We start from the raw sequence: 54,196 nt of genomic DNA on the forward strand, positions 1-54,196 counted from the left end.
ACTTGATCATTGTTTCGTTCCGCCGCTTCGATTGCCGGGTTTTGCCTTGGTGGTTCCTCGCAGGTCCCGCTTATCTGCGTGATATTGCTCGTATTTTCAATCCGTCAGTCGTCATTTTTCAGGTTGCCAGACCGACAGCAGACCGTCAAGGAAGATGCGGTCCGTGCCCAGCGCGCGCATCAGGCCGCCTTGCGGGTCGAACCCCAGCGCGCCGGCCAGCCAGCGCGCCGCCATGCCCGGCAGCAGAAGCGAGGTGCGGCTGTCTTGCGCCTTCCATTCGACCACTTCGAGGTCGGCGTCGACACCCTTTTCCGCCAGCCACTGCCTGGCTTCGCGCTCGCCGCCCAATGCATCCACCAGCTTGCGCTCGGCAGCCTGCCGGCCGGTGAAAATGGAGCCGTCGGCCAGTCTCAGCGCCTCCTCGCGCGATAGCGGGCGGCGCTCGGCGACGAGATCCACGAACCAGTCGTAGCTGTCGAGGATCATGGCGCGGATCATCGCCCGCTCTTCTTCGGTCGTAGGCGTGAAGGGGTTGGGCTCGGCCTTGAGCCGGCTGGACTTGATCGCCACCAGCTTCACGCCCACCTTGTCCATGAGCTCGGTCACGTCGGGATATTGCATGAGCACGCCGATGGAGCCGACGATCGAGGATTGGCGCGCGACGATGTGATCTGCCGCGCTCGCCACCATATAGCCGGCCGAGGCGGCCAGGGTGCCGACCTGGGCCACCACCGGCTTTTCCTGCGCGAGCAGGCGGATCTCGTCAAAGATGGCTTCGCCGCCGGCGGTGGTTCCGCCCGGCGAATCGACCGTGATGATCACGCCCTTCGCCGCGTTGCTTTCGCGGATGCGCTTGATCCGGTCGAGCAGCTCGTCGTCTTCCAGGATGGTGCCTTCGATGCGCACCTGCGCAATGTGATTGCCGGCGGCGCCGAACTGATCGGCGAAAATCCAGCGCGCGGTGGAAAATAGCGCAACCGCTATCACCGCGAATGCCACCACCCGCCAAAAGGTCAGCTTGCGCCTGAGGCGGCGGCGGTCGATTAGGTCGTCGGCTCGGAGGGACATTGAGGCCTCGCTCGTTCGTGCTTCCTGCGTCAAGCGGCTTTGTAGCCTAAGGAGATGCTCCGGGCCACCGGGTTCCGCCGGTAAAAACCTTCCGTGGAGATCAATTTTTTCCAGCTAACCCCCTGACATTAACCCAAAAATAGCCATATTGCGATGTAACCGGATGAAACGGGCAAGCAGTCGGGGCGGGATGCCTTTAGGTGCCGCCTCTCTGCGGGAGCAACTGTATGAACGGCTCGAACATGTCGGCCCGGAAATCCAATGCGGTTTTCGGGCGATCCAATGCCTAGCGCAAGCCAGAACCAGCAAGCGGTGGAGGCCGACGGCGAACGGCGTGCCCGGGCGTTTCGGTCGTCCGAGCGTGGGGAGGAGGCTTTTGCTAAGGCTGAGCGCCACTCGCGCACCGTTCGCATGCTGAAGTTCGTGCTGCCGACATCCGCCGTCGTCGTGGCCGTGGCGTTCTTCGGCTATTCCATGCTTTCGTCCGGCGGAATGGCTTCCGTGGATCTGGGCTCGGCCTCCATCGAGGACGGCAAGCTGGTCATGTCCAATCCCTCGCTCGACGGCTTCACCGACGAGAACCTTCCCTACCATATGACCGCGACGCGCGCCCGCCAGCCGATCGGCAGCGAAACCGCTGCCATAGAGCTGGAGGGCATCGAGGCGACGGTGCCGATCGACAGCGGCAACAGCGCCAGCATCAGCGCCGAGGCCGGTACCTTCGACCGCCATGGCAACATGCTCCGTCTGGACACCGCCATCACCCTGGAAACCACGTCCGGCATCCGTGCCCGCCTGTCGTCGGCCGACATCGACATTGCCGCCGGCACGCTTTCCACAGGCGATCCTGTTGCGATAGAACTCAAGGGCATGAGCATAGAGGCCGACGCCTTCAGCGCGTCCGAGGGCGGAAAAAAGCTGGTCTTCGACCGCCGGGTACGTGTAACGCTGGACCCGGAAAGTATCAGGCGGGCGCAAGAGGAACCGCAGCGATGATGAACTCATTTCGGCTTTACGGGGCGGCCGTCGCAATTGCCCTGGTGAGCGGGTTCGCCGCTCATGCGCAGGGTTCGGGCGACCGCATGACCGGCCTTAAGCTCTCGGGCGACGAGCCGATCCAGATCGAAAGCGCACGCCTCGACGTCGACGAGAACGAGAGCGTCGGCGTCTTCTCCGGCAACGTCACCGTCGTTCAGGGCGACACCACCATGAAGTCCGGCCGCATGAGGGTCTACTATGCCGGCGACGCGGGTTCGGCCACCACCGGCAGCGCCAATATCGACCGTATCGAGGTCGATGGCGGCGTCTATGTGAAGTCGCAGTCCCAGGTCGCCACCGGCGACCGCGCCACATTCGACATGCAGACGCAGGTTCTCGTCATGTCGGGCGATGAGGTCGTGCTGTCGGAAGGCGAGAACGTCATCGTCGGCTGCAGGCTCACCGTGCAGATGAATTCGGGCCAGGCAAAGCTCGAGAGCTGCAAGGACGGCAAGTCGGCCGGCCGCGTAAAGATGCTGCTCACCCCCGGTTCGCAGGACAGGTGAGCGGCGGCCCGGTGACCTTTCTTTCCCGACTGAAAGCCTCCGGCCGCAAGGCCCCCGCCCAGCGCGCGCCGACGGCCGAGGAACTGGCGCGCTACAAGGGCACCCTGATCGCGCGCGGCCTCACCAAATCCTATAAGAGCCGGCAGGTCGTCTCCGGCGTGTCGCTCGGCGTGCGCGCCGGCGAGGCGGTCGGTCTTCTGGGCCCCAACGGCGCCGGCAAGACGACCTGCTTCTACATGGTCACCGGCCTCGTGCCCGTGGATCGCGGCACGATACAGATCGACGGCCACGACGTCACCTCCATGCCCATGTACCGCCGCGCCCGCCTCGGCATCGGCTATCTGCCGCAGGAAGCCTCGATCTTTCGCGGGCTGACCGTGGAAAGCAATATCCGCGCGATCCTCGAAGTGGTCGAGAAGAGCCGCAAGGAACGGGAAAAGACCCTCGACGCGCTGCTTGAGGAGTTCCACATCTCCCATTTGCGCAAGTCGCCCTCGGTCGCCCTGTCGGGCGGCGAGCGCCGCCGGCTGGAGATCGCCCGCGCGCTGGCCTCCAAGCCCAATTTCATGCTCCTCGACGAGCCCTTCGCCGGCATCGACCCGATCGCCGTCACCGATATCCAGCAGCTCGTGCGGCACCTCACCAGCCGCGGCATCGGCGTCCTGATCACCGATCACAATGTGCGCGAGACGCTGGGGCTGATCGACCGCGCCTACATCATCCATGCCGGCCAGGTGCTGACCCATGGCCGCCCGGAGGATATCGTCGGCAATGCCGATGTGCGCCGCCTGTATCTGGGCGAAGCCTTCACTATGTAGCCGTTGCGCGCGATATTAATCAAAATTGCGCTTTTACCGCCCGGAAGCGGCGCATTTCCTTGACAAGCAAATGTCAGGCCAGTTCATATTCACGCCTGCGCTGAAGGAATGCCGCCAAGGCATGCCTGCGCATGACCTGCAGTGAAGACGGAACATGGCGCTCACACCCAGGCTAAATCTGCGTCAGGCGCAATCGCTGGTCATGACGCCCCAATTGCTGCAGTCGATCCGGCTGCTTCAGCTCACCAGTGTCGAACTGGAGCGTTTCCTTGAGGAGGAGATCGAGCGCAATCCCCTTCTGGAGCGCGATGAGCGCGGCGCCGCCGATGGCGAAACCCTGCCAGAAGGGCTCCAGGACCTGGCCGCCCGCGACTGGGAGGAGGCCGCCCGCCCTTCTTCCGAAACCATCTCCGACCGCCTCGACAGTTCCCTCGAAAACCTGTTCCCGGACGATCCGGGCACGCACGAATCCATCGGACCGGACCTTTCCGCGCAATGGCGCTCGGCCGGCGGCAACGGGCTCGCCGTCTCCAGCGGCGAGGAATGGAGCCTGGAAAACGTCGCCGCCGCCCCGCTCACCCTGCGCGATCACGTGCGCGAGCAGATCGGCCTCGCTTTCGACGAGCCCTTCGAACGGCTGCTTGCCGCCGAACTATCCGAAGGTCTTGACGATGCCGGCTATTTTCAAGGCGATGCGGCCGAGATCGCCGAGCGTTTCGGCGTGGAGGAGGCGGCCGTCGCGCATGTGCTCGGCATCTGTCAGGGTTTTGAGCCGGCGGGCATCTTCGCCCGCGGCCTCGCCGAATGCCTGGCCCTCCAGCTCCGCGTCCGCGACCGGCTTGATCCGGCCATGCGGGCGCTGCTCGATCACCTGGAACTGCTGGCCCGCCGCGATTTCCAGGCGCTGAAGCGCATCTGCGGCGTCGATGAGGAAGACCTGGTCGACATGCTCGCCGAGATCCGGGCCCTCGATCCCAAGCCCGGCGCCGCGTTCACCAGCGGCGGCGCCGATGCGGTCGTGCCCGACGTCATCGTCCGCCCGGCGCCGGACGGCACCTGGGCGGTCGAACTCAACACCGATGCGCTGCCGCGCGTACTGGTCAACGAAACCTATTTCGCCACCGTCTCGGCCAATGCCAGCAAGCAGGAAAAGACGTTCCTGAGCGAGTGTTTCCAGAGCGCCAACTGGATCGCCCGCAGCCTGGACCAGCGCGCCCGCACCATCCTCAAGGTGGCTTCGGAGATCGTGCGCCAGCAGGATGCGTTCCTGGTCCACGGCGTGCGTCATTTGCGCCCGCTGAAGCTGCGCACCGTCGCCGAAGCCATTGGCATGCACGAATCGACCATCAGCCGCGTCGCCGCCAACAAATACATGATGACCCCGCGCGGCCTCTTCGAACTGCGCTATTTCTTCACCGCCGCCATCCAGTCGGCCGACGGCGGCGACGCCCATTCTTCCGAGGCCGTGCGGGACCGCATCCGCGGACTGGTCGACGCGGAGACCGCGGCAAAAGTTCTCTCGGACGATGCGATCGTGGATATCCTGCACGGGGAGGGCGTCGACATCGCCCGCCGCACGGTCGCCAAGTACAGGGAAGCCATGAACATTCCTTCCTCCGTGCAGCGCCGGCGCGAGAAAAGGGCGCTTGCCGGTGCCGTCTCATGAGGGCTCGCGCCGGCCGGGCTCGCCCCGTGAGATTCATTGACAAGCCGGTGGGAAGCCACTAGAAGCCCGCCCGCATGAGATAGCGGTTTCGGGCGGTGGCTTCGCGCTCTGCTCTCATGGTGCGGAAATCGGCAGGCCGGCTGGAATTACCGTTGCGAAACCTTGTTTGCGCAGGCCACAGGTATAAACTCTCAGACCCGAACATCCACTTGAGGGAAGGTCCTTTCTCACATGAGCCTCCGCATTTCTGGCAAGAACATGGACATCGGCGATGCGTTCCGCACCCGCATCGAAGGCAGGATAGGCGAGGCCGTCGACAAATATTTCGATGGCGGATTTGCCGGCCGCGTCACCGTTGAAAAGTCAGGATCCGGCTTCGCCGCCGACTGCTCTATTCACCTCGACACCGGCATGAGCCTGCAGGGTTCCGGCAAGGCCATGGAACCGCAGCTCGCCTTCGACGCCGCCGCCGAGCGTGTGGAAAAGCGCCTGCGCCGCTACAAGCGCCGGCTCAAGTCCCATGCAACCGGTGACGGCCAGGACCTGTCGGACATCGCCTACCGCGTCATGGCGCCGGTCGCCGACGAGGATGACGAGGTGCCCGAGGACTACGCCCCCACCGTGGTGGCCGAATCACGGATGGCCTTGAAGTCCATGTCGGTCGCCTCGGCGGTGATCGAGCTGGATACCAAGGACAGTCCCGTTTTCGTGTTCCGCAATGCCGGCAGCAACGAAGTGAACATCGTCTACCGCCGCGCGGACGGCAATATCGGCTGGATCGACCCGTCGGCTGTCGCCAACGGATGATATCGGCCGGCGGCCTTGCAGCCAGCGCCGAAGCAGAGGATGCATGACATGGATTTGAGCGATCTGATCGAGGTCGAGGCCATAGTGCCCGCCTTGAAGGCCAATTCCAAGAAACAGGTTCTGCAACTCCTGTCGGAAAAGGCCGCCGCCGTAACCGGGCTGTCCGAGCGCGAAATCTTCGATACGATTCTCCAGCGCGAGCGGCTCGGCTCCACCGGGGTGGGCAATGGCATCGCCATCCCTCACGGCAAGCTGCCGGGCATCAAGGAGATAAAGGGCGTTTTCGCGCGCCTGGAACATCCGGTCGAGTTCGACGCGCTCGACGACCTGCCCGTGGATCTGGTCTTCCTGCTTCTGGCTCCCGAGGGGGCCGGTGCCGACCATTTGAAGGCCCTGTCCCGCATTGCCCGTGTCCTGCGCGACAGCGACACGACCGACAAGATCCGCGGCACCAAGGACGCAACCGCCATCCACACCTTTCTGTCCCAGGCCCCCGCCTCGAACGCCGCCTGAAATTACGATCTGGCAGGGCGCCTGCGAAGCATTCCCCTGATCTCGTTGCGGTCCACCGCCCCGGTCAGGACCGCCAGCGCCAGATAGGAAAGCGCCGCGAGCGCGACGATCAGAAGCACGGCCAGCCCGCGCAGCAACGTGCCGCCCTCGGCCAGCGTGCCGCCAAGCGCCGACATCAGCGCCCAGACCACGAGCGCCATGACGGCGCTCGACAGCACGATCATCGCGACCCGCCGCAGGGTGAGCGCCGAGGGGCGGAAATAGCTGCGCCGCCACAGCGTGCCGGCCAGCAGCGCCACGTTGACCCAGGCCGAGACCGACGTGCCGATGGCGATGGCGACATGGCCGAGATAAGGAAACAGCGCCAGACTGACGGCGATGTTCGTCACCACCGACGCCAGCGAATACCACATCGGCGTCTTCATATCCTCGCGCGCGAAGAAGCCCGGCTGGAACACCTTGGCCAGCACATAGGCGGGCAGGCCGCTGGCGAAGGCGGCCAGCGCCGACGCGGTCATGGCCGTGTCCAGCGCGGTGAACTCGCCCCGTTCGTAGAGCAGGGCGATGAGGGGCGCGGGCATGACCATCAGGCCGACAGCCGCCGGCACCGTCAGGCCGAGCGCGAATTCCAGCGAACGGTTCTGCAGATGCTGCGCCTCGGCAAGATCGCCGGCCTTGAGCGACCGGGAAAGCTCCGGCAGGAGCACGACCCCCACGGCGATGCCGATCACGCCGAGCGGCAGCTGGTTGATGCGGTCGGCGAAATTGAGCAGCGAGATCGCCTTGTCCTGCTGCGACGCAATGATCGTGCCGACCAGGAGATTGATCTGCATGATGCCGCCGGTCAGCAGCGCCGGCCCCATCAGCACCAGAAGCCGCCTGACAGCCGGCGTCATCCGCGGCGTCCGCAGCCGCATCGAGAATCCGTGCCGCCGCACGGCGACCACCAGGATGCCGAGCTGGGTGAAGCCCGAAACGAAGACCCCCCAGGCCAGCCAATGGCCGGTCGCGCGCGCGTCGAAGCCGCCCGCCAGGGCGGCGATGAGCACGGCGATGAGAATGACGTTGAGCAGCACGGGAACGAGCGCGGCCAGAAAGAACCGCCGCATCGAATTCATCACCCCCGACAGCATGGCGACCAGCGACATGCAGAAGAGATACGGAAACATGATCCGCGTCATCGCCACCGTGAGGTCGAACTTTTCGGGCGTGTCGGTAAAGCCGGGAGCGACGATGGTCGCGACCAGGAAAGGCATGGCGATCATCGCCAGCGCCGACAGCGCGACCAGCACCGTCACGAGCACCGCCAGCACGTCCTCGCCGAACTTGCGGGCCGCCTCCATCCCGCCGCCCTCCATCTCCTTGGCAAAGAGCGGGATGAACGCCGTGTTGAACGCGCCCTCGGCAAAGAGCCGCCGGAAGAGATTGGGAAAACGGAAGGCCGCGTAGAAGGCGTCGGTCACCGGCCCCGCGCCAAGCGCCGCCGCGATCAGCGCCTCGCGCGCGAAACCCAGCACCCGGCTCGCCATGGTCGCGCTGCCCACGCTGGCGAATTTCCCGATAAGGCTCATGAGAGGAAGAAGCCGGATTTGCGGCGGCGCCTCTGCACCACCCCCCTCTGCCCTGCCGGGCATCTCCCCTCAAGGGGGGAGATTGGACGGCCTCGAAGATTTTGCCAATCTTCAACGCTGCCGGGGATGCAAGTCGTTTGTGAAGGCCGATCTCCCCCCTTGAGGGGGAGATGCCCGGCAGGGCAGAGGGAGGTGTGCGGGAGCAAGCATGCGCGATGACCATCATTCCGCCATTGCCTTTGTCTTGCTCCTGGCCCCGTTGCCGGACGGACCCTTTTCCAGCGTCGCCAGCAGCTTGCGGCTGATCGCCTCCAGCCGGTCGGGATTGTCGATCTTCTGCCCCGTCAGGTCCGTCACGTAGAATGTGTCGATGACCTTCTCGCCGAAGGTCGTGATGTGGGCCGAGGCGATGTCGAGCGACAGGTTCGACAGCGTGCCGGTGATCTCCGACAGCAGGCCCGGCCGGTCCAGGCATTCGATCTCGATGACGGAGAAGCGGTTCGACAGCGTGTTGCGCACCTCCGCCCGCGGCTCCACGCTGAAGGCCTTCGCCGCCCGCCGGGACTTAGCCCTTTGTTCGATCACCTCGGGCAGATAGGTCCTGCCCGCCAAAACGTCCTCGATCAGCTTGCCCACTCGCTCGGCACGCCGGCGCTCGTCGGCATCGAAATCGAAGGCGCGGTTGATAAGGATCGTGTCGAGCGCCCGCCCGTCCGTCGTGGTGAAGATCTGCGCATCGACGATGTTGGCCTGCGCTGCCGAGCAGGCGCCGGCGATCACCGAGAGCAGGCGCGGATGATCGGGCGCCAGCACGGTGATCTCGGTCACCGCCTCGAACGTATGCGGCTTGACCATGGTCGCCAGCGCCTTGCCCTCGCGGTCGGCGGCGCGGATAAAGGCGGCATGGCGAAGCTGGTCCTTGTGGTCGACCGCCAAAAGGTAGTTTTCGTAGTGCAGCCTTACATAGCGCCGGGCCTCACTCTCCTCCCAGCCGGCATTGGCAAGGCCTTCGGCAAGCTCGGTGCGGGCGCGCTCGGCCCGGGTGGCGCGGGAAGCCTCGGAGAAGCCGCCGGTCAACAGCAGTTCCGTCTCGTAGTAGAGCGTGCGCAGGAGCTGGCCCTTCCAGCCGTTCCACACGCCCGGGCCGACGCCGCGAATGTCGCAGACGGTCAATACGAGAAGCAGCTTGAGCCGGTCGACGGACTGCACGATGTCGGCGAAATCCTGGATTGTCTTGCGGTCGTTGAGATCGCGGGTCTGGGCGGTCATCGACATCGTCAGATGCTGTTCGACCAGCCAGGCGATAAGCTCCGTCTCCGCCTTGTCGAACCCCATATGCGGGCACAGCCTGCGGGCGATCTTGGCGCCGGCGACCGAATGGTCCTCCGGCCTGCCCTTGGCGATGTCGTGGAAGAGGACGGCGGTGTAGAGGACCGGGCGGAACGCCTTGAGGCCCTTCATCAGCTCATGGGTGAGCGGATGCGCCTTGTCGCCTTCGCCGCGGTCGATCTCGGCCAAAACGCCGATGCAGCGGATCAGGTGCTCGTCCACCGTATAATGGTGGTACATGGAGAACTGCATCATCGCCACGATCTTGTTGAACTCGGGGATGAGCTTGCCCAGCACCCCCGCCTCGTTCATCCGGCGCATGTTGAGCTCCGGGTCGCGGCTCGAGGTCAGCAAATCCATGAAAAGCTGGTTGGCTTCCCTGTCGCGGCGCAGATTGCGGTCGATGAGCCTCAGGGAGCGGGTGAGCAGCTTGAGCGCTTCGGGATGGTATTCCAGACCATGCCGGTCGGCGAACCAGAACATCCGCAGCATGTTGACCGGATCCCGCTCGAACACGCCGGGATCGGCGATGTTGATGCGGTGATTGTCGATGATGAAGTCGCTGGTGCCGGCCAGCTTCCGCTTGCGCCGCGAGAAGGTCAGGAAGATGCGGTTGAAGCCGGGCACATGCTTGGCCTGCTCCTCCTCGAGGGCGGCGCAGAAGATGCGGGTGAGGTCGCCGACCGACTTTGCCGTCAGGAAGTAGTGCTTCATGAACCGCTCGACGTCCGACAGTCCCGGATGGCTGGTATAGCCGAGCCGCTCGGCAATATCGCGCTGGACGTCGAAATGCAGCCGTTCTTCCGGCTTGCCCGTCAGAAAATGCAGGTGGCAGCGCACCGCCCACAGGAAGTCCTCGGCCTTGCGGAACTGCAGATATTCGCGGCGGGTGAAGACGCCCTTCTCCACCAGTTCCTCGGCCTCGCGCACGCGGTAGTAATATTTGCCGATCCAGAACAGCGTGTGCAGGTCGCGCAGTCCCCCCTTGCCGTCCTTGATGTTGGGCTCCACGAGATAGCGGCTTTCGCCGGCCTTGGCGTGGCGCGTATCGCGCTCGGCAAGCTTGGCGTGGATGTAGTCGGCGCCTGTGTCTTTCACCACCTCCTCGTCGAAACGCGCGATGAGTTCGTCGTAGAGGGCGACTTCGCCGCAAATGAAGCGGGCTTCCAGCACGGCTGTGCTGATGGTGAAGTCGGTGCGCGCCAGTCGCACGCATTCGTCCAGGTTGCGGGTCGCATGGCCGACCTTCAATCCCATGTCCCAGAACATGTAGAGCATGTATTCGGCCACCTGCTCGCCCCAGGGCGTCTGCTTGTAGGGCAGCAGGAAAAGCAGGTCGATGTCCGAGCCCGGCGCGAGCGTCCCGCGCCCATAGCCGCCGACGGCGATCACCGCCATGCGCTCTGCGGTCGAGGGATTCTCGGACTTGTAGATATGGGTGCCCGCGAAGGCGTAGAGCGCCCGGACGATCTCGTCCATCAGATGGGAAAGGCGGATGGCGCAGGCCGTGCCGCCGCCGTCCTCCGAAAGCATGGCCTCGGCGGCCGCCCGCCCTTCGGCCAGCGTCGATTTCAGGAGCTTCATGACCTTGGTACGGGCGGCGGCGGAGGTGGCCTCGCCCTCATTGCCGATCGCCGCAAGCTTCTCGCGCAGCTTTGCGCCGTCGATGATCTGGTCGAGCTTAAGGGGAATTCTTGCCATAAACGCCTCTTGCCGGTGGCGCAGCGCGCCACGTTCCGGCGTCTATAGCGCTTTTGCGGCAGCGGTGAAATGGCGACGCGCGGCCACGCTTTCGATAAATTACCGGCCTCGTGCCTTCAGCTTCTCTGCCGTCCCGCTTCCTCCTTCAGCCGGTAAAGCGCCTCCAGCGCTTCGCGCGGCGTCATCTCGTCGGGGTTGAGGCCGGCCAGCGTTTGCGAAAGACGGTCCGGCTTTTTCGGCTTCTCCGGCTCCTGCCGCACGGCAGCCGTGAACAGCGGCAGGTCGTCGACAAGGCGCGCCGCCTTGCCCGTGGTTTCGCCTTCCTCCAATTCGTGCAGCACGGCGCGCGCGCGCTCGACGACCGCCGGCGGCAAGCCCGCCAGCCGCGCGACCTGGACGCCGTAGGAGCGGTCGGCCGCGCCCTTGCCGATCTCATGCAGGAAAATGACGTCGCCCTCGAATTCCTTCACCCGCATCGTCACATTGGCAAGCCGGCCGAGCTTTTCCGAAAGCGCCGTCATTTCGTGGAAATGGGTGGCAAAGAGCGCCCGGCAGCGATTGTGTTCATGCAGATATTCCACCGCCGCCCAGGCGATCGACAACCCGTCGAACGTGGCCGTGCCCCGGCCGATCTCGTCGAGGATCACCAGCGACCGCTCGCCCGCCTGGTTTAGGATGGCCGCCGTCTCCACCATCTCCACCATGAAGGTGGAACGGCCCCGCGCCAGATCGTCGGAGGCGCCGACGCGCGAGAACAGGCGGTCCACCACGCCGAGCCGGACCTGCCGCGCCGGGACGAAGGATCCCATCTGAGCCAGGACCGAAATCAGCGCATTCTGGCGCAAAAAGGTCGATTTTCCGCCCATATTGGGGCCGGTTAACAGCCAGATTGCCCCGAATTTTGCACTTTCAGCTGGTGAAAGATCGCAGTCATTGGCCACGAAGGGCTCGGCCAGCTGCTTGCGCAGCGCCTGCTCCACCACCGGATGCCGGCCGCCCTCGATGTGGAAATCCAGGCTGTCGTCGACCTGCGGACGGCAGTAATCCTCGGTCTCCGCCAGCACGGCCAGCGCCGCCGAAACGTCGAGCACGGCCAGCGCCGCGGCTCCCGCCCGCAAGGCGTCCGAAGCTGCCACCACTTCGGCCACCAGCCGTTCGAACACGCCAAGCTCGATGCCCAGCGCGCGGTCGGCGGCATTGGCGATCTTTGTCTCCAGCTCCGCCAGTTCCGTGGTGGTGAAACGCATCGCGCTGGCCATCGTCTGCCGGTGGATGAAGCGCGCCTTGGCCTCGTCGGAGCCGTTCAACGCCTGGGCGTTGTTGGCCGTGACCTCGATATAATAGCCCAGCACATTGTTGTGCCGGATCTTGAGCGAGCGGATGCCCGTCTCCTCGATCAGGTCGCTTTCCATACCCGCTATGATGCGGCGCGACTGGTCGCGCAGCGCCCGCATTTCGTCCAGCTCGCCGTCATAGCCGGCGCGCACGAAGCCGCCGTCGCGCTTGAGAAGGGGCAGCTCATCCGCCAGCGCGCGGTCGAGATGGGCGGCGAGCTCGCCAGGCAGCGCCTCGATCTTTTCGACGGCCGCCCGCAATTCCGCCGGCAGGTCCCTGGCACCAAGCAGCCCCGCCGCCTCCCGCGCCGCCGTCAGGCCCGCCGACAGCGCGCCCAGATCGCGCGGACCGCCGCGGTTGAGCGCGATGCGCGACAAGGCCCGGGCGAAATCGGGCACGCCCTTCAGGGTCTCCCGCAACTGATCGCGCAGGCTGGGCTCGGCCAGGAAGAAGGAGACCGAATCGAGCCGCTCGGCGATGACGGACGGGTCCGTCAGCGGCGCCGTCAGCCGCTCGGCCAGAAGCCGCCCGCCCGCTCCCGTCACCGTGCGGTCGATGGCCTTCAAAAGGCTGCCCTCGCGGTTTCCCGAAAGCGTGCGCGTCAGCTCCAGATTGGCGCGGGTGGCAGGATCGATGAACAGGCTGCGGCTCTCGTCGTCGCGCTCGGGCCGGCCGAGCGGCGGGCGCTCGGAAACCTGCGTCTTTTCCACATAGGCGACCGCCCCGGCGATGGCCGAAAGCTCGGCCCGCGAGAACTGCCCGAACCCGTCGAGCGTCGCCACGCCGTAAAAGCGCGTCAGCCGCATTTCCGCGCTGGCGCTGTCGAAGGTGCTGGTCGGCTGCGGCCCGGCGATGCGCCCGAGCGCGTCGAGAACCGGCCGCAGCGCGGGGTCGTGATAGACCGTTTCGGCCATCACCAATTCGCGCGGGTCGATGCGAAGAATGTCGGCCAGAAGCCGATCGGCGCTGGTGGCGGCGACGCGAAAGATGCCGGTCGAAATGTCGATCCAGGCGAGCGCCAGCGACGGTTCGTCTCCGCCCTTCACGCGGCCGAGCGCCATCAGATAGTTCGCCTGGGCGGGGTCGAGCAGCTTTTCTTCGGTGATGGTGCCGGGCGTCACCAGCCGCACGACATCGCGCCGCACCACCGATTTCGAGCCGCGCTTCTTCGCTTCCGCCGGATCCTCCATCTGCTCGCATACGGCGACCCGGTGCCCGAGCCCGATAAGCCTTTGCAGATAGTCGTCCGCCGCATGCACCGGCACGCCGCACATGGGTATGTCGTCGCCCTGGTGCTTGCCGCGCTTGGTCAGCGTGATGCCCAGCGCCCGGCTGGCAATCTCGGCGTCCTCGAAAAACAGCTCGTAGAAATCGCCCATGCGATAGAACAGCAGCGAATCGGCGTTGACCGCCTTTATCTCCAGATATTGCTGCATCATGGGCGTCGCGCCGGCATTGGCGGGCGGCGGTGCGGCCGGCTCGGCCGGGCGCGCGGCGATCAGCGTCTCGTCGTTCAAAACACGCCCCTTGCGGAATCTCCAACCATGTCCCTTCTTGGCCATTTACGGAGCCGGAGTGTAGCCTTATGCACTCGACTTCGGCAAAACTCCACAAGAAGGCGTTCCGGGAGGATCAGACGCACATGCCCGATAAGGAAAAAAACGAACGGCAAGGCCCCTCGGTCAGCCCGCAGGAAGCGCTCGATTTCCACTCCATGGGGCGGCCCGGAAAGCTGGAGATCACACCGACCAAGCCGATGGCCACGCAGCGCGACCTGTCGCTCGCCTATTCGCCCGGCGTCGCGGTGCCTGTCCAGGCCATCGCGGAAGACCCGAGCCGCGCCTTTGACTACACGACGCGCGGCAATCTCGTGGCGGTGATTTCCAACGGCACAGCGATTCTCGGCCTCGGCAATCTGGGAGCATTGGCCTCCAAGCCGGTGATGGAGGGCAAGGCGGTGCTGTTCAAGCGCTTCGCCGATGTCGATTCCATCGATCTGGAGGTCGACACGGAAGACGCCGACGCTTTCGTGAATTGCGTGAAGCTGCTCGGCCCGTCCTTCGGCGGCATCAATCTCGAAGACATCAAGGCACCCGAATGCTTCATCATCGAGCAGCAGCTTCGCGAGTTGATGGACATTCCCGTCTTTCATGACGACCAGCACGGCACGGCGATCATCGCCATCGCCGGCCTCATAAATGCGCTGCACCTGACCGGCCGCGACATGCAGTCGACCCGGCTCGTGTGCAACGGCGCGGGCGCCGCCGGCATCGCCTGCATCGAGCTCGTCAAGTCGCTGGGATTTAGGCCTGAGAACGTGATCCTTTGCGACACCAAGGGCGTCGTCCACAAGGGCCGGACCGAGGGCATGAACCAGTGGAAGTCGGCCCACGCCGTGGAGACGGACAGGCGCACGCTCGCTGATGCGCTGGACGGGGCCGACGTCTTCTTCGGCCTGTCGGCCAAGGGCGCGCTGACGCCTGCCATGGTCAAATCGATGGCCAAGAACCCCATCATCTTCGCCATGGCCAATCCCGACCCGGAAATCACGCCGGAGGAGGTGGCGGAAATCCGCACCGACGCCATCATGGCGACCGGCCGTTCGGACTATCCGAACCAGGTCAACAACGTGCTCGGCTTCCCCTATATCTTCCGGGGCGCGCTCGACGTGCGGGCTACCACCATCAATGACGCGATGAAGGTGGCCGCCGCCCAGGCCTTGGCCGATCTGGCGCGCCAGGACGTGCCGGACGACGTGGCCGCCGCCTATCAGGGCAACCGCCCGAAATACGGGCCGAACTACATTATCCCGGTCCCGTTCGACCCCCGGCTGATCTCGGCGATCCCGGTGGCCGTCGCGCAGGCGGCGATGGATTCGGGCGTGGCGCGCAAGCCGATCCTCGACCTCGACAAATACACCAACGAGCTTTCCGCCCGCCGCGATCCCATCGCCTCCACGCTGCAGCGCATCTACGATCGCGTGCGCCGCCAGCCCAAGCGCGTCGTCTTCGCCGAGGGCGAGGAGGAGCAGGTCATGCGCGCGGCCGTCTCCTACGCCAACCAGAAGCTGGGTACGGCAATCCTCCTCGGCCGGGAAGAACAGATCAAGGATACGGCCAGGAACGCCGGCGTCGACCTTTCAAAACCGGGCATCGAGATCATCAACGCCAGGCTCTCCCGCCGCAACGGGATCTATGCCGACTATCTCTACGAGCGCCTGCAGCGCAAGGGCTATCTCTTCCGCGACTGTCAGCGCCTGATCAACAACGACCGCAACCACTTCGCCGCCACCATGGTGGCGCTCGGCGATGCCGATGCGATGGTGACGGGCGTGACCCGCAACTACTCCACCGCGCTCGACGATGTGCGGCGCGTGATCGACGCAAGGCCTGGGCACCGGGTGATCGGCGCCTCCGTCGTGCTGGCGCGCGGACGCACCGTCATCGTCGCGGACACCGCCGTCCACGACATGCCCGACGCTCACCAGATCGCCGACATCGCCGAGGAGGCGGCCAACTTCGCCCGCCGCATGGGCTATGAGCCGCGCATCGCCATGCTCGCCTACTCCACTTTCGGGCACCCGCCCGGCGAGCGTTCCGAGCGCGTACAGGAGGCGGTGAAGATACTCGACAAGCGCCGCGTCGATTTCGAATATGATGGTGAGATGGCCGCCGACGTCGCGCTCAACCCGCGTCTGATGCAGCAATATCCCTTCTGCCGCCTGTCGGGACCGGCCAATGTGCTGGTCATGCCGGCCTTCCACTCAGCCTCGATCTCCACCAAGATGCTGCAGGAGCTCGGCGGCTCGACCGTCATCGGGCCGCTGCTCGTGGGTCTCAACAAACCGGTGCAGATCGTCTCCCTGAACGCCAAGGACTCCGACATCGTCAACATGGCCGCCATCGCCGCCTACAGCGCGGGAGCCTGATCGCCTGGAAGGCCGTGACATGATGGCGCCAGACCGAACCGAACCCGCCTGATCCCTCCAAAGCCAGCATTCCCACGGAGCTTTCCATGACCGATCTCGTGCTAGCCATTCTCCATCATCTCCTTGTCTTCACGCTCGCCGGCATTCTGGCCGGCGAGTTCGCGCTGATGCGCAAGGGGCTCGGCGGAAGGGAGCTCAAGACCCTCGCCCATATCGACCGCATGTATGGTGTGCTGGCGCTGGCCGTTATCGCCGTCGGGCTCGGCCGGGTGTTCTATGGGCTGAAGGGTTGGGAATATTACGCCGGCAACCATGCCTTCTGGGGTAAGATGCTGGCGTTCCTCATCGTCGCGCTGCTGTCGATCAGGCCGACCATACGCATCCTGGCATGGAGCCGCGCCGGCAAGGACGGCGCCTATGTCGTGCCCGACGCGGAGATCGGCGCCGCCCGCCGATTCCTCGTCTTTCAGATCGTCGCCTTTGCCTTCATCCTCATATTCGCGGCGATGATGGCCCGCTGGACCGGATAGGGAGCCTATCCTGCCAGTTCCACCAGCGGCGCTGGCACATCCGTCGTCTTTTCCGGCGCCTTGCATATGTCGGCAATGACGCAGGCCGGGCAGTCGGGCTTGCGGGCCTTGCAGACATAGCGGCCGTGCAGGATCAGCCAGTGATGGGCGTGGTGCAGATATTCCTCCGGGATAACCGAGACCAGCGCCTTCTCGACCTCCTCGGGCGTTTTCCCGGGCGCAAGGCTCAGCCGGTTGGCGATGCGGAAAATATGGGTGTCGACCGCCATGGTCGGCTGGCCGAAGGCCATGTTGAGGACGACATTCGCCGTCTTGCGGCCGACGCCCGGCAGCTTCACCAGCGCATTGCGGTCGCCCGGCACCTCGCCGTCATGCTCGTCGATCAGCGCCTGCGAGAGCGCGATGACATTCTTGGCCTTGTTGCGCCACAGCCCGATGGTGCGGATATGATCGCCCACCTTCTCCTCGCCCAGCGCGACCATCTTTTCCGGCGTATCGGCGATCTCGAAGAGGCCGCGCGTCGCCTTGTTCACGCCGACGTCGGTCGCCTGCGCGGAAAGCACGACGGCAACGAGCAGCGTGAAGGGGTTGACATGTTCGAGCTCGCCGCGCGGTTCCGGGCGCTGAATGCTGAACCGCCGGAAGATCTCCGAAATCTCGTCGCGACTATAGGCTGAAATGCGCCTGTGCGGACGGCGTGCGGCTTTTTGGGACTTGGGCTTTTCCATACGGCCTCTATAATTCCTTCCATGGATGACACAAGCCAGGCCGACCAGCCCATCTTCAAGGCGCTTCTCGTTCCCCACCGTTCGCTGGGCGGGAAAGGCTTTGCCATTCTCATGGGCGTGCTGCTGGTGCTGTGGCTTTCGGTGGCCGCATTTTTCTGGAGCCTTGGCGCCTGGCCCGTGGTCGGCTTCTTCGGCCTTGATCTTTTGGCTGTCTATATCGCCTTTCGCCTCAACTACCGCCAGGCACGCCAGCGCGAGGAGGTGTCGCTGTCGCGCACCAGCCTGCATATCCGCAAGGTTCCGCCGTCGGGCCCGGCGCAGGAATTCGACTTCAATCCGTTCTGGTCGCGGTTCAAGGTCGAACGTCACGCCGAGATCGGCGTCACCCGCATGACGGTCGAGGCCCGGCAGAAGCAGGTGGGGCTGGGCTCCTTCCTCAACCCGGACGATAGGGCAAGCTTCGCAGAGGCCTTCGGCGCGGCCCTGGCCACCGCCAAGGGGCGGTGAGCGCGCCCAGGGGCGCGGATGCGCCCGCCGGCGCTCGCGGAGCGGAAGAAGCGCAAGAATCGGGTGGAGAACCCATCTCGCGCCCGCCATATTGGCGTTCAAGGAGACAGAACCATGAACGCAGAACTCGCCATTCTTGAACGCGACATCACGCCCGAGGGCACCGACTACGAGATCGTGCGCCGGGTGGTGGAGAAGATCAGCCTCGACTACCGCGACCAGCCTTCGCTGGAGGAGCTCGCGGCGGATGTGGGCGAGACGCCGACAAGCCTGCAGAAGCTGTTTACGCGCTGGGCCGGGCTGTCGCCCAAAGCCTTCCTGCAGGCGGTGACGCTGGACCATGCCCGGCGCCTGCTCGACGAGGGAATGCCCCTGCTGGAGGCCTCGCTCGAGCTCGGCATGTCCGGGCCGGGACGCCTGCACGACCTTTTCGTCACCCATGAGGCCATTTCCCCCGGCGAATACAAGGCGCGGGGCGAGGGTCTCGTCATCCGCTACGGATACCACGTCTCGCCCTTCGGCATCGCCCTGGTGATGGTGACGGACCGCGGCCTGGCGGGGCTGGCATTTGCCGATGCGGGCGGCGAGAAGGCAGCTTTCGAGGATATGAGCCGGCGCTGGCCGGGCGCGACCTATGTGGAGGATCTGGCGGCCACCATGCCCTATGCCGGCCGGGTCTTCGAGCCGGCGCGCTGGCGCGCGGAAGAGCCGCTCCGCATCGTCCTCATCGGCACCGATTTCCAGGTTCGCGTGTGGGAGGCGCTCATGAAGATCCCCATGGGGCGTGCCCGCGCCTATTCCGATATCGCGGCAGAGATCGGCAAGCCCAAGGCCTCGCGCGCCGTGGGCGCCGCGGTGGGCGCCAACCCGCTTTCCTTCGTCGTTCCCTGCCATCGCGCCGTCGGCAAGTCCGGTGCGCTGACCGGCTATCACTGGGGGCTCACCCGCAAGCGCGCGATTCTCGGCTGGGAGGCGTGCCAGCTTCAGGCGGGGTGAGCCGCCGGGTCGGCCGCCCGCCCGCCAAGCCCATTGACGCCCGCCGTGGACAAGGTAGCTTCCGGCATCCCAAACCGCCGGAGGAAGCGCCTTGATCACCATTGTGGGTTCCATCAATCTCGATCTGATCGCCCGCGTCGAACGGCTTCCCGCACCCGGCGAGACGGTCCCGGGCGATCGCTTCTCCACCGCCGCCGGCGGCAAGGGCGCCAACCAGGCGCTGGCCGCGCGGCGCGCCGGCGCGCCCGTGCGTATGGTGGGCGCCGTCGGCACCGACACTTTCGCGGGCCAGGCGGTGGCGCTGCTGGACGAGGCCGGCGTCGATCTGTCGGCGGTAAGAAGATGGGACGGCGCGACCGGCATCGCCGTCATCCTGGTGGGCGGCGACGGCGAGAACGTGATCGCCGTCATACCGGGCGCCAACGGCTCTGTGGACGCGGCCGCCGTGCGCGAGGCGCGCATGGAAGCCGGCGAATATGTTCTCCTGCAAAACGAGATACCGTTGACGGCGGTCGAGGCGGCCATCGACGCCGCGCGTGGGGCAGGCGCCGTTTCCCTGCTCAACACCGCTCCTTTCAGGGCCGATGCCGCGCATCTGTTGGCCAAGGCGGACTATGTCATCGCCAACGAGACCGAATTCGACCTCTACGCCGAGGCTCTGAAACTGGCCGGACGAGACCGCGAGGCCCGCATGAACGCGTTCGTGAAAATGAGCGGCCGCACGCTCGTTGTCACGCTGGGCGCCGACGGTGTCATGGCGGCCACGCCCGACGCGTTCTTCCGCGTGCCCGCCCTCCAGATCACGCCGGTCGACACAGTGGGCGCGGGCGACACGTTCTGCGGCTATCTGGGTGCGGCGCTGGCCGAGGGAATGGCACTTGAACCTGCTCTCGCGCGCGCCTCGGCGGCCGGCGCGCTCGCCTGCCTGAAACCGGGCGCGCAGCCCTCGATCCCCCACCGGGACGAGGTGGAAAGCGCCTTGGCCGCGTGATCGCGGGACCGGTCGTCTCGGTGTTGTAGTCTTTGGAGGGAGAAAGCCCATGCCGCTCGAAACATACTTCGCCTATGTCGTCGTGTGCCTGGTCGCCACGGTGGTGCCCGGCCCCACCAACATGCTCATCGTGGCCAACGGCATGCGCCACGGCATGCGCGCGGGCCTTCAGAACGTCGCCGGAACGCTGGTCAGCCTCACGATCATGATCGCCATCGCCGGCATCGGGCTCACCTCGCTCATCGCCCTTGCCGGCGAGTGGTTCACCTGGGTCAAGATCGCGGGCGCGGCCTATCTTTGCTGGATAGGCTGGAAGATGATCCGGTCCAGCAGCGAGGCCGCAAACCCGGCTTCGTCCGCAAAGCCGTCGCGTGGCTTCTTCCTGCAGGGAATGCTGGTCTCTCTGGGCAATCCGAAGCAGCTTCTTTTCTTCGGCGCGCTGATGCCGCAGTTCCTCGACCCTTCGGCCAATCATGCGGTCCAGATCCTGATACTGGGCGCCACCGCGCTGGCGTTCTCGGCCGCTTCCGACGGCACATATGCGATCGTGTCGGGCAGCGTCGGACGGAAGCTGACCCCGGCGCGCATGCGCCAGATCGCGCGTATCGGCGGCGGCTTCCTGGTCGGCGGCGGCCTCTGGCTCGCCTTTTCCCGGGCGCGTTGAAAGGCCCGGGCATGATCCCGCAGATCGGACACCGGTTTTCGGAAAGATCATGCTCCCGCAAGCGAATAGGCCGCGATGTCGATCTAAGAAGGCGTGATCTAAAGCCGCCCCAGCCGCTCCGTCAGCAAGGCGAAGAAGCCTTCGTGATCGATGTCGCGCATCACCAGCGCGTTCTTCCGGCGCTGGGTCACGCCCCACCAGTCGACCACGGTCATGCCCATGGTCAGCTCCGACATGGTCTCGACCTCGACATTGCACTGCCGGCCCTTGAAAAGCTCCGGCTGCAACAGCCAGGCGATGACGCAGGGATCGTGCAGGGGGCCGCCGTCGGAGCCGTATTTCTCCTCGTCGAAGCGCTCGTAGAACTCCAGCATTTGGGCGACCGCCGCACCCACGCGGGTTCCAAGGCCGCGAAAGGCCGCGACCCGTCTGGCCGTCGTCATGGCCTTGTGCGTCACGTCGAGCGGCATCATGACGATCGGCGCGCCCGAGCGGAACACGACATCGGCCGCGTGCGGGTCGACATAGATGTTGAACTCGGCCGCCGGGGTGATGTTGCCTCCCTCGAAGAAACCGCCGCCCATCAGCACGATCTCCTTGACCCTTGGGGCGATCCTCGGCTCGCGTATCAGGGCGAGCGCCAGGTTGGTGAGCGGGCCGAGCGGGCACAGCGTGACCTCGCCCTCGCCATGGCTCATCAGCGTCTCGACGATGAAGTCGACCGCATGCTGCTCCCTCAGCCTCATCGTGGGCTCGGGCAGGTCCGGCCCGTCGAGGCCGGTCTTCCCGTGCACATGCTCTGCGGTCACCAGGTCACGGACCAGTGGACGGCTGGCGCCGGCGAAAACGGCCGTTTCCCGCTTGCCGGCAAGCTCGCATATCTTGAGCGCGTTCTTCTCCGTGAGCGGCAGCGGCACATTGCCGGCCACGGCCGTGATGCCCAGCACGTCCAGCTCCGGACTGGCCAGCGCCAGCAGGATCGCCAGCGCGTCGTCCTGCCCGGGATCCGTGTCGATAATGATCTTCCGCGCCGGCGCCATGACATTCTCCAGTCTTCTTGAACTCCGCTATCGGGCGAACCATATCAGGCCGGTAAGTGAAAACGCCATAAGGGTTTTCGCTTGTCCACGTCGCTCATTGAGGACAGGAAATATGACGCGTATGACCCCCTTCTCGAACCCGTTGCTGCTGGGGTTCGACAGCATGGAAAAAACGCTCGAACGCGTTGCGAAGTCGGGCGACAGCTATCCGCCCTACAATATCGAACGTATTCGCGGCGACGACAGCGGCAGCGAACGCCTTCGGATCACGCTGGCCGTGGCCGGTTTCGCCGAGCAGGACCTTGAAGTGACCACCGAGGAAAACCAGCTGATCGTGCGCGGCCGGCAGGACGATGGTGGCGAACGGGAATATCTGCACCGCGGCATCGCCTCGCGGCAGTTCCAGCGTGTTTTCCTGCTTGCCGACGGCATGCAGGTGATCGGCGCGACGTTGAAGAACGGATTGCTCGCAATCGACCTGGACCGGCCGGAGCCCGAGCGCCTTGTCAGAAAGATAAACATTTCTGTGAAGGATTGACGCGTCGAAGTCCCTTACCACCGGAACCCGATAGCTCTTTGGCGGGTTGGTCTAGCAGACAGCTCGCCGGATAGGAGGCTGAAATGACTGAGAACGAACAAAAGATCACCGTTACGCAACAGCAATTGGCCCATTTGGGCGAGGGCGCTGTGGCTTATATGCGCGAGATGGACGCCGCCGACCTTCGCGGCAAGTTCCCCGGCATGCCCGAAATGCCGGAGCTGGCTCCCGGCACCAAGCTGTGGGCGCTTTTCGCCGCCAACGGCCAGCCCATCCTCCTCGCCGACGCCCGCGATGCGGCGCTGGCCGGCGCTTTCCAGAACGACCTCCAGCCGGTGAGCCTGCACTAAGGCATTCCCGGTAAACATATCGGTTTCCCGTCCCGCCGTTGGCGGGACGGGACGCCGGCCGTGCCGGTCGCGGCCTTGATGTCGCCTGTCCGGCAGGTGGCGGCCAGGCCTGAGCACTTCGTGCCGCCGAAGCCCACCCATCCATGGACGGCCGGCGGAGAGGCGGCTGCGCGGGGCTTGATCCCGCACGGACCCTCGTCCATAAGCCTCCACGCGCGGCGCGCGCCTTAAGGTTTTTCAGGAACGGTCCATGAGCGAATTCAGCCAACTCGTCTTTTCCGGCATGCAGCCGACGGGCAACCTCCATCTCGGCAATTATCTGGGCGCGCTCCAGAAATTCGTCGCCCTGCAGGACAATTATGACTGCATTTACTGCGTGGTGGATATGCATTCGATCACCGCGCAGCTCGTCCATGACGACCTGGCCGACCAGACGCGTGCCATCGCCGCCGCCTATCTGGCCTGCGGCCTCGATCCGAAGAAGAACATCATCTTCAACCAGAGCCGCGTTCCGCAGCATGCCGAGCTTGCCTGGATCTTCAACTGCGTCGCCCGCATCGGCTGGATGAACCGCATGACGCAGTTCAAGGACAAGGCCGGCAAGGACCGCGAGAACGCCTCGCTGGGCCTGCTCGCCTATCCCAGCCTCATGGCCTCCGACATTCTGGTCTATCGCGCGACCCATGTGCCGGTCGGCGACGACCAGAAGCAGCATCTGGAGCTTGCCCGCGACATCGCGCAGAAATTCAACAACGACTTCTCCGAACGCATCGCCGACCTTGGCTATGGCGTGGAGATGGAAATGGGCGAGGAGCATGTTTCGGGCTTCTTCCCGCTTACCGAGCCGCTGATCGAAGGTCCCGCGCCGCGTGTCATGAGCTTGCGCGACGGCTCGAAGAAAATGTCGAAATCCGACCCGTCCGACCTTTCGCGCATCAACCTTTCCGACGATGCCGACGCCATCGCCAGGAAGATCAGGAAGGCGAAGACCGATCCCGACCCGTTGCCGGGCGACCTCGACGGGCTTGCCGGCCGGCCGGAGGCGGAAAATCTGGTGGGCATCTACGCGGCCCTTGCCGGCAGCACGCGCCAGGAAGTCATCGACGCGTTTGCCGGCCAGCAGTTCTCGGTGTTCAAGCCGGCGCTGGCCGATCTGGCCGTCGAGAAGCTGGCGCCCATCAGTGCCGAGATGCGCCGCATCACGGCCGATCCGGGCTTTGTCGACGGCGTGCTGCGGGACGGCGGCGAACGCGCCGGCGCCCGAGCCGAGGCCACGATGAAGAAGGTGCGCGAGATCATCGGTTTTCTCACCGCCTGACGGCGGGCTTGCGGCGCGCGCGCGCCGATGGCAGATTGCGCGCCGAGGCGGCGCCATCCGCTGCCGAACGAGATGGGCGGGCCTGGCTCGCCGGCTGAACAGGACATGTGAATGGTCTCCAGACGCCTGAGCAGGGAAGCCGGCCATCGCCGCAAATTCCTTGCGATCGTGGATGACACGCCGGAGTGCGAACGCTCCGTCGCCTATGCGGCGCGCCGGGCGCAGTCCACCGGCGGCGCGGTGGTACTTCTTTTCGTGATTGAGCCGGCCGATTTCCAGCACTGGCTGGGCGTCGAGGAGATCATGCGCGAGGAGGCCTTGGAAACGGCCAACGCCACGCTGGACGGCCATGCCGCCAAGATCCGCGAAAGTGTGGGCATCGAGCCCGAACTTGTCGTTCGCGAGGGACATCCGAGCGAAGAGATTCACAAGCTCATCGAGGAGGACCAGGACATCGCCATCCTGGTGCTGGCGGCCGGCAACGCGAAGGAAGGGCCCGGCCCGCTAGTCTCCTCCATCGCCGGCAAGGGCGCCGCTTTCCCCATTCCGGTGACCGTCGTGCCGCACAGCCTGACGGACGAGGAAATCGAGAGCCTGGCATAGTTGCCGCGCCAGGCCCATATGCTGCTTGAACTGGCCGGCCATCCGGCCTATTTTAGAATTATTCCAAAGAACTGCGATGCGGAGCGCCGCCCATGTTTATCCAGACCGAAGCTACTCCCAATCCCGCCACGCTCAAGTTTCTGCCTGGCCGGGTGGTGATGGAGGCGGGCACAGCCGACTTCCGCGATGCCGAGCAGGCCCGTGCCTCCTCGCCGCTTGCCGGCCGTCTGTTCGAGGTTCCCGGCGTCACCGGCGTCTTCTTCGGCTATGATTTCGTCACCGTCACCAAGGAGGACGGCGACTGGCAGCACCTGAAACCGGCGATCCTCGGCACGATCATGGAGCATTTCATGTCCGGCCAGCCGGTCATGTCCGGCACCGAGACGAGTTCCTCGAAAGCCGATGGCGAGGAATTCTACGACACGGCCGATGAGGAGATCGTCTCCACCATCAAGGAGCTTCTGGAAACGCGCGTGCGGCCCGCGGTCGCTCAGGACGGCGGCGACATCACCTTCCGCGGCTACGAAAAGGGCGTTGTGTTCCTGCACATGAAAGGCGCCTGCGCCGGCTGCCCATCCTCTACCGCCACCCTCAAGCACGGCATCCAGAACCTGCTGCATCATTTCGTGCCGGAAGTGCGCGAGGTCGAGCAGGTCGCCTGAATGCATCGTGCTTCCCGAATATCGATTCCGACTTTTCGGGCCGATGCTGTAGGCTTGTTGATGGCCGCGTCCCATTCGACCCGGCCGCCCAGTCTTGATTGCAGATAAAAAGAAACCGGACCTTCACAGGTCCGGTTTTTTCTTGGCGGGCCTGTGAGAAGGCTCGCCTGTGTTACCGAGACGGTTCTTACCGCTTCACGATTACTTTTGCACCAACTTCCGCCCGGTTGTAAAGGTCAATTATATCCTGGTTGATCAGGCGTATGCAGCCGGACGACATGGCCTTGCCGATGGAGTTCCACTCCGGCGTGCCGTGCAGCCGGTAGCCGGTGTCCCCGCCCTTGTTGAAAAGATAGAGCGCCCGCGCGCCGAGCGGGTTGGAAGTGCCGGGCGGCATGCCTCCGGCCCATTTGGCCAGCTCCGGCTGGCGCCCGATCATTGCTCTGGGCGGCGTCCATGTCGGCCATTCACGCTTCATGGCGATGCGTGCGGTGCCGGCCCACTCGAAGCCCTCGCGGCCGACCCCGATGCCGTAGCGCATGGCCTTGCCGTCTTCCATCACGAAATAAAGGAACTTCTCGCGCGTATCGACGATGATCGTCCCCGGCTTCTCCTTGGTCTCGAAGGAGACGATCTGGCGGTGATACTGGCGCGGCACCTTGGAAATGGGGATGGAGGGGAGCTGGTAGCCCGCATCCTTGACCGATCCGTAGTCCGACGAGAAAATATGCGCGGGACCCATGCTGGTGCAGCCCGCCAGCGCGGCGGAAAGCCCCAGGGCTGCTGCAATGAGAATTGGCTTCAAGTTCATGAGAATTTCCTGTCCCCCGGCCGCTCGAGTTGCTGAAGCGACTCTGAATCGGCCACAGTTTCGCCAATATCCTTAAAGTGAGGGTTAACGCTTTGCCAAGCCGTCATTGCTTTTGCTGAAGGGACGATAAGTTCTTGGCCGCAACCTATGGCATATTGGCAACACCGCCGCCGTTTCGAAGCGATCGCGGTTCACGCATAAACGCAGGGGATGCCGCGCCGGCGGCCCGGGGCGGCGGGTTCGCCAACTTGTCAGCAGTGAGCGCCTTGGCGCTTCCCTGATCCGTCCGATGCTGGCAAGATCGCCCCATGCCGATCGTGTCGCCCATCCTCGCCAATCCGCTGGCCGACGGCCGCCAGTCCGAGCGGGCTCTCGTCATCCGCCGCGGCGTCCAGCGCCTTCTCCTGGAGATGGGTGCGGTCGTGATGCCCGAATTGACGCTTGCCACCGGCCGCCGCGCCGACCTGGTGGCGCTCACCCGCAAGGGCGATATCTGGATCATCGAGATCAAATCGTCGGTCGAGGATTTCCGGGTCGACCGTAAATGGCCGGAATACCGGCTTCACTCGGACCGCCTCTTCTTTGCCTCGCATCCGGACGTGCCGCAGGAAATCTTTCCGGCCGAGTGCGGGTTCATCCTGTCGGACGGCTATGGCGCCGAAATCCTGCGCGAAGCGCCGGAGCACCGGCTGGCGGCGGCCACCCGAAAGGCGACGATGCTGCGTTTCGCCCGGGCCTGCGCCGCCCGGCTGACGGCGGCGGAGCTTGCCGGCGTCTCCATTCCCGCTCTCGACGACGAGGCGTGAGGGACACTTCGTTCCGCATCGAAGCATTCAGCAGACCCCGGCGTCCATTATCGGCCGCTCGTGCGCCAGAACGGTTTTGCGCATTCGCGTTTGACGTCGCATCGCGTCAGGCCGATATCGGCCAGCAGGCGGTCGTCGAGTTCCGCCAGGTGCAGGCGCTGCCGCCGCCGGTCAGCCATGCCGGCCACTGTGCGGGCGAAGGTGCGGGTAAGGCGTATGGCGGTGAGCCAGAGCCGTGCAGGCAGCGTGGAAAGCCGGTTGCGGGCCGTGTGTTGCATCGCCGTTCTCCTTTCGATGCAACAACATAGGCGTGGTGAAACGGGAATAGTTCGCCTAGGATCAAACAATGAAAGCAGGAACCGATCTCGCGCAGGTAGGCAGTCTCGTCGGCGATCCGGCGCGCGCCAATATGCTGGCCGCGCTGATGGGCGGGGCGGCGCTCACGGCGAGCGAACTCGCCATGGAGGCAGGCGTCGGCCTGCCCACCGCCAGCGCGCACCTGTCGAAGCTGGCGGAAGGCGGCCTCGTCGACGTTTCCCGCCAGGGCCGCCACCGCTACTACCGGCTGGCGGACGATCGCGTTGCGTCGATGCTCGAAAGCATCATGGGCGTGGCGGCGGTTTTCGGGCCGAAGCGTGTGCTGCCCGGGCCGCGCGACGGCGCGATGCGGGAGGCTCGGATTTGCTATGACCACCTGGCGGGCGAATATGGTGTCGCGATGTTCGACGGTTTCGTGCGCCGCGGATATCTGGCGGCGGCGGATGGGAGCATCGGGCTGACCGCCGCTGGCGAGCGCTATTTCACGGGATTCGGGATTGAGCTGCCGGCGCTCCGGAAAGGCCGCCGCCCGCTCTGCCGCGCCTGTCTCGACTGGAGCGTGCGGCGCACCCATCTGGCGGGCGCGCTGGGCGCTGCTATGCTGGACCGGATGATCGCGCTCCATTGGGTGCGGCGCGAGGCCGGCAGCCGCGTGCTGCGGTTCACGCCGCCTGGCCGTCGGGCATTCGATGAGATGGTAAGGGAGGAATGAAGCCCGCCCGCGGCCGGGGCCGCGGGCGGGCGTCTGCGGCAAGGGCCTGTTATTCGGCTGCTGCGATGTTGATGCGGTTCTCGGCGAGCTGGGTCAGCTTCTCGTCGGTCGCCTTTTCCTGGGCCAGATTGCGCTTGAGGACCTCGGCGCAGTCGTTCCGGCCCAGTTCCTGCGCCCACGTGATCAGTGTCCCGTAGCGGGTGATCTCGTAGTGCTCCACCGCCTGCGCGGCGGCGATGAGCGCGGCGTCCAGCACCTGCTTGTCCTCGACCTCGCCTGCCACTTCCTCGGCCTCCTGGATAATGCCGTCGATGGCGGGGCAGTTGACGCCCTTGGCCTCGGTCCCGTGCATGCGGAAGACCTCTTCCACATTGGCGATATGGCCTTCGGTTTCCTTCCGGTGCTTCTCGAAACCGTTCTTCAACTCGGCGGACGTCGCCTTGTCGATCATCTTCGGCAGCGCCTTGAGGATCTGCTTTTCGGCATAGTAGATGTCACGCAGCGTGTGGACGAACAGATCGTCCATGGTTTTGATGTCTTTGGAAAAGAGTCCCATGACTTGACCTCGTTGCTAGGCATTGGGTGGCGGGAAGGGCTCTTCCCGCCTGTTTTCGCCTAACGGGCCGAGGGGTCTACGGTTCCCTGCAAATATCCCTCCGCCGGCGATTTTTCTGCGCTCGGCGCTGTGCTGTTTCGGCCACAGTCTCAGGAAAGTCGTCCGGTCGCCGCGGCAATGCCCGGATTGCTCCCATTTTCCGCCACGCACCGGTGCTTTTTGCACTGCGATATGTGAGGCCGTTCACCAGCTATTCACCCATGTTTCGATAGGGTGGAAAGGTGGAGGACGGCGAAGAGCAAGGAATTGGGGACCATGGGTTTGGTCAAGCTTATTGTGCGGTGCACCAAGGCAATGCGCGAGATCTTTCTCCCGCGCTATCATCCCGAACGCCACTATATGCGTGGACCGGGACCGGCCTGCGCACGGCGGCGGGACGGCGGCAATTCCGCCCACGCATGAGCGTTTGGCATTCAGGTTAGCGGCAGGATCTGAGCACGATAGGCTCTCCTCCTTCGGCCCCAAGCGTCCGGCATTGCTTTTCTTCGCCGGCGCACAACTCCCAACCACCGGCCGTTTTGCCCGATGACGCCAGCACCAGCTGCTTTTGCGGCGGCAGTGAAGGCTCGTAGACCCACCAGCCATCGACCAGCTCGGCGTCGGAATCCGGCTCCATGCCCGCACCCGAGCCCTTGACGCGCGCCTCGACCAGCCGCAGGCCCGACTGCTCCACGACCCAGCGTTCCTGCCATTCGACCTTTTCCACCGAGTGCGTCCAGGACAGGGTGAACATGGTGGCGGCTATGACGAAGGGGGTGCCGCTGACAACAAGGCAAAGACTCATTCGACGGCACCGTGCTTGTCTGTATTGGCAGGGATGTTGGCGTTGCCCTTGAAGAAATAAAGGCTGGCGAAGAAGGCGGCCGCAAGCCCGAAGCCGATCTCGTCCGTGACCGGCAGGGCCGCTATCAGCGTGAAGGCTGCCGCTGTGGCAAGCAGCCGTTCCCACGCCGCCAGCGGTCGCGACAGGTAGCCGATCACCGCTCCGCCCCAAAGGGCGATGGCAAGCCCGGTCTTGAATATGATGTAGGCCACGGCGGTATAATAGCCCCATGCCTCGGCCAGAGGTCCGCCGTCCTGCAGCATCAGCGCCGGCGTGTAGACCGCCATGAAGGGGATGACGAAGCCCGCGGCGGCGATCTTGATCGCCTCCATGGAGATCTTCAGCCCGCTTTCCTTGGCGATGGGCCCGGCCGCGAAGCAGGCCAGCGCCACCGGCGGCGTGAGATCGGCGAGAATGCCGAAATAAAAGACGAACATATGGCTGACGATCAGCGGCACGCCCAGCTCCAGAAGCGCCGGTCCGGCGATCGACGACGTGATGATGTAGTTGGGGATGGTGGGAATCCCCATGCCCAGGATGATGCAGGTGATCATGGTGAGCACCAGCGACAGGAACAGGCTGGTCTCGCCCACCGAGACGATGAACTGGCCGAAAGTATTGGCCGCTCCCGTCAGCGTCATGGTGCCGATGATGATGCCGACGATGGCGCAGGCGACGCCCACCGGCAGCGCCGTTTTCGCGCCCTCGGCCAGCGAGGCGCGGCAGACGTCCAGCGTCTTGCGGCCGCCCTCGACGAAGATGTTGGCGGCGATCAGCAAAAGGCCGGCTATCAGCACCACATTGATGCCGAACCGGAAGAAGCTGGCCGCCACCAGCCCGAGGCCGATCCAGAAGATCACCCGCAGCACCTGGTTGGGCAGCCCCAGCGCCACCGATCCTCCGAGGATCAGCAGCACTGTCATGGCAAGCCCGATCGTCCCGGCGAAAAGCGGCGTATAGCCGGTGAAGAGAAGATAGACGAGCACGGCCAGGGGGAGGATCAGATACCACCGCTCCCTGAGTGCCCTGACGGCCGAAGGCAGTTCCGATTTCGGCAGGCCGTGCAGACCGTGCTTGCCCGCTTCCAGATGCACCATCCAGAAGGCGGAGGCGAAATAGAGCACGGCGGGAATGATTGCCGCCTTCACCACCTCGTAATATTCGATGCCCAGCGTCTCCGCCATGATGAAGGCGACCGCGCCCATCACCGGCGGCATGATCTGCCCGCCCATGGAAGCGGTGGATTCGACGCCGCCGGCAAAGGCGGCGCGATAGCCGAAGCGCTTCATCAGCGGAATGGTGAACTGGCCCGTGGTCACCACATTGGCCACGCCCGAACCGGAGATCGTGCCCATCAGTCCGGACGAGATGACGGAGACCTTGGCCGCGCCGCCGCGCGCGTGGCCGACCAGGCCGAGCGAGACGTCGGTGAACAGCTTGATCATGCCCGCCCGCTCGAGGAACGAGCCGAACAGGATGAACAGGAAGATGTAGGTGGCGGAGACATAGACGGGGATGCCGTAAATGCCCTCCGTGCCATAGGCCATGTGGTCGATGACCTGCGAGAAGTCATAGCCGCGATGGTCGAGCGGTGCGGGCAGATACTGGCCGAGCAGGCAGTAGGCCAGGAAGGCACCGGATATGATCGGCAGCGCCGGCCCCATCAGGATATAGGCAGCGGCGAAAACCGTTGCGAGCGCGATCACGCCGAACACGATATCGCGGAAAAGGGGATCGCCGGCGCGCAGCAGCAGCGGCTCGTATTCGACGAACTGGTAGAGCGCGACCGCGACGCCGGCCAGCGCCAGCGCCCACGCCCCGGCCTTCATTCCCGGGCCGGCCCCGCGCGCCATGGCCACCAACGGAAAAACGAGCAGCATCAGGAAGCCGACATGGAAGCCGCGCATCACCTGGCTCGGCAGGCTGATAATGTGGGCGGCGGTCGCGATCTGGAAGAGCGAGAACACGACCGCGATCCACATGAGAAGCCGCCCTTCGGCGCTGTCGTGGAAATCCCCGTGGGTGGGGTCCTGCAGGTCTGCCCCCGGATGGGCGGTAGGTATCGTGTCGCTCACGGCGGTCCCCGTTATTATTGTTTCTTGGGCTTCGGCCGGCTCTCCAGTTGCGTTTGCCGCCGCGCCCCTGCGCGCACCCCTTTGCCCTGAGCCTGTCGGGCATCTCCCCCTCGAGGGAAGATCACCTCTTCATGGAAGTCTCGCTTCTTCCTCAAAGAATTGGCGAAACCGGCCATGCCAGCCAATCTCCGCCGTTGAGGGGGAGATGCCCGGCGCCCTCGGCAGGCTCAGGGCAAAGGGGCGCGCGCAGGACGCGGCGGCAAACCTGGAGAGCCAGGGTCAGCACCCAGTCGATCTTGGGAAAGGGGCCTGCCGGCCCCCTTCCTGCCTGAGCCGTCGTCCTACATCAGCCCCTTTTCCTTATAGTACCGCTCGGCGCCCGGATGCAGCGGCAGCGGCATGCCCTTGGGGGCATCTTCGAGCGAGATCGCCTTGGCGGCCGCATGGGCGGCGACCATTTCGTCCAGGTTCTCGAAAAGCTGCTTGGTCATCTGATAGGCCGTTTCCTCCGAGACATCCTCATGCGTGACGAGGATGTTGGTGATGGCAAGCGTCGGCACGTCCTCGGTCTGGCCCTCATAGGTCCCGGCGGGGATTGTCGCGGCGACGAAGGGCGCCCCCAGCGTCTCGGCCACGCTTTCCGGGACGGAGACGATGGTCACCGGCAGGGAGATCGCCAGATCCTTGATGGAGGAAACGCCGAGGCCGGCGGACTGCAGCGTCGCGTCGAGCTGGCGGTTCTTGATGAGCTCGACCGATTCGCCGAACGGCAGGTATTCGGTCTTGGAAAGGTCGTCATAGCTCATGCCCATCGCATCGAAGATGCGCCGGGCATTCAGCTCGGTTCCCGACTTCGGCGCCCCGACGGACAGGGCCTTGCCTTTCAGATCCTCGAAATTCTCTATGCCGGACTCTTCGGAAGCCACGATCTGGATATAGTTCGGATAGATGGCGGCGATGCCGCGCAGCTTGTCCAGCTTCTGGGGGAAGCCCACCTCTTCGTCGCCTTCCCATGCCGATTTTACCGAATCGCCCAGCGCGAAGGCGATCTCGCCGCGGCCCTGCTGCAGCAGGTTCAGGTTCTCCACCGAAGCCTTCGTCGACTGTACCTGTGTGCGTGCGCCCTCGATATTGTCGCCGTAGATCTTCGAAAGCGCGACGCCCAGCGGGTAGTAGACACCCGACGTGCCGCCCGTGAGCACGTTGATGAACTCCTGGGCGCTCGCGGTTGCGCCGCCAAGGCCCACGCTGAGCGCCAGCGCGCCAGCCGCTAAAAGATTCCGTTTCAACCCGAACATGAGCTCCTCCGATTTGTTTGTGCCCGCGCCAGTGGCAGCGCAAAGGAAGCAAAATCTAGGCGATCTGCTCTGCGATGCCTACAGGGATTTTGCGCCAGGCGCAGGCGGGAGGCGCACCATAGCCCGATGACGGCGATGGGGAAATGGCAATTGGCCCCGTTTCAACTTTCGGCGAACATCTTCTGTAGCCGCCCAAAGGCCATGGCGTCGCGGGCGAAGGTAAAGGTGCCGGTCTCCCGCATCTCGTTCGCCGCCCGTTCGACCGCGCCGAAAGCCAGGTTGGTGAGCTTGGAGCCGAGCGAGATGCGCTTCACCCCGGCCTCGGACAGGCTGGCGACGGAGAAGCCGTCCACCGCCAGCACATTGACCGGCTTGGAGACCGCGGCGCAGATTTCGCGCACCTGCGCGATATCGCTCAGCCCGGGTGCGTAAAGCACGTCGGCGCCAGCTTCCTCGAAGGCCTTGAGCCGGGCAATGGTGTCGTCCAGGTCCGGCCGGCCCCAGAGGAAGTTCTCCGCCCGCGCCGTGAACACGAAATCCCGCTTGAGCGCCCGCGCGGCCTCCACGGCCGCGACCACCCGTTCCACGGCGAGCGTAAGATCGTAGATGGGCTTGTCGGCGTCCCCCGTCGCATCCTCAATGGAGCAGCCGGCGAGCCCTGCCGCATCGGCCGCGAACACCGTTTCGGCGGCGCTGTCGGCGCTGTCGCCTTTGCCTTTCTCAAGGTCGGCGGAGACCGGCAGGGGCGTTGCCCCGGCGATCTCCCGGCAATGCTCGATCATCGCCTCGAAGCCTACGCCGCCATCGGGCAGGCCGCGCGAGAAGGCATAGCCGGCGCTGGTCGTAGCCAGCGCCTTGAAGCCCAGCTCGGCCAGCAGCTTGGCCGTGCCGATGTCCCATGGATTGGGAATGATGAAAGCGGTGTCGCCGTGATGCAGCGCGCGAAAATCTGGGTCAGCCATGACGGTGCCTCCCTTCTGGCAAACAGATGATGCTTAAAGGGAGACGGCGCGCACGCCTTGTCAAGAAGGTTGATTCACGCTCATGCCAATTGCACCGGCGGTTGAACCACCCCTGCACGGCAAAAGGGACAAGGCTCACCGGCTCGCCCGGCGTCAGACCGTTCCGGTGGAGCCGAAACCGCCGGCGCCGCGGGCGGTCTCGCCCGCATGGCTGCGCTCCTCGGTTCTCACCCGCGTCACCGGCGCGATGACGAGCTGGGCGATGCGCATGCCGCGCGTTATGGCAAGATCCGCGTCGCCGTGATTGATCAGCAGCACCTGCAGTTCGCCCCGGTAGTCCCAGTCGATCGTGCCCGGCGTGTTGAGGCAGGTGATTCCGTGCTTGAGCGCCAGCCCCGAACGCGGCCGCACCTGGCCTTCGAAACCTTGCGGTATTTCCGCGATGAACCCGGTCGGCACAATTGCCCGCCGCCCCGGCAGGAGGATGATCTGGCGATCCTCCGGCACGGCCGCGCGCAGATCCATGCCGGCCGCGCCCTCGCTCTCATAGGCGGGCAGGGCGATGCCCTCCGCATGCGGCAGGCGCACGAAGCCGAGGGTGGGGCCGATGACCGGCATGGAGGAAAGTGTATTGGCCATGCCCCTATCTGGCGCGAGAGGCAGCGGGCGTCAATTCCGCCGTCTTCCGCCAGGGCTCTTTTTCAACGTCTTTTAGCGGAACTTGATGAATTGAAGCCGGATCGAGTTGCGGGTGGCATCCCGCCCTCGTGGTTCGACAAGCTCACCATGAGGGCCGGCGGCTGCGCCGCCACTCCGGCGCCCCGTGCTGCACCGGCGTCACCTTGCCCTCACCCTCATCCTGAGCCTGTCGAAGGACGGGGGGGTAAGGGCACGCGCCAACTCACCTGAGTTCTGCGACCGATATGCAGCCGTCAGCCCCGGCGGGCCAGCAGGTTGGCGAAACGCTGCAGGTAGAGCGGCCACCCTCCATCCCCGGCGACACCGTCGCGCACGCCTTCCCAGCCGTCGCCGTGGCGTTCCAGCTTGCGGTGCTCGATCTCGACGCGGGTTCGGTTTTCCGCCTCGGCGGTGAACCGCACCTCCCACTCGCTCGCCTTGTCGGGGTCGGTCTCGATCTGCCACTGCGGTGAGATGTCCCAGCTCAGCAGCACTCGATGGGGTGGCTCGTAGGCCAGCACGCGCGCCCAGCGGCATTCGCTGCCGTCGGTGCCGCGGTCATAGATGTGGCCGCCGACCCGGGGCTCGAACACCGTTTCGGCGATCGGGACGGCGAGCATGTTGTGCTCGCGCGGCTTGAAGCTGCCGAACTCCTCGGTGAAGACCCTGAATGCACGCTCGACCGGCGCCTCGACCACGATGGACTGTTTCACTGACGTGTCTGCTGCATGGGTGCTCATCGCTCTTCCTCCGGTGGTTGCTCGACGGCCGCCTTGTAGGCCGCCAGAGTCTTGCTCCAGAAACGGTCGAGCTCGGCGCGAAGGCGCGCCAGCCCGTCGGGATCGACATGGTAGATGTTGCTGGCGCCTTTGGGCGTCGCGCGGACAAGCTGCACCTCTCTCAGCACCTTCAGATGCTGCGAGACCGCCGACTGGGTCACCGGCAGCGCCCGGGTGATCTCCGCCACCGAGCGCGGCCGCTCCGCAACCAGTTCGAAGACGGCCCGGCGGGTAGGGTCGGCAAGTGCCGTCAGCGGTGCAATATCATTAGCCATTGCTAATCATTAGTAGAAACTAATGAAAAGGTCAAGCCGGGCTGGAATCCGGGCTCGGCCTCCCCATATCCGAGCCGATTTCCATTCGACAGCGGCGGCCCCGGCTGGTAAGAGCCCGCCGACAAAGGGATTTCAGGACATGGCCGAGAAACTCGCCGATGCGGTGGCGCGCCGCCGCACCTTCGCGATCATTTCGCACCCCGACGCGGGCAAGACGACGCTCACCGAGAAGCTGCTTCTTTTCGGCGGTGCCATCCAGCTCGCCGGCGAGGTCAAGGCCAAGAAAAACAGGGTTCAGACGCGATCCGACTGGATGAATATCGAGCGCGAGCGCGGCATCTCCGTCGTCACCTCGGTCATGACCTTCGAATATGGCGACCACGTCTTCAATCTTCTGGATACGCCCGGCCACGAGGACTTCGCCGACGACACCTATCGCACGCTGACCGCCGTCGACAGCGCCATCATGGTCATCGACGCGGCCAAGGGCATCGAGCCGCGCACCCTGAAGCTGTTCGAGGTCTGCCGCCTGCGCGACATCCCCATCGTCACCTTCGTCAACAAGATGGACCGTGAAAGCCGCGATCCCTTCGAGATTCTCGACGAGATCGAAGAGAAGCTGGCGCTCGACACGGCCCCCGTCACCTGGCCCATCGGCCGGGCGAAGAGCTTTTCCGGCACCTACAATCTCGCCAATTCCACCATGCGCAGGTCCGACAACGATGTCGAACCCCTCGCGGTCAACGGTCCGCAATCGGACGCCGTCGCCGGTCTTTTGCCCGAGCATGAGCGCGACGTTCTGGTCGAGGAGATGATGCTGGCGCAGGAGGCTTGCCGCCCGTTCGATCTGCAGGCCTTCCGCGAAGGCCATCTGACGCCCGTTTATTTCGGTTCGGCGCTCAGGAACTACGGGGTGCGCGATCTGATCGAGGCTCTGGGCGCCTATGGCCCGCCGCCGCGCGCCCAGGAGGCCGATTCGCGCCGCGTGCAGGCGACCGAGGAGAAGATGACTTCCTTCGTGTTCAAGATCCAGGCCAATATGGACCCCAACCATCGCGACCGCATCGCCTTCGTGCGCGTCTGCTCCGGCCGGCTGGAGCGCGGCATGAAGGCCAAGCTGGTGCGCACCGGCAAGCCCATCAGCCTTTCGGCGCCGCAGTTCTTCTTCGCCAAGAGCCGCATCACCGCCGACGAGGCCTTTGCCGGCGACGTGGTGGGCATCCCCAATCACGGAACGCTGAGGATCGGCGATACGCTGACCGAGGGCGAGGAGCTCCTGTTCCGCGGCGTGCCGAACTTCGCGCCGGAAATCCTGCGCCGCGTGCGGCTCGGCGACGCCATGAAGGCCAAGAAGCTGAAGGAAGCGCTCCAGCAGATGGCGGAGGAGGGCGTCGTCCAGCTCTTTACGCCCGAAGACGGCTCTCCGGCCATCGTCGGCGTGGTCGGCGCGCTGCAGCTCGACGTGCTCAAGGAGCGCCTCAAGAACGAATACGCCCTGCCTGTCGAGTTCGAGATGGCGCGCTTTTCCGTTTGCCGCTGGATATCGTCGGATCAGAAGGGCGAGGTGGACCGCTTCATCGCCGCCCATCGCGGCGATATCGCCCGCGACCTCGACGACGATCCCGTCTTCCTCGCCCAGCACGAGTTCGGCCTGAAATATGAGGCCGACCGCTGGAAGGCCATCACCTTCACCGCCGTCAAGGACTACCAGGCCCGGGAAGCTGCCTGATGCCCGCACAGGTTGTGGAAAACGGATTTCCGCAATTGCGATCCGCTGCGTCGGCGCTACGGTGCGATCTCTGTAGGCGTCGTGTAAAGGTAGCGTAACCCCGGCGTTCAGCGCGATCCGGGGTAGGCGCGAATGGTGGCGCCATTCGCGCGGACCGTGGGTGTCATGTCCGTATTGAACGTGCGGTCCCGTGCTTGGAGCTTGTTCCTGTTGGGCTTCCGGGTAAATATTGCCGCATTTCCGCCGCATGAAGAAAATCAATTTCTTCATGCGGCTTTTTGCGCTGTCCGCCGTGCTCAATCCTGACATGCAGACCGCCTATCATTAGATAACGAGGCGAGGCGGAGCCTGGCTCGGCTTCGCCCATTTCGTCGGTGCCGTCAGCTTTCGGCGTTGAGCCGACCGGCTGTCACGGCCAAACCAGGGAGATTGGAATGGGTTTGCGCATCAACGATACCGCGCCGGATTTTACGGCCGAAACCACCCACGGGACGATCAACTTTCATGAGTGGATCGGCGACGGCTGGGCAGTGCTCTTCAGCCACCCGAAGAATTTCACGCCCGTGTGCACCACCGAGCTCGGCACGATGGCCGGCCTTGCCGACGAGTTTGCAAAGCGCGGGGTGAAGATCATCGGCATTTCCGTCGATCCCGTCGAGGATCACCAGCGCTGGAAGGACGACATCGCCAAGGCCACCGGCTATGCGGTCGACTATCCGCTGATCGGTGACAAGGACCTGAAGGTCGCAAAGCTCTACGACATGCTGCCTGCCGATGCCGGCGACTCGGCCGAAGGCCGCACGCCCGCCGACAATGCGACGGTGCGCTCCGTCTATGTCATCGGCCCCGACAAGAAGATCAAGCTGGTGCTCACCTACCCGATGACCACCGGCCGAAACTTCGACGAGATCCTGCGCGCCATCGATTCCATGCAGCTGACGGCCAAGCACCAGGTGGCGACGCCGGCCAACTGGAAGTTCGGCGAGGACGTCATCATCACCGCGGCGGTATCCAACGAGGATGCGGTCAAGCGGTTCGGTTCCTTCGACACCATCCTGCCTTACCTGCGGAAGACCAAGCAGCCTTCCGCCTGAACGGCGGTCTTCAACTCCGTTTGAAAACGGGGCGGCCCATCCGCCCCGTTTTCTTTTGCGCGCTTGCACCTGTGTGGCGCGGCTCTACATCGCAGCTTTGGCAATGGCGCGCGCCGAGCCGATCCGCTATGGTCGCGCCGATTTGGAAAAAGGCGAGCGATGTCTGACGAGCGCACAACCGCGGCGGGCGGCATGGAGAGGGCCTTTGGCTTCCGCAGCGTCGACGAAGGCGAGAAGCAGGGCCTGGTCAACGAGGTGTTCCACCGGGTGGCCGGCCGCTACGACCTGATGAACGACCTCATGTCGGGCGGCCTTCACCGGCTGTGGAAGGACGGCATGGTAAGCTGGCTCAACCCTCCCACGAAGCCCGGCTTCAAGGTCCTGGACGTTGCTGGCGGCACCGGCGACGTTGCCTTCCGTGTCGTCGATGCCTCCAAGGGCGCCGCGAATGTCACGGTGCTCGACATCAACGGCTCGATGCTGGGCGTCGGCCGCGAGCGCGCGGAGAAAAAGGGCGTTGCCGCCAAGCTGACCTTCGTCGAGGCCAATGCCGAGGAACTGCCCTTCGAGAAGAACACCTTCGACGCCTACACGATCGCCTTCGGCATCCGCAACGTGCCGCATATCGACCGGGCGCTGGCGGAGGCCTACCGCGTCCTGCGCCCGGGCGGCCGCTTCCTGTGCCTGGAATTCTCCGATGTGAACCTGCCGCTGCTCGACAAGATCTACGACCAGTGGTCGTTCCACGCCATACCGCGCATCGGCCAGGCCGTGACGGGGGACGGGGAGTCCTACCGCTATCTGGTGGAATCGATCCGAAAATTCCCCGACCAGAAGAATTTCGCCGCCATGATGGAGGCCGCCGGCTTCGGCCGCGTTTCCTGGCGGGATTATTCCGGCGGCATCGCCGCGCTGCATTCGGGCTGGAAAATCTGATTTGAGCACAGTCGGCGCATATCTCCGCCTTGCGCGCGGTGGCTGGATTCTCGTGCGTGAGGGCGTCATTGCCGCGCTGCCCGGAGACCAGCTCGAAGGCATGCCGCGTTTCGGCTGGCGCCTGGCCCGTCTCATGTCGCGCCGCCGCTCGGCCCGCCGCGACCGTCCGGAGCGGCTGGCGATCGCCGTCGACCGTCTGGGCCCGTCCTACGTGAAGCTCGGCCAGTTCCTCGCCACCCGGCCCGATGTCGTCGGTCACGACATGGCTTTCGACCTGGCAAGCCTGCAGGACCGGATGGAGACGTTTCCCGAGGCCCAGGCCCGCAGCGCCATCGAAGCCTCGCTCGGCCGGAAGGTCGAAGACCTCTACATGGATTTCGGCGCCCCGGTGGCCGCCGCGTCCATCGCCCAGGTTCACCCCGCCAGCATCATGCGCGAAGGTGAGAAGACGCCCGTCGCCGTCAAGGTGATCAGGCCCGGCGTGCGCCGCCGTTTCTACAACGACCTCGAAAGCTATTTCCTGGCCGCCCGCCTGCAGGAGCGGTACATTGCCGCCGCCCGCCGCCTGCGGCCCGTCGAGGTGACGCAGACGCTGGCGCAGACCACCAAGATTGAGATGGATCTGCGCCTTGAGGCAGCGGCCATTTCCGAACTGCACGAGAACACGAAGGACGATCCGGGCTTCCGCGTGCCCTGGGTGGACTGGCAGCGCACCGGCCGCGATGTCCTGACGCTCGAATGGATCGACGGCGTCAAGATGTCAGACGTCGACGCCCTGAAAGCGGCCGGCCACGACCTGGAAGAGCTCGCCAAGGTCCTCATCCAGTCCTTCCTGCGCCACACGCTGCGCGACGGCTTCTTTCACGCCGACATGCATCCGGGCAATCTGTTCGTCGAGGCGGACGGCACCATCGTCGCCGTCGACTTCGGCATTGTCGGCCGCATCCGAAAGAAGGAGCGCCGCTTCCTCGCCGAAATCCTCTACGGCTTCATCACGCGCGACTTCCGCCGCGTCGCCGAGGTGCATTTCGAGGCGGGCTATGTGCCCGGGCACCACGACGTCGCCGCCTTCGCGCAGGCGCTCAGGGCCATCGGCGAACCCATCCACGGCCAGTCCGCCGAGACCATCTCCATGGCGCGCCTCCTCACCCTCTTGTTCGAGGTGACCGAGCTCTTCGACATGCAGACGCGCCCGGAACTGCTGCTGCTGCAGAAGACGATGGTGGTGGTGGAAGGCGTCTCGCGCACGCTCGACCCGCATTTCAACATGTGGAAGGCGGCGGAGCCCGTGGTGTCCGATTGGATCGCCGCCAATCTCGGCCCGCGCGGCATCGTCGCCGACGCGCGCGACGGCTTCACCGCGCTCGCAGCGCTTGCGCGCCAGGCGCCCGAGCTCGCGGCGCGCACCGAGCGCCTCTCGCGGGAGATCGACGAGATGGCCGCGAAGGGCCTGCGGTTAGACCCGCGCACCGCCGAAGCCATCGGCAAGGCCGAAGCGCGCCACACGCGCACCGGCCGCATCGCCCTGTGGGTCATCGCCATAGCGCTCGCTGCCATTGCATGGCAGCTCGGCTGACGGTCATCGACTGCGGAATGCGGCCTGCCGCTTCTTTTCAAGGGCGCGGATTTCAGCCATACCGATATCGAACCCGCCCTCAAGCCAGCATGAGGCAGCCTTCGGCCATGACCGCATCTCTTTCCGGCAAGCGCATTCTCCTCATCATCGGCGGCGGCATAGCAGCTTATAAATGTCTGGACCTCATCCGCCGCCTGCGCGAGCGCGGGGCTTCGGTCCGCCCTGTGATGACGGCCGCCGCGCGGGAATTCGTGACCCCGCTTTCGGTGGGCGCCCTCGCCGCCGATCATGTCTTTACCGACCTTTTCGACAGGCAGGCAGAGCAGGATGTGGGGCATATAAGGCTTGCGCGCGAGGCGGACCTGATCGTGGTCGCTCCGGCCACCGCCGATCTCATGGCAAAGCTTGCCAACGGGTTGGCCAACGATCTGGCCTCCACCATCCTGCTGGCCGCCGGCTGCCCGGTGCTCTTCGCGCCGGCCATGAACCCGGCCATGTGGGCGCACCCGGCAACCCGGCGCAACCGCGCGGCGCTGTCGCAGGATGGCATCCGCTTCATCGGCCCGAACAATGGCGAGATGGCCGAAAGCGGAGAGGCCGGCGAAGGCCGCATGGCCGAGCCCATGGAGATCGTCGCCGCCATAGAGACCCTACTGGACAGCGCGCCGAAGCCGCTCGCCGGCAAGCGGGTCGTCGTCACCTCCGGCCCGACCCATGAGCCGATCGACCCCGTGCGCTATATCGCCAACCGCTCCTCGGGCAGGCAGGGCCATGCCATTGCCGCCGCCCTGGCGCGGCTTGGCGCCGACGTCCGGCTCGTCTCCGGCCCGGTCTCGATTCCCGACCCCGCCGGCGTGACCGTCACCCGCATCGAGAGCGCGCGCGAAATGCGTGAGGCCGTGGAAGCGCTGCTGCCCGCCGATGCCGGCATCTTCGTGGCCGCCGTCGCGGACTGGCGCCCCGCGAACGAGACGGCGGACAAGATAAAGAAGCAGAAGGGCACGGGCGCCCCCGCTCTGGCGCTGGTGGAAAATCCCGACATCCTTGCCGGCGTCGGCCATCACGAAAAGCGCCCGCGCCTCGTCGTCGGCTTTGCGGCCGAAACGCGGAACGTCATCGACAACGCCCGCAAGAAGCTCGACAAGAAGGGCGCGGACATCATCGTCGCCAACGACGTCTCCCACGACAGCGGCGTCGGCGACAGGGGCGTCATGGGCGGCGCCCGCAATCGCGTCGTCATCGTTTCCCGCGATGGCGAGGAAGCCTGGCCCGAGCTCGAAAAGGAAGAAGTCGCCGAAAGGCTGGCCAGGCTCGTTTCGGAAAAGCTGGCCCGGCAGCCGAAATGACATCGGCGCCCACGCTGGAAACCGCACGCCTCCTCCTGCGCGCGCACCGGGCGGAGGATTTCGATGTGCTCTTCGCCCTGTGGACCCATCCGGAAGTCGCCCGCTACATCAGCCCCACGCAGGATCGCGCCGAGGCCTGGCACAAGCTTCTGATGAAGCCGGGCATGTGGGCGCTGATGGGGTTCGGCTATTGGGCCGTGGAGGACAAGGCGACCGGCCGGCTGATCGGCGATGTCGGCTTCCACGACATGCGCCGCGAACTGGAACCGAGCCTCGACGGCACGATGGAGGCTGGCTGGTCCCTCGCGCCCGATGCACAGGGCAGGGGCTTTGCCCTTGAGGCCATGGAGGCCGCGATCGGCTGGCGTTCGAAGACCCACCCGCATCTGCCCGTCACCTGCATCGTGGACGAAGAGAACGGCCGGTCGCTCAAGCTCGCCGCCCGCCTCGGCTTCCGCGAGACCGCGCGCACGATCTATAAGGAAAAGCCGATCGTCGTGCTGGCGCTCCCGACCTCTGCCCCGGACGGCTGAGCGCTGATCACCACGATCCCTTCGCGCCATCGACCAGGTGGATGATCGAGGCCGGGCTGGATATCCAGAACCCGTCGAAATTCTCGCCCAGCGCCTCAATCTCGTCGCAGCGGGCGATGCCTGCCTTTTCGAGATGCTCCGCCGCCGCGGCGGTGTCGTCGGTGGTCAGTTCGAGCCACAGTTCCGCCTGGCTCATCGCCGGCGCCTTGTCGATCCAGAGCTGGTTGTGGCCGAACCGGAAGCCGACCGCCGGCAGCAGCTCCTCGATCTGCTCGAGCCCGATCACGTCGCGGTAGAAGGCGACCGTCCGGTCATACTGATGCGGCGGCACTTTCATCGCGATATTGCGTCCGCCCTTGAAGCTCGGTCTCATTTTTCCTCCTGGCTCGTCTGGAATATCTGGATCAGGTTGCCGCAGGTGTCCTCGAACACGGCCATCGGCGGCATGTTCTCTCCCATGCGGGCGGGCTCGCCGCGAAACGTCACGCCCAGCTTCCTCATGCGGTCATATTCGGCCTGCACATCGTCGCAGCCAAACGCCGTGAAGGCGATCCCGGCGTCGAACAGCGCCTTCTGGTAGTCCCTGGCGAAGGGATAGCCTGCCGGCTCCAGCAGCAGCTCGACGCCATCCGGCGCGGCGGGCGATACGACGGTCAGCCACCGCGCCCCGCCGGCGGGAAAGTCCTGCTTCTTCACGAAGCCCAGAACCTCCGTATAGAACTTTTCCGCCTTGGCCTGGTCGTCGACCATGACGCTGGTGAGGGGGATCGTCAGCATGGCTTTTGCCTGTCTCTGGAACTCGGTTGGACAAGATGGATGGCCGAGGCGTAAAGCCCGGCGTCCATCAATGGTTCAATCGGCGGCAAACCTGCCGCTATACATCTTCTCCAGTTCGGGGATCCGCGACCAGAAGCGGTTGGCGCCGCCGCCTTGCAGCGTGGTTTCCAGCACTTCCAGATGGGCGTGCCAGCCGCTCGACACATTGGCCATCTCGTCCCGCCCGGCCAGGCGCTTGTGGGTCACGATCAGCCGCACCTTGTCCCCTTCCGGAAACAGCTCGAAAACCACTTCGCTTTCCGTGCCTTCGCCCGGCCAGGTCATGGCGAGCAGTCGCGGCGGGTCTATTTCGGTGATGCGGTGTGGCGAGAGGAATCCCTGCGTGTTCATTTCCGCGTATTTTTCCGGCGCGGGTTCGTCCGTGAACTCGGAATGCTTGAACAGCAACTCCGCTTTCCCGCCGGCCTTCAGCTCCATCTCACCGCCGGCAAGCCATTGCCTGCGCTTGTCGGCCTCCGTCAGATAGGCCCAGACGCGCTCGGCGGGCCCAGGCAGGAGGCGTTCGAAACGCACCGTGTCGGGCGCGGTCATGACGCCGTAGGCGTCCGGATCGGGCAGGCTCATGAATATCCTCCAAAGGTCTTGTCTTCCTCGATGAGCAACCGCGCCTGCATGTCGAGCATCGCGCCCCAGCCCTTCTCCACCTGCTTTTCGTATTGGGCCCATTTGGGGTCCATCTCGTGGACGAGCGCGACGGTGCAGCCCGTGCCGGCGGGCTCGAAGGTCACCGTCACGGTGGAGTTGTTCTCCATCTCCTCCTCTTCGGAGGTGAACCAGGTGAACACCAGCTTCCGCGGGCGGTCGATCGCGAGATAGGTGCCCCAGTGCACGGCCTCCCCTTCCGGCCGCATGTCGGAGAAGGTGAAACGGCCGCCTATTCGGGCATCCACCTCCACGCGCCGGACATCGGCGGGCAGGCCGTTCTCGTCCAGCGCCATTTCGGACCAGGCGCGTATTCTATCGGGGTCGAGCCAGGCGTCGAAGACGCGCTCGGGGGGAAATCGAAGTAGCGAATGACTTCTACGGCGAAGGTCCTGCGCGTCACAGTTTCTTTCCTTCTCCTGCCTGTTCGTCCTCGGCCTTGAGCAGCGCTTCCAGCGTGTCGAGCCGGCGGGTCCAGAAGCGCTCGTAATAGCGCAGCCAGGCCTCTGCCTCGGCCATCCGCGCAGCCTCCAAACGGCAATAGTGAATGCGGCCTTCCACGCGCCTGCGCACCAGCCCCGCCGCCTCCAGAACCTTCACATGCTTGGAGGCGCCCGCCAGCGTCATGGAATAGGGGGAGGCAAGGGCGCTGACGCTCTTTTCCCCGCCCTCGGCCAATGTCCTCAGCATCGCCCGCCGCGTGCTGTCGGCGAGCGCATGAAAGACGGTGTCGAGCGTTGCTTCCTGATGGTCAACCATATGGTTTATAATATCGGCCCATCCTTGAAAGTCAACCACATGGTATAATGACTGCGAAAAGAAAAAGGCGCCGCATCGGGCGCCTTTTCAAGAATGCAGGGGAGCCTACTCGCTCTCGTCGGCCGATCCGGCGTTGAGCTGGCCGTATTTCTCCAGGCCGATCGTGTCCAGCAGCTCGAGCTGGGTTTCCAGGAAGTCGATATGGCCTTCCTCGTCTGCGAGAAGTTCCTCGAAGAGCTTCATCGAAACATAGTCGCCAGCCTGATTGCAGATGTCGCGCGAATCCTTGTAGGAGGTGCGTGCGTCATATTCGCCGGCAAGATCGGCTTCCAGCACCTCTTTCACGTCCTGGCCGATGCGCAAGGCGCCGACATTCTGCAGGTTAGGATGACCTTCCAGGAAGATGATGCGCTGCACCAGCTTGTCCGCGTGATGCATTTCCTCGATGGATTCGGCCCGCTCCTTGGCGGCGAGCTTGGTGTATCCCCAGTCCTCCAGCAGGCGATAGTGAAGCCAATACTGGTTGACGGCGCCGAGCTCCAGAAAAAGAGCCTCGTTAAGCCGCTCGATGACCTTTGGGTCGCCTTTCATTGAATTTGCTCCCGAACTTTTCGCGCAACGCACGAACGCGGTCGAGATGCGTCACCACACTGGCTTCGCCCTCTTGCGCGTGGCTGTGGTAATCTTCGGTTACCCGAATGATTGTTTCCACCACATTTGGGAAGCAACCGCAACACCGGCCGCGCTGGGCCATCGCGTGATACACCTTGGCGGGAACGATAAGCTGCCAGGGATCCTCGTCGAGCATGGCGCGAATCTGCGCCTCGAGTTCCTTCTGCGTGATGAGATTACACTGACAGACAAGCATTCCTTCGCCCTTGGGTTTCAAAGCCTGGGAGCCTGCGCTTGCAGGGCTGGACGAACGATTTTCCGGGAAGAGACCAGCCCAGGGCAGCGCCGCACCGGCGGCTTCATTCCTATTTGGGCATGGCGTTCTTCAATGGAAAGGGTTCAAGGCCCAGACATCTGCGAACGCGTCCTTTCGGACAGGCCCATAACAACCCTTCTTGAGATTGCCTGTCAAGATAAGTCATCCGCTGGGGCAAAAAGACGCGGAGGCCTTGCGGCCTATCCCCCGTGTTTCTCCAGAAAGGCTTCCGCCGAAAGCATCCGGAAGTCGTCGAGCGCGCTCCGCAATCTCTCATGATCCCAGTCCCACCACGCAAGCTCCAGAAACCGGTCGGCAACCCTTCCGTCGAAACGCGGACGGATGACGCGCGCCGGCACGCCGCCGACGATGGTGTAGGGCGCCACATCCTTGCTGACCACCGCGCCGGCCCCGACCACCGCGCCATGGCCCACCGTCACCCCCGGCAGCACCGTGGAGCCGTGGCCGAACCACGTATCGTGCCCGATCGTCACCACGTTGCTCCGCCGCCAGTCGAAGAATTCCGCCTCGTCGGTCGCATCGTCCCAATAGTCGCCGGCGCGATAGGTGAAATGGTGCAGCGTGGCGCGCCACGTGGGGTGGTTGGTCGCGTTGAAGCGCACGGCCGCGGCGATATTGGCGAATTTGCCTATCGTGGCGCACCAGGCGCTGCAGTCCTGCATCATGTAGGAATAGTCCCCGAGCTGGGTCTCGTGCACCCGGCATCGCTCCGCGATCTCGGTGAAGCGGCCGAGCGTCGAGCCGGTCACCTCCGCCGTCTCGTGCACCAGCGGCTTTTCGGAGAGCCGCGTCATGCCGCCCTCGCCGGCGCGAATTGGGTGACGTCGATGATGCTGTCGGCCACCTGCTCGCGCACATCCTGGTCGTGGAAGATGCCCAGCAGCGCCGTTCCCGCCGCCTTCTTCTCCGCGATCATCTCCACCACCACCTGCCGGTTGGCCCGGTCGAGCGAGGCCGTCGGCTCGTCGAGCAGCAGGATGGGATGCGCGGTGATGAAGCCGCGCGCGATGTTGACCCGCTGCTGCTCGCCGCCGGAAAAGGTCGCCGGCGGCAGCCGCCATAGCCGCTCCGGCAGGTTGAGCCGCGCCAGCATCGCCGCCGCCTTCGCCCGCGCGCTTTCCGGCTCCGTGCCTTCGGCAATCGCCGGCTCGGCGACGATGTCGAGCGCCGAAACGCGCGGCACCACGCGCAGGAACTGGCTGACATAGCCGACCGTGCGCCGCCGCACATCGATGACCGTGCGCGGATCGGCGGTCGCCAAATCCACCAGCGCGCCGTCATGGGTGACGATGATCTGGCCGGCGTCGGCCGCGTAATTGCCGTAGACCATCTTCAGGATCGAACTCTTGCCCGTGCCCGACGGGCCGCCCAGCACCGCGCACTCGCCCGCCCTGACGGCGAAGGAGACGTTTTCGACCACCGGCAGGCGCACGCCGCCCTGCAGATGCATGGTGAAGGTCTTGGAAAGCTCGGAAACGACAAGCGGAGTGGTCATGGGCCTGTTGATACTCATGGTTGCGGTGCTGGTTTGGTCAGATCGACCCAAGGTCGTAGCCTGAGGAGGAAGGACATGCAGCGCATATTCGACGACGAAGGCTGCGGCCATGGGTCGATCTGGCCAAACCCTTTCAGGGCGAGGCATGCAAGGCCAATGGACGTCGTTGCAAAAACCTTGAAGTGGCCAGCACTGCGGCAGTTTTTGCGCCTAGCCATTGGCCTTGCATGCCTCGCCAGCGCCACAACCATGAGTATCAACAGGCCCATGTCACACCTGCAGGATCGAGGAAACGAGAAGCTGCGTGTAGGGCGCCTGCGGGTCGTCCAGCACCCGGTCGGTGAGGCCGGTTTCCACCACGCGCCCCTCCTTCATCACGATCATGCGGTGCGACAGGAGCCGCGCCACGGCCAGATCGTGGGTCACCACGATGGCCGCCAGCCCCATGTCCTGCACAAGCCCGCGCAAAAGGTCGAGCAGGCGCGCCTGCACCGATACGTCGAGACCGCCGGTGGGCTCGTCCATGAACATCAGCCGGGGTCCCGTCACCAGGTTGCGCGCGATCTGCAGGCGCTGGCGCATGCCGCCGGAAAAGGCGCGCGGCTGGTCGTCCACCCGGTCCCCGGCGATCTCCACGCGCCCCAGCCAGTCGGTCGCCGTGGCCCGGATCTGCCCGTAATGCCGGTCGCCCAGCGCCATCAGGCGCTCGCCCACATTGGCGCCGGCCGAGACCGTCATGCGCAGGCCGTCTGCCGGGTTCTGGTGCACGAATCCCCAATCGGTCCGCATCAAGAACCGCCGCTCCGCCTCGCTCATCCGGTAAAGATCGCGAAAGGCGCCGTCCCGCATACGGTAGGAGACAACGCCCGATGTCGGCAGCAGCCGGGTCGACAGGCAATTGAGCAGCGTGGTCTTGCCCGAACCGGACTCGCCCACCACCGCCAGCACCTCTCCCGGCCACAGATCGAAGGAGATGTCCTCGCAGCCGATGCGGTTGCCGTAGAATTTCGAGACCGAGCGCACGGTGAAAAGGGGTTCGGCGGTCATTGGGCGGCTCCTCCGGATATGAAGCAGCGCGGGATACCCCCCTCTGTCCTGCCGGACATCTCCCCCTCGAGGGGGGAGGTTAGCCGGCATCGACGACGTCCGAAACCTCTTGGCACGATGAAAGAGACGAGGCGTTGATGAAGAGATAATCTCCCCCCTTGAGGGCGAGATGCCCGGCAGGGCAGAGGGGGGTGCGATACGCGAAGACATTTGTTCATTGAACCTCTCCTTCACCCGGCGATCCCGTTGGTCCGGCATGCCCCTCCGCCCGCCGCTTCTCGCAATAATCCGTGTCGGAACAGACGAACATGCGCCCGCCCGCATCGTCCAGCACCACCTCGTCGAGATAGACGCCCGCGCTGCCGCACAGCGCGCAGGGCTGGTCGAAGGTCTGCACCCGGAATGGATGATCCTCGAAGTCGAGGCTTTCCACCCGCGTATGGGGCGGTATGGCATAGATGCGCTTCTCGCGGCCCGCTCCGAAAAGCTGCAGCGCGGCAGACATGTGCATTTTCGGATTGTCGAACTTCGGCGTCGGCGAGGGGTCCATCACATAACGCCCCTCCACCTTCACCGGATAGGCGTAGGTGGTGGCGATGTGGCCGTGCTGGGCGATGTCCTCGTAGAGCTTCACATGCATGAGGCCGTATTCCTCCAGCGCGTGCATCTTGCGCGTTTCCGTCTCGCGCGGTTCCAGAAAGCGCAGGGGTTCGGGAATGGGCACCTGATAGATCAGCACCTGGCCCGCTTTCAGCGGCTCCTCGGGAATGCGGTGGCGCGTCTGGATGATGCTTGCCTTCCCGGTCTCCGTGGTCACCGCCACCTCCGCCACCTTCTGGAAGAAGGCGCGGATGGAGACGGCGTTGGTCGTGTCGTCCGAGCCCTGGTCGATCACCTTCAACACGTCGTCCGGCCCGATGATGGAAGCCGTCACCTGCACGCCGCCGGTGCCCCAGCCATAGGGCATCGGCATTTCCCGGCTGGCGAACGGCACCTGATAGCCCGGGATGGCGATTGCCTTGAGGATCGCCCGGCGGATCATCCGCTTGGTCTGCTCGTCCAGATAGGCGAAATTGTACTGGGCGATGTTGTCCGCATGCGCGTTCATTCCGCCGCCTCCCTGCCTTTGGCATAGCGCGAGAGCCGGTCGGCAAGCGTGCCCGTATGCAGCTCGAACATGTGGTTGTCGTCGTCGTAGAAATAGATGGAGCGGCCTTCCCCTTCGACGCGCGGGCGCGGCGGCTTCATGTCGAGCTCCAGCCGGCGGATGCGCTCCAGATAGAGGTCGAAATCCGAGTCGTCGATCTTGAAAGCGATATGGTTGTAGCTGCGTTCCGGCAACGCCTCCCCCTCCATGATGGCGATCCACAGGCCGCCAGCCACGAAGAATTTCTCGCGCGCCACGGAAAAGGTTTCGTCTCCGCTCGAATAGACCTCCTCGGCGCCGAATATTCCGGTGAGGATCTCCGTCATTCGCTCGAGATCCGAAACGACGAACGTCATATGAGACAGCCCCTCGATCATTCCGCGGCCTCCTTGCGCGCCGGGTCGTTGCCCGACCTGCGCTCCTCGAACTCGCGCCGCAACTGCCGCACCAGTCCGAGCTCGGCCTGGAAGTCGACATAATGCGGCAGCTTCAGATGCTCGACGAAGCCGGTCGCCTGCACATTGTCGGCGTGCGAGATAACGAATTCCTCATCCTGTGCGGGGGCGACGATGTCCTCGCCCAGCTCCTTCGCCCTCAGCGCCCGGTCGCACAGCGCCATGGCCATCGCCTTGCGCTCGGACTGGCCGAAGACCAGGCCATAGCCGCGGGTGAACTGCGGCGGCGCCTTGGCGGAGCCCTTGAACTGGTTGATCATCTGGCACTCGGTCACGCGGATGCGGCCGAGCGGCACGGCAAAATCCAGCTCGGGAACGTCGAGCTCGATCTCCACCTCGCCGATGCGTATCTCGCCGGCGAAGGGATGGCTGCGCGCGTAGCCGCGCTGGGTGGAATAGCCGAGCGCCAGAAGGAAGCCCTCGTCCCCCCGCGACAGCGCCTGCAGGCGCGCGTCGCGCCCCTGCGGAAACTCTGGCGGCGTGCGGGTGATGTCGGCCGGCTCCATGCTGTCGGGCAGCGCGCCGTCCGGCTCCACGAGCCCTTCGCCGGCGAGAATCTCCGTCACCCGCGGCATGCGGCTCTCTTCCGCCTCCCCCTCGCGGCGTTCCGGCGCCTCCGGCATGCCGTCGCCGGCCAGCCCGGGGTCGAGCAGCCGGTGCGTATAGTCGAAGGTGGGGCCCAGCAGTTGCCCGCCCGGCAGATCCTTGTAGGTGGCCGAGATGCGCCGCTCCACCAGCATCGCGCCGGTGTCCACCGGCTTCGAATACCCGAAGCGGGGCAGGGTGGTGCGGTAGGCGCGCAGGAGGAAGATCGCCTCGATCATGTCGCCGCGCGCCTGCTTGATGGCGAGTGCGGCAAGCCCGGCATCGTAGAGCGAGCCTTCCGCCATCACCCGGTCGACCGCCAGCGCAAGCTGGCCCGCGATCTGCTCCAGCGTCAGCGCCGGCACGTCGCGCGGCCCGCGCCTCCGGTCGGCCAGCAGCCGGTGTGCGTTTTCGATGGCGGCCTCGCCGCCCTTCACCGCGACATACATGGCTCAGCCCTCCTGTTGGTGGATGCGCACGGTGCGCGGCAGTCCGATCAGCCCTTCCCGGCAGACCAGCAGCACGTCGATGCCGCGCGGAAACCGCGCATTGTTCTGTTCCCATTGCCGTGCGAAGTGCCGGGGCAGCGGACGCGGCGCGATTGCCCTTTCCGTTTCGATTCCGGGCCCGGCAAGCCGCAGCGCCGGCCCGCCCTCAAGGCTCGCCACCTCGAGCACCAGCGTCGCCGACCGGTCGGGATAGTCCTGGCTGCCCTGTGCGAAGTTTTCGAGCCCGATCAGGTCTCCAGGATCGGCCACGAAGGCGAAATGCGCCTCCGCCGCATGCACAACGATGGGTGCGCCGGTGTGGAAGCCGAGCCAGGCGGCAACCGCGCTTTCCTCGCGCATGGCCGCATCGAGCCAGATCGGCGTATCGGGATCGCACAGCGCCAGCGCCACTGCGCCGGCTTCCGGCGAAAGCGGGGCGGGCGGGCTGGGCAGCGGGAAGCCGGCCATGCCCAGGCCGGGCCGCGCCATGCCGTCCATCAGCGCCCGGAACACGGACTGCGCCTCCAGCACCGGCCGCGCGAACCCGCCTTCCATCGCAAGTGCCTCGAAATCCATCAGTCCTCTCCTCGGGTCATTGTGAAGAAGTCGACCTGCGTGGCCGCCGTCTCCTCGCGCCGCCGGCCGTCGGCCTCGCGCTGCTCCGCGCGAAGCGGCGCGAGGATTGCGTCGGCGATCCGCGCCCGGTTTTCGGGCTTCTGCGCCAGCGCGTCGATCACCGCCGCGACGCGCGCCTTCTCCCGCGCGCGGCCGAGCGCATAGGAATGCCCGATCTCGCCGGTCGGCAGCTTCACGCTGGCCCGCGTCACCGTCGCCTCGCCGAAATTGAAGGCCGCGCCGCCGCCGCCGATCCGCCCGCGCAGCGCCACGAGCCCGGTTTCCGGGCCGCGCAGGGCTGTCGCCGCTTCCGGCAAACCGCTTGCCGCGAACAGCGCCATAACGCGGTCCTCCGGCGCCCTCGCAAGCACCGCCATCGCCTCACGCCTGGAAAACTGGGATTGTTCGGGTTCGGCCATCCGGTTCTCCTCGTCTTTCGTTGATTCATCTATTGTTATAGACAACTATACAAATTATAGTCCTTTCCTAGTTCCTGTCCATGACAGGACTGTGACAAGGCGGGCTTCTCCTGGAGCACGATCCCGAAAAGCGGGATGCCGATTCTCGGAACCAACCGGGTTCCAGCAAGGAAATGGAGGCGGGGTAGAGGCGATGCAGACGTCACCGGATGAAGCTATCGAACGGCGCAGCGGCGTGGCGCTGTGGCGGCAGATCGCCGACCGTATCCGCCTGGGCATAGCCGAGGGCCTGGCCGACGATGCGGGGCGCCTGCCCACGGAGATGGCGCTGGCCGGACGCTTCGGCGTCAACCGGCACACCGTGCGCACCGCCATCCAGGCGCTGGTTCAGGAGGGCGTCCTGCGCAGCGAGCAGGGCCGCGGCACCTTTGTGGAAGGTCCGCGCCGCCTGTCCTATCCCATCCGCGCGCGCACCCGCTTTTCAGCCGGCCTTGCCGGCCAGGCGCGCGAAAGGCGCGGCCACTTGCTGTCCCACGCCTACGAGCCTGCCCCGCCGCAGGCGGCCGAAGCGCTTGGCCTTGCGCCGGAGACCGCGATCCTGCGGCTTGAAACCGTCTCGCAGGCCGATGGCCGCCCCGTCTCGCGCGCCACGAGCTATTTCCCCGCCGCCCGCTTCGCTGGGCTGGAAAAGCACTTCGCCGATACCGGCAGCATCACCGCCGCCCTCGCGGCGCTGGGCGTGCCCGATTATGTCCGCGCCACCACCCGCATCTCCGCGCGCCATGCCGACAGCGCCGACCTTGCCCACCTGAAACTCTCCCCCGGCGCCATAGTGCTCATCACCTTCGCCGTGAACGCCGACAGCGCGGGGATCCCGATACAATATTCGCTGACGCGCTTTGCCGCGGACCGGGTGGAACTGCAGGTGGATGGGGAGGGTTGAATGCAGCCCGCGCACATCCCGAAATCCTCCCTCCCGAAATCCTCCCTCACGGTGAAGTGACGCCCTCGCGAGCGCGCTTGCATTGATTTGCCTGCCGCTGGCATGCTCAATCGCAATTCACGAACAATCGGGAAGCTGCCATGTTGAAATCCACTCTCGCCGCCGCCGCCTTGCTACTTTCCGCGTTGGCGGTCCGCGCGGAGCCGGTGGACCCGGCCGACTGGGACGGCGTCCTAGCGCAAGCCGAGGGCCAGACCGTCTATCTCAACGCCTGGGGCGGGTCGGAAAACATCAACGCCTATCTCGAATGGGCGAATGGCGAGTTGAAGGAGCGCTTCGGCGTCACCCTCGTGCATGTGAAGCTCGACGACACCGCCAACGCGGTCGCCAAGGTCGTCGCCGAAAAGGCGGCGGGGCGCGATGCGGGCGGCAGCGTCGACCTCATCTGGATCAACGGCGAGAACTTTGCGGCGATGAAGCAGCGCGGGCTGCTTCTTTCCCCCGGCTGGGCCGAGAGCCTGCCCAACTGGCAATATGTCGATTACGAGAACAAGCCCACCATCCGCACCGATTTCACGATCCCCGTGGAGGGGCAGGCCGCGCCCTGGGGCATGGCCAAGCTCGTCTTCTTCTACGACACGGCGCGCACGGACAAGGCCGATCTGCCCGAGAACGCGACCGAGCTGCTCGCCTGGGCGGAAGCCAATCCCGGCCGCTTCTCCTATCCCCAGCCGCCGGATTTCATAGGATCCTCCTTCCTCAAGCAGGTCCTGGTCGAAAAGACCGAGGATCGGTCGCTGCTGCAGAAGCCGGCCGACGAGGAGACGTTCGCCGATGTCAGCGCGCCGCTGTTTGCCTATCTCGACCGCCTCCACGAGGTCGCCTGGCGGTCCGGCCGCACCTTCCCCGAGAACTACCCGGCCATGAAGCAGCTTCTGGCCGATGGCGAGCTGGAGATCATCTTCGCCTTCAATCCGGCGGAGGCTTCGAGCGCCATCGCCAACGGCGAGCTGCCCGATACGGTGCGCTCCTTCACCTTCCCCGAAGGGACGCTCGCCAACACCCATTTCCTTGCCATCCCGTACAATGCCTCGGCCACGGCGGGCGCGCTGGTGACGGCCAATTTCCTCATGTCGCCGGAGGCCCAGGCGCACAAGCAGGACCCGAAAGTGTGGGGCGATCCCACGGTGCTGGCCGTCGACAAGCTGCCCGAGGAAGCCCGCGCCCGCTTTGCCGCGCTC

At 65.1% G+C, this 54,196-nt stretch carries 58 protein-coding genes and 1 pseudogene (2 of these 59 only partly in view); 27 read left to right on the forward strand and 32 right to left on the reverse strand.

Annotation, left to right across the window (positions count from 1 at the left end; all coding sequences use genetic code 11):
* Window positions 1-13 (reverse strand): annotated as a pseudogene (locus NTH_RS11915) (integration host factor subunit beta) (its annotated part extends 275 nt beyond the left edge of the window); the annotation flags it as partial.
* Window positions 14-111: 98 nt separating this feature from the next.
* Window positions 112-1,068 carry a signal peptide peptidase SppA gene (sppA, locus tag NTH_RS11920; RefSeq protein ID WP_338530215.1) on the reverse strand — a complete coding sequence of 319 codons (957 nt, stop codon included), beginning with the start codon at window positions 1,066-1,068 and terminating at the stop codon, window positions 112-114.
* A 282-nt stretch (window positions 1,069-1,350) separates the two neighbouring features.
* On the opposite strand from sppA, the gene NTH_RS11925 reads away from it, so the two are divergent.
* The 6 genes from NTH_RS11925 to ptsN all read left to right on the forward strand — a co-directional run bounded on the left by NTH_RS11925 (window position 1,351) and on the right by ptsN (window position 6,416).
* Window positions 1,351-2,064 (forward strand): LPS export ABC transporter periplasmic protein LptC, encoded by a 714-nt coding sequence (locus tag NTH_RS11925; RefSeq protein WP_338530216.1) that lies wholly within the window; start codon window positions 1,351-1,353, stop codon window positions 2,062-2,064.
* Window positions 2,061-2,612, forward strand: a complete 552-nt coding sequence (locus tag NTH_RS11930) for an LptA/OstA family protein (protein WP_338530217.1) — start codon at window positions 2,061-2,063, stop codon at window positions 2,610-2,612. The genes NTH_RS11925 and NTH_RS11930 overlap by 4 nt, the downstream gene beginning before the upstream one ends.
* 11 nt (window positions 2,613-2,623) lie before the next feature.
* Window positions 2,624-3,430: an LPS export ABC transporter ATP-binding protein gene (gene lptB, locus NTH_RS11935; RefSeq protein ID WP_422392390.1), complete on the forward strand. Its 807-nt coding sequence runs from the start codon at window positions 2,624-2,626 to the stop codon at window positions 3,428-3,430.
* A 154-nt stretch (window positions 3,431-3,584) separates the two neighbouring features.
* Window positions 3,585-5,096: an RNA polymerase factor sigma-54 gene (gene rpoN, locus NTH_RS11940; RefSeq protein ID WP_338530218.1), complete on the forward strand. Its 1,512-nt coding sequence runs from the start codon at window positions 3,585-3,587 to the stop codon at window positions 5,094-5,096.
* Between the two features lie 231 nt (window positions 5,097-5,327).
* Complete coding sequence (gene hpf, locus NTH_RS11945; RefSeq protein ID WP_338530219.1) at window positions 5,328-5,903, forward strand: ribosome hibernation-promoting factor, HPF/YfiA family; 576 nt, start codon at window positions 5,328-5,330, stop codon at window positions 5,901-5,903.
* A 48-nt stretch (window positions 5,904-5,951) separates the two neighbouring features.
* Entirely contained in the window at window positions 5,952-6,416 is a 465-nt protein-coding gene (gene ptsN, locus NTH_RS11950; RefSeq protein WP_338530220.1) for a PTS IIA-like nitrogen regulatory protein PtsN, read from the forward strand.
* Window positions 6,417-6,418: 2 nt separating this feature from the next.
* On the opposite strand, the gene murJ is transcribed toward ptsN, so the two are convergent.
* From murJ to mutS, 3 genes are all read right to left on the reverse strand, one after another.
* Window positions 6,419-7,987 carry a murein biosynthesis integral membrane protein MurJ gene (gene murJ / locus NTH_RS11955; protein ID WP_338530221.1) on the reverse strand — a complete coding sequence of 523 codons (1,569 nt, stop codon included), beginning with the start codon at window positions 7,985-7,987 and terminating at the stop codon, window positions 6,419-6,421.
* 222 nt (window positions 7,988-8,209) lie between these two features.
* Window positions 8,210-11,017 carry a [protein-PII] uridylyltransferase gene (locus NTH_RS11960; protein ID WP_338530222.1) on the reverse strand — a complete coding sequence of 936 codons (2,808 nt, stop codon included), beginning with the start codon at window positions 11,015-11,017 and terminating at the stop codon, window positions 8,210-8,212.
* Window positions 11,018-11,133: 116 nt separating this feature from the next.
* Window positions 11,134-13,791: a DNA mismatch repair protein MutS gene (mutS, locus tag NTH_RS11965; protein ID WP_338531889.1), complete on the reverse strand. Its 2,658-nt coding sequence runs from the start codon at window positions 13,789-13,791 to the stop codon at window positions 11,134-11,136.
* A 203-nt stretch (window positions 13,792-13,994) separates the two neighbouring features.
* On the opposite strand from mutS, the gene NTH_RS11970 reads away from it, so the two are divergent.
* Window positions 13,995-16,280: an NADP-dependent malic enzyme gene (locus NTH_RS11970; protein ID WP_338530223.1), complete on the forward strand. Its 2,286-nt coding sequence runs from the start codon at window positions 13,995-13,997 to the stop codon at window positions 16,278-16,280.
* 86 nt (window positions 16,281-16,366) lie between these two features.
* On the forward strand, window positions 16,367-16,810 hold the full coding sequence (locus NTH_RS11975; protein ID WP_338530224.1) for a DUF2214 family protein: 444 nt from the start codon (window positions 16,367-16,369) through the stop codon (window positions 16,808-16,810).
* A gap of 5 nt (window positions 16,811-16,815) precedes the next feature.
* Here NTH_RS11975 and nth read toward each other — a convergent pair whose 3' ends face one another.
* On the reverse strand, window positions 16,816-17,538 hold the full coding sequence (nth, locus tag NTH_RS11980) for an endonuclease III (protein WP_338530225.1): 723 nt from the start codon (window positions 17,536-17,538) through the stop codon (window positions 16,816-16,818).
* 21 nt (window positions 17,539-17,559) lie between these two features.
* Here nth and NTH_RS11985 point away from each other — a divergent pair, with 21 nt between their 5' ends.
* From NTH_RS11985 to NTH_RS12000, 4 genes are all read left to right on the forward strand, one after another.
* Complete coding sequence (locus NTH_RS11985; protein ID WP_338530226.1) at window positions 17,560-18,045, forward strand: DUF2244 domain-containing protein; 486 nt, start codon at window positions 17,560-17,562, stop codon at window positions 18,043-18,045.
* Between the two features lie 114 nt (window positions 18,046-18,159).
* A complete protein-coding gene (locus NTH_RS11990; protein WP_338530227.1) occupies window positions 18,160-19,041 on the forward strand; it encodes a bifunctional helix-turn-helix domain-containing protein/methylated-DNA--[protein]-cysteine S-methyltransferase in 882 nt (293 codons plus the stop codon).
* A gap of 91 nt (window positions 19,042-19,132) precedes the next feature.
* Entirely contained in the window at window positions 19,133-20,032 is a 900-nt protein-coding gene (locus NTH_RS11995; protein WP_338530228.1) for a ribokinase, read from the forward strand.
* A gap of 49 nt (window positions 20,033-20,081) precedes the next feature.
* Complete coding sequence (locus tag NTH_RS12000) at window positions 20,082-20,696, forward strand: LysE family translocator (RefSeq protein WP_338530229.1); 615 nt, start codon at window positions 20,082-20,084, stop codon at window positions 20,694-20,696.
* A 98-nt stretch (window positions 20,697-20,794) separates the two neighbouring features.
* On the opposite strand, the gene NTH_RS12005 is transcribed toward NTH_RS12000, so the two are convergent.
* The gene (locus NTH_RS12005; protein WP_338530230.1) at window positions 20,795-21,736 is read right to left on the reverse strand and encodes a nucleoside hydrolase; all 942 of its coding nucleotides are present in this window, start codon (window positions 21,734-21,736) and stop codon (window positions 20,795-20,797) included.
* 112 nt (window positions 21,737-21,848) lie between these two features.
* Between NTH_RS12005 and NTH_RS12010 the strand changes: the two genes are divergently transcribed.
* From NTH_RS12010 to NTH_RS12030, 5 genes are all read left to right on the forward strand, one after another.
* Window positions 21,849-22,274: an Hsp20 family protein gene (locus NTH_RS12010; RefSeq protein ID WP_338531890.1), complete on the forward strand. Its 426-nt coding sequence runs from the start codon at window positions 21,849-21,851 to the stop codon at window positions 22,272-22,274.
* A gap of 83 nt (window positions 22,275-22,357) precedes the next feature.
* A complete protein-coding gene (locus NTH_RS12015; RefSeq protein ID WP_338530231.1) occupies window positions 22,358-22,624 on the forward strand; it encodes a DUF1150 family protein in 267 nt (88 codons plus the stop codon).
* Window positions 22,625-22,874: 250 nt separating this feature from the next.
* Window positions 22,875-23,942, forward strand: a complete 1,068-nt coding sequence (gene trpS / locus NTH_RS12020) for a tryptophan--tRNA ligase (RefSeq protein ID WP_338530232.1) — start codon at window positions 22,875-22,877, stop codon at window positions 23,940-23,942.
* A 111-nt stretch (window positions 23,943-24,053) separates the two neighbouring features.
* On the forward strand, window positions 24,054-24,545 hold the full coding sequence (locus NTH_RS12025) for a universal stress protein (protein ID WP_338530233.1): 492 nt from the start codon (window positions 24,054-24,056) through the stop codon (window positions 24,543-24,545).
* Window positions 24,546-24,637: 92 nt separating this feature from the next.
* Window positions 24,638-25,207 (forward strand): NifU family protein, encoded by a 570-nt coding sequence (locus NTH_RS12030; protein ID WP_338530234.1) that lies wholly within the window; start codon window positions 24,638-24,640, stop codon window positions 25,205-25,207.
* Window positions 25,208-25,394: 187 nt separating this feature from the next.
* On the opposite strand, the gene NTH_RS12035 is transcribed toward NTH_RS12030, so the two are convergent.
* Window positions 25,395-26,018, reverse strand: coding sequence for a L,D-transpeptidase (locus NTH_RS12035; RefSeq protein ID WP_338530235.1), 624 nt, complete (start codon window positions 26,016-26,018; stop codon window positions 25,395-25,397).
* 308 nt (window positions 26,019-26,326) lie between these two features.
* Here NTH_RS12035 and NTH_RS12040 point away from each other — a divergent pair, with 308 nt between their 5' ends.
* Window positions 26,327-26,824 (forward strand): MmcB family DNA repair protein, encoded by a 498-nt coding sequence (locus NTH_RS12040; protein WP_338530236.1) that lies wholly within the window; start codon window positions 26,327-26,329, stop codon window positions 26,822-26,824.
* 47 nt (window positions 26,825-26,871) lie between these two features.
* On the opposite strand, the gene NTH_RS12045 is transcribed toward NTH_RS12040, so the two are convergent.
* Entirely contained in the window at window positions 26,872-27,102 is a 231-nt protein-coding gene (locus tag NTH_RS12045; RefSeq protein ID WP_338530237.1) for a DUF1127 domain-containing protein, read from the reverse strand.
* A gap of 68 nt (window positions 27,103-27,170) precedes the next feature.
* On the opposite strand from NTH_RS12045, the gene NTH_RS12050 reads away from it, so the two are divergent.
* Window positions 27,171-27,854 (forward strand): ArsR/SmtB family transcription factor, encoded by a 684-nt coding sequence (locus tag NTH_RS12050; RefSeq protein ID WP_338530238.1) that lies wholly within the window; start codon window positions 27,171-27,173, stop codon window positions 27,852-27,854.
* Between the two features lie 49 nt (window positions 27,855-27,903).
* Here the strand turns inward: NTH_RS12050 and NTH_RS12055 are convergent, their stop codons facing one another.
* The 8 genes from NTH_RS12055 to NTH_RS12090 form a co-directional block, all read right to left on the reverse strand.
* Window positions 27,904-28,410 carry a ferritin-like domain-containing protein gene (locus tag NTH_RS12055; RefSeq protein WP_338530239.1) on the reverse strand — a complete coding sequence of 169 codons (507 nt, stop codon included), beginning with the start codon at window positions 28,408-28,410 and terminating at the stop codon, window positions 27,904-27,906.
* Window positions 28,411-28,888: 478 nt separating this feature from the next.
* Window positions 28,889-29,254 carry a DUF1850 domain-containing protein gene (locus NTH_RS12060; protein WP_338530240.1) on the reverse strand — a complete coding sequence of 122 codons (366 nt, stop codon included), beginning with the start codon at window positions 29,252-29,254 and terminating at the stop codon, window positions 28,889-28,891.
* Window positions 29,251-31,275, reverse strand: coding sequence for a TRAP transporter permease (locus tag NTH_RS12065; RefSeq protein WP_338531891.1), 2,025 nt, complete (start codon window positions 31,273-31,275; stop codon window positions 29,251-29,253). The genes NTH_RS12060 and NTH_RS12065 overlap by 4 nt, the downstream gene beginning before the upstream one ends.
* 434 nt (window positions 31,276-31,709) lie before the next feature.
* Window positions 31,710-32,666 (reverse strand): TAXI family TRAP transporter solute-binding subunit, encoded by a 957-nt coding sequence (locus NTH_RS12070; RefSeq protein WP_338530241.1) that lies wholly within the window; start codon window positions 32,664-32,666, stop codon window positions 31,710-31,712.
* 161 nt (window positions 32,667-32,827) lie between these two features.
* Window positions 32,828-33,628: an isocitrate lyase/PEP mutase family protein gene (locus tag NTH_RS12075; RefSeq protein ID WP_338530242.1), complete on the reverse strand. Its 801-nt coding sequence runs from the start codon at window positions 33,626-33,628 to the stop codon at window positions 32,828-32,830.
* Between the two features lie 153 nt (window positions 33,629-33,781).
* Window positions 33,782-34,267: a dUTP diphosphatase gene (dut, locus tag NTH_RS12080; protein ID WP_338530243.1), complete on the reverse strand. Its 486-nt coding sequence runs from the start codon at window positions 34,265-34,267 to the stop codon at window positions 33,782-33,784.
* A 293-nt stretch (window positions 34,268-34,560) separates the two neighbouring features.
* Window positions 34,561-35,046, reverse strand: a complete 486-nt coding sequence (locus tag NTH_RS12085) for an SRPBCC family protein (RefSeq protein ID WP_338530244.1) — start codon at window positions 35,044-35,046, stop codon at window positions 34,561-34,563.
* Window positions 35,043-35,360 (reverse strand): ArsR/SmtB family transcription factor, encoded by a 318-nt coding sequence (locus tag NTH_RS12090; RefSeq protein ID WP_265515925.1) that lies wholly within the window; start codon window positions 35,358-35,360, stop codon window positions 35,043-35,045. Before NTH_RS12090 ends, NTH_RS12085 begins: the two co-directional genes overlap by 4 nt.
* A gap of 139 nt (window positions 35,361-35,499) precedes the next feature.
* Here NTH_RS12090 and NTH_RS12095 point away from each other — a divergent pair, with 139 nt between their 5' ends.
* From NTH_RS12095 to NTH_RS12120, 6 genes are all read left to right on the forward strand, one after another.
* Window positions 35,500-37,089, forward strand: a complete 1,590-nt coding sequence (locus NTH_RS12095) for a peptide chain release factor 3 (protein WP_338530245.1) — start codon at window positions 35,500-35,502, stop codon at window positions 37,087-37,089.
* Window positions 37,090-37,523: 434 nt separating this feature from the next.
* Window positions 37,524-38,183, forward strand: coding sequence for a peroxiredoxin (locus tag NTH_RS12100; RefSeq protein WP_338530246.1), 660 nt, complete (start codon window positions 37,524-37,526; stop codon window positions 38,181-38,183).
* Between the two features lie 159 nt (window positions 38,184-38,342).
* Window positions 38,343-39,119, forward strand: coding sequence for a bifunctional demethylmenaquinone methyltransferase/2-methoxy-6-polyprenyl-1,4-benzoquinol methylase UbiE (ubiE, locus tag NTH_RS12105; RefSeq protein WP_338530247.1), 777 nt, complete (start codon window positions 38,343-38,345; stop codon window positions 39,117-39,119).
* A gap of 1 nt (window position 39,120) precedes the next feature.
* Window positions 39,121-40,695: a 2-polyprenylphenol 6-hydroxylase gene (gene ubiB / locus NTH_RS12110; RefSeq protein WP_338530248.1), complete on the forward strand. Its 1,575-nt coding sequence runs from the start codon at window positions 39,121-39,123 to the stop codon at window positions 40,693-40,695.
* Window positions 40,696-40,802: 107 nt separating this feature from the next.
* Complete coding sequence (gene coaBC, locus NTH_RS12115) at window positions 40,803-42,041, forward strand: bifunctional phosphopantothenoylcysteine decarboxylase/phosphopantothenate--cysteine ligase CoaBC (protein WP_338530249.1); 1,239 nt, start codon at window positions 40,803-40,805, stop codon at window positions 42,039-42,041.
* Window positions 42,038-42,574: a GNAT family N-acetyltransferase gene (locus NTH_RS12120; RefSeq protein ID WP_338530250.1), complete on the forward strand. Its 537-nt coding sequence runs from the start codon at window positions 42,038-42,040 to the stop codon at window positions 42,572-42,574. The genes coaBC and NTH_RS12120 overlap by 4 nt, the downstream gene beginning before the upstream one ends.
* Window positions 42,575-42,581: 7 nt before the next feature.
* On the opposite strand, the gene NTH_RS12125 is transcribed toward NTH_RS12120, so the two are convergent.
* From NTH_RS12125 to phnG, 15 genes are all read right to left on the reverse strand, one after another.
* Complete coding sequence (locus tag NTH_RS12125) at window positions 42,582-42,947, reverse strand: VOC family protein (protein WP_265519928.1); 366 nt, start codon at window positions 42,945-42,947, stop codon at window positions 42,582-42,584.
* Entirely contained in the window at window positions 42,944-43,351 is a 408-nt protein-coding gene (locus tag NTH_RS12130; protein WP_338530251.1) for a VOC family protein, read from the reverse strand. Before NTH_RS12130 ends, NTH_RS12125 begins: the two co-directional genes overlap by 4 nt.
* Before the next feature lie 75 nt (window positions 43,352-43,426).
* Window positions 43,427-43,975: an SRPBCC family protein gene (locus NTH_RS12135; RefSeq protein WP_338530252.1), complete on the reverse strand. Its 549-nt coding sequence runs from the start codon at window positions 43,973-43,975 to the stop codon at window positions 43,427-43,429.
* Window positions 43,972-44,544, reverse strand: coding sequence for an SRPBCC family protein (locus tag NTH_RS12140; protein ID WP_338531892.1), 573 nt, complete (start codon window positions 44,542-44,544; stop codon window positions 43,972-43,974). Before NTH_RS12140 ends, NTH_RS12135 begins: the two co-directional genes overlap by 4 nt.
* The gene (locus NTH_RS12145; RefSeq protein WP_338530253.1) at window positions 44,453-44,812 is read right to left on the reverse strand and encodes an ArsR/SmtB family transcription factor; all 360 of its coding nucleotides are present in this window, start codon (window positions 44,810-44,812) and stop codon (window positions 44,453-44,455) included. Before NTH_RS12145 ends, NTH_RS12140 begins: the two co-directional genes overlap by 92 nt.
* Before the next feature lie 105 nt (window positions 44,813-44,917).
* A complete protein-coding gene (gene bfr / locus NTH_RS12150; RefSeq protein WP_338530254.1) occupies window positions 44,918-45,403 on the reverse strand; it encodes a bacterioferritin in 486 nt (161 codons plus the stop codon).
* Window positions 45,369-45,680: a (2Fe-2S)-binding protein gene (locus NTH_RS12155; protein ID WP_338531893.1), complete on the reverse strand. Its 312-nt coding sequence runs from the start codon at window positions 45,678-45,680 to the stop codon at window positions 45,369-45,371. Before NTH_RS12155 ends, bfr begins: the two co-directional genes overlap by 35 nt.
* 260 nt (window positions 45,681-45,940) lie before the next feature.
* The gene (locus tag NTH_RS12160; protein ID WP_338530255.1) at window positions 45,941-46,555 is read right to left on the reverse strand and encodes a DapH/DapD/GlmU-related protein; all 615 of its coding nucleotides are present in this window, start codon (window positions 46,553-46,555) and stop codon (window positions 45,941-45,943) included.
* On the reverse strand, window positions 46,552-47,256 hold the full coding sequence (gene phnL / locus NTH_RS12165) for a phosphonate C-P lyase system protein PhnL (protein ID WP_338530256.1): 705 nt from the start codon (window positions 47,254-47,256) through the stop codon (window positions 46,552-46,554). Before phnL ends, NTH_RS12160 begins: the two co-directional genes overlap by 4 nt.
* 270 nt (window positions 47,257-47,526) lie before the next feature.
* Window positions 47,527-48,303, reverse strand: coding sequence for a phosphonate C-P lyase system protein PhnK (phnK, locus tag NTH_RS12170; protein WP_338530257.1), 777 nt, complete (start codon window positions 48,301-48,303; stop codon window positions 47,527-47,529).
* A gap of 214 nt (window positions 48,304-48,517) precedes the next feature.
* Window positions 48,518-49,411 carry an alpha-D-ribose 1-methylphosphonate 5-phosphate C-P-lyase PhnJ gene (locus NTH_RS12175; protein WP_338530258.1) on the reverse strand — a complete coding sequence of 298 codons (894 nt, stop codon included), beginning with the start codon at window positions 49,409-49,411 and terminating at the stop codon, window positions 48,518-48,520.
* Complete coding sequence (gene fosX / locus NTH_RS12180) at window positions 49,408-49,827, reverse strand: FosX/FosE/FosI family fosfomycin resistance hydrolase (RefSeq protein WP_338530259.1); 420 nt, start codon at window positions 49,825-49,827, stop codon at window positions 49,408-49,410. The genes NTH_RS12175 and fosX overlap by 4 nt, the downstream gene beginning before the upstream one ends.
* Window positions 49,824-50,939, reverse strand: a complete 1,116-nt coding sequence (locus NTH_RS12185; RefSeq protein ID WP_338530260.1) for a carbon-phosphorus lyase complex subunit PhnI — start codon at window positions 50,937-50,939, stop codon at window positions 49,824-49,826. The genes fosX and NTH_RS12185 overlap by 4 nt, the downstream gene beginning before the upstream one ends.
* A gap of 3 nt (window positions 50,940-50,942) precedes the next feature.
* Window positions 50,943-51,554 (reverse strand): phosphonate C-P lyase system protein PhnH, encoded by a 612-nt coding sequence (gene phnH / locus NTH_RS12190; RefSeq protein ID WP_338530261.1) that lies wholly within the window; start codon window positions 51,552-51,554, stop codon window positions 50,943-50,945.
* Window positions 51,554-52,012: a phosphonate C-P lyase system protein PhnG gene (gene phnG, locus NTH_RS12195; RefSeq protein ID WP_338530262.1), complete on the reverse strand. Its 459-nt coding sequence runs from the start codon at window positions 52,010-52,012 to the stop codon at window positions 51,554-51,556. The genes phnH and phnG overlap by 1 nt, the downstream gene beginning before the upstream one ends.
* Before the next feature lie 193 nt (window positions 52,013-52,205).
* Between phnG and phnF the strand changes: the two genes are divergently transcribed.
* Complete coding sequence (gene phnF / locus NTH_RS12200) at window positions 52,206-52,955, forward strand: phosphonate metabolism transcriptional regulator PhnF (protein ID WP_338530263.1); 750 nt, start codon at window positions 52,206-52,208, stop codon at window positions 52,953-52,955.
* Between the two features lie 140 nt (window positions 52,956-53,095).
* Window positions 53,096-54,196, forward strand: partial view of an ABC transporter substrate-binding protein gene (locus NTH_RS12205; RefSeq protein ID WP_338530264.1) — the 5' portion only. It continues 120 nt past the right edge of the window; only the first 1,101 of its 1,221 coding nucleotides appear in the window; the start codon lies at window positions 53,096-53,098; the stop codon falls past the right edge of the window.

The organism is Nitratireductor thuwali, from assembly GCF_036621415.1.
Taxonomy (GTDB): domain Bacteria; phylum Pseudomonadota; class Alphaproteobacteria; order Rhizobiales; family Rhizobiaceae; genus Chelativorans; species Chelativorans thuwali.

What these genes read in the sequence shown, in the direction of transcription:
- sppA (WP_338530215.1), bottom strand. Translation starts at nt 1,068, where the DNA reads ATGTCCCTCCGAGCCGACGACCTAATCGACCGCCGCCGCCTCAGGCGC.
- NTH_RS11925 (WP_338530216.1), top strand. Translation starts at nt 1,351, where the DNA reads ATGCCTAGCGCAAGCCAGAACCAGCAAGCGGTGGAGGCCGACGGCGAA.
- NTH_RS11930 (WP_338530217.1), top strand. Translation starts at nt 2,061, where the DNA reads ATGATGAACTCATTTCGGCTTTACGGGGCGGCCGTCGCAATTGCCCTG.
- rpoN (WP_338530218.1), top strand. Translation starts at nt 3,585, where the DNA reads ATGGCGCTCACACCCAGGCTAAATCTGCGTCAGGCGCAATCGCTGGTC.
- hpf (WP_338530219.1), top strand. Translation starts at nt 5,328, where the DNA reads ATGAGCCTCCGCATTTCTGGCAAGAACATGGACATCGGCGATGCGTTC.
- ptsN (WP_338530220.1), top strand. Translation starts at nt 5,952, where the DNA reads ATGGATTTGAGCGATCTGATCGAGGTCGAGGCCATAGTGCCCGCCTTG.
- murJ (WP_338530221.1), bottom strand. Translation starts at nt 7,987, where the DNA reads ATGAGCCTTATCGGGAAATTCGCCAGCGTGGGCAGCGCGACCATGGCG.
- NTH_RS11960 (WP_338530222.1), bottom strand. Translation starts at nt 11,017, where the DNA reads ATGGCAAGAATTCCCCTTAAGCTCGACCAGATCATCGACGGCGCAAAG.
- mutS (WP_338531889.1), bottom strand. Translation starts at nt 13,791, where the DNA reads ATGATGCAGCAATATCTGGAGATAAAGGCGGTCAACGCCGATTCGCTG.
- NTH_RS11970 (WP_338530223.1), top strand. Translation starts at nt 13,995, where the DNA reads ATGCCCGATAAGGAAAAAAACGAACGGCAAGGCCCCTCGGTCAGCCCG.
- NTH_RS11975 (WP_338530224.1), top strand. Translation starts at nt 16,367, where the DNA reads ATGACCGATCTCGTGCTAGCCATTCTCCATCATCTCCTTGTCTTCACG.
- nth (WP_338530225.1), bottom strand. Translation starts at nt 17,538, where the DNA reads ATGGAAAAGCCCAAGTCCCAAAAAGCCGCACGCCGTCCGCACAGGCGC.
- NTH_RS11985 (WP_338530226.1), top strand. Translation starts at nt 17,560, where the DNA reads ATGGATGACACAAGCCAGGCCGACCAGCCCATCTTCAAGGCGCTTCTC.
- NTH_RS11990 (WP_338530227.1), top strand. Translation starts at nt 18,160, where the DNA reads ATGAACGCAGAACTCGCCATTCTTGAACGCGACATCACGCCCGAGGGC.
- NTH_RS12000 (WP_338530229.1), top strand. Translation starts at nt 20,082, where the DNA reads ATGCCGCTCGAAACATACTTCGCCTATGTCGTCGTGTGCCTGGTCGCC.
- NTH_RS12005 (WP_338530230.1), bottom strand. Translation starts at nt 21,736, where the DNA reads ATGGCGCCGGCGCGGAAGATCATTATCGACACGGATCCCGGGCAGGAC.
- NTH_RS12010 (WP_338531890.1), top strand. Translation starts at nt 21,849, where the DNA reads ATGACGCGTATGACCCCCTTCTCGAACCCGTTGCTGCTGGGGTTCGAC.
- NTH_RS12015 (WP_338530231.1), top strand. Translation starts at nt 22,358, where the DNA reads ATGACTGAGAACGAACAAAAGATCACCGTTACGCAACAGCAATTGGCC.
- trpS (WP_338530232.1), top strand. Translation starts at nt 22,875, where the DNA reads ATGAGCGAATTCAGCCAACTCGTCTTTTCCGGCATGCAGCCGACGGGC.
- NTH_RS12025 (WP_338530233.1), top strand. Translation starts at nt 24,054, where the DNA reads ATGGTCTCCAGACGCCTGAGCAGGGAAGCCGGCCATCGCCGCAAATTC.
- NTH_RS12030 (WP_338530234.1), top strand. Translation starts at nt 24,638, where the DNA reads ATGTTTATCCAGACCGAAGCTACTCCCAATCCCGCCACGCTCAAGTTT.
- NTH_RS12035 (WP_338530235.1), bottom strand. Translation starts at nt 26,018, where the DNA reads ATGAACTTGAAGCCAATTCTCATTGCAGCAGCCCTGGGGCTTTCCGCC.
- NTH_RS12040 (WP_338530236.1), top strand. Translation starts at nt 26,327, where the DNA reads ATGCCGATCGTGTCGCCCATCCTCGCCAATCCGCTGGCCGACGGCCGC.
- NTH_RS12045 (WP_338530237.1), bottom strand. Translation starts at nt 27,102, where the DNA reads ATGCAACACACGGCCCGCAACCGGCTTTCCACGCTGCCTGCACGGCTC.
- NTH_RS12050 (WP_338530238.1), top strand. Translation starts at nt 27,171, where the DNA reads ATGAAAGCAGGAACCGATCTCGCGCAGGTAGGCAGTCTCGTCGGCGAT.
- NTH_RS12055 (WP_338530239.1), bottom strand. Translation starts at nt 28,410, where the DNA reads ATGGGACTCTTTTCCAAAGACATCAAAACCATGGACGATCTGTTCGTC.
- NTH_RS12060 (WP_338530240.1), bottom strand. Translation starts at nt 29,254, where the DNA reads ATGAGTCTTTGCCTTGTTGTCAGCGGCACCCCCTTCGTCATAGCCGCC.
- NTH_RS12065 (WP_338531891.1), bottom strand. Translation starts at nt 31,275, where the DNA reads ATGTGGATCGCGGTCGTGTTCTCGCTCTTCCAGATCGCGACCGCCGCC.
- NTH_RS12070 (WP_338530241.1), bottom strand. Translation starts at nt 32,666, where the DNA reads ATGTTCGGGTTGAAACGGAATCTTTTAGCGGCTGGCGCGCTGGCGCTC.
- NTH_RS12075 (WP_338530242.1), bottom strand. Translation starts at nt 33,628, where the DNA reads ATGGCTGACCCAGATTTTCGCGCGCTGCATCACGGCGACACCGCTTTC.
- dut (WP_338530243.1), bottom strand. Translation starts at nt 34,267, where the DNA reads ATGGCCAATACACTTTCCTCCATGCCGGTCATCGGCCCCACCCTCGGC.
- NTH_RS12085 (WP_338530244.1), bottom strand. Translation starts at nt 35,046, where the DNA reads ATGAGCACCCATGCAGCAGACACGTCAGTGAAACAGTCCATCGTGGTC.
- NTH_RS12090 (WP_265515925.1), bottom strand. Translation starts at nt 35,360, where the DNA reads ATGGCTAATGATATTGCACCGCTGACGGCACTTGCCGACCCTACCCGC.
- NTH_RS12095 (WP_338530245.1), top strand. Translation starts at nt 35,500, where the DNA reads ATGGCCGAGAAACTCGCCGATGCGGTGGCGCGCCGCCGCACCTTCGCG.
- NTH_RS12100 (WP_338530246.1), top strand. Translation starts at nt 37,524, where the DNA reads ATGGGTTTGCGCATCAACGATACCGCGCCGGATTTTACGGCCGAAACC.
- ubiE (WP_338530247.1), top strand. Translation starts at nt 38,343, where the DNA reads ATGTCTGACGAGCGCACAACCGCGGCGGGCGGCATGGAGAGGGCCTTT.
- coaBC (WP_338530249.1), top strand. Translation starts at nt 40,803, where the DNA reads ATGACCGCATCTCTTTCCGGCAAGCGCATTCTCCTCATCATCGGCGGC.
- NTH_RS12120 (WP_338530250.1), top strand. Translation starts at nt 42,038, where the DNA reads ATGACATCGGCGCCCACGCTGGAAACCGCACGCCTCCTCCTGCGCGCG.
- NTH_RS12125 (WP_265519928.1), bottom strand. Translation starts at nt 42,947, where the DNA reads ATGAGACCGAGCTTCAAGGGCGGACGCAATATCGCGATGAAAGTGCCG.
- NTH_RS12130 (WP_338530251.1), bottom strand. Translation starts at nt 43,351, where the DNA reads ATGCTGACGATCCCCCTCACCAGCGTCATGGTCGACGACCAGGCCAAG.
- NTH_RS12135 (WP_338530252.1), bottom strand. Translation starts at nt 43,975, where the DNA reads ATGAGCCTGCCCGATCCGGACGCCTACGGCGTCATGACCGCGCCCGAC.
- NTH_RS12145 (WP_338530253.1), bottom strand. Translation starts at nt 44,812, where the DNA reads ATGGTTGACCATCAGGAAGCAACGCTCGACACCGTCTTTCATGCGCTC.
- bfr (WP_338530254.1), bottom strand. Translation starts at nt 45,403, where the DNA reads ATGAAAGGCGACCCAAAGGTCATCGAGCGGCTTAACGAGGCTCTTTTT.
- NTH_RS12155 (WP_338531893.1), bottom strand. Translation starts at nt 45,680, where the DNA reads ATGCTTGTCTGTCAGTGTAATCTCATCACGCAGAAGGAACTCGAGGCG.
- NTH_RS12160 (WP_338530255.1), bottom strand. Translation starts at nt 46,555, where the DNA reads ATGACGCGGCTCTCCGAAAAGCCGCTGGTGCACGAGACGGCGGAGGTG.
- phnL (WP_338530256.1), bottom strand. Translation starts at nt 47,256, where the DNA reads ATGACCACTCCGCTTGTCGTTTCCGAGCTTTCCAAGACCTTCACCATG.
- phnK (WP_338530257.1), bottom strand. Translation starts at nt 48,303, where the DNA reads ATGACCGCCGAACCCCTTTTCACCGTGCGCTCGGTCTCGAAATTCTAC.
- NTH_RS12175 (WP_338530258.1), bottom strand. Translation starts at nt 49,411, where the DNA reads ATGAACGCGCATGCGGACAACATCGCCCAGTACAATTTCGCCTATCTG.
- fosX (WP_338530259.1), bottom strand. Translation starts at nt 49,827, where the DNA reads ATGATCGAGGGGCTGTCTCATATGACGTTCGTCGTTTCGGATCTCGAG.
- NTH_RS12185 (WP_338530260.1), bottom strand. Translation starts at nt 50,939, where the DNA reads ATGTATGTCGCGGTGAAGGGCGGCGAGGCCGCCATCGAAAACGCACAC.
- phnH (WP_338530261.1), bottom strand. Translation starts at nt 51,554, where the DNA reads ATGGATTTCGAGGCACTTGCGATGGAAGGCGGGTTCGCGCGGCCGGTG.
- phnG (WP_338530262.1), bottom strand. Translation starts at nt 52,012, where the DNA reads ATGGCCGAACCCGAACAATCCCAGTTTTCCAGGCGTGAGGCGATGGCG.
- phnF (WP_338530263.1), top strand. Translation starts at nt 52,206, where the DNA reads ATGCAGACGTCACCGGATGAAGCTATCGAACGGCGCAGCGGCGTGGCG.